The 55,861-nt window shown below is 73.4% G+C and carries 55 protein-coding genes (2 of these 55 only partly in view); 25 read left to right on the forward strand and 30 right to left on the reverse strand.

Annotated elements, in window-relative coordinates:
- Positions 1-588, reverse strand: the 5' end (the start) of a protein-coding gene (locus tag PVK37_RS03170; protein WP_275032176.1) for an ATP-binding protein. It extends 2,154 nt beyond the left edge of the window; 588 of the gene's 2,742 nt are visible here — the first part of the coding sequence; it begins with the start codon at positions 586-588; its stop codon lies off the left edge, out of view.
- Between the two features lie 124 nt (positions 589-712).
- On the reverse strand, positions 713-931 hold the full coding sequence (locus tag PVK37_RS03175; protein ID WP_275032177.1) for an FmdB family zinc ribbon protein: 219 nt from the start codon (positions 929-931) through the stop codon (positions 713-715).
- A gap of 77 nt (positions 932-1,008) precedes the next feature.
- Between PVK37_RS03175 and PVK37_RS03180 the strand changes: the two genes are divergently transcribed.
- From PVK37_RS03180 to PVK37_RS03190, 3 genes are all read left to right on the forward strand, one after another.
- Complete coding sequence (locus tag PVK37_RS03180) at positions 1,009-2,475, forward strand: lytic transglycosylase domain-containing protein (RefSeq protein ID WP_423790994.1); 1,467 nt, start codon at positions 1,009-1,011, stop codon at positions 2,473-2,475.
- Between the two features lie 70 nt (positions 2,476-2,545).
- Positions 2,546-3,565, forward strand: a complete 1,020-nt coding sequence (locus tag PVK37_RS03185) for a GNAT family N-acetyltransferase (RefSeq protein ID WP_275034930.1) — start codon at positions 2,546-2,548, stop codon at positions 3,563-3,565.
- 100 nt (positions 3,566-3,665) lie between these two features.
- On the forward strand, positions 3,666-6,944 hold the full coding sequence (locus PVK37_RS03190) for a lamin tail domain-containing protein (RefSeq protein WP_275032179.1): 3,279 nt from the start codon (positions 3,666-3,668) through the stop codon (positions 6,942-6,944).
- A 125-nt stretch (positions 6,945-7,069) separates the two neighbouring features.
- On the opposite strand, the gene hemB is transcribed toward PVK37_RS03190, so the two are convergent.
- From hemB to PVK37_RS03225, 7 genes are all read right to left on the reverse strand, one after another.
- Positions 7,070-8,053: a porphobilinogen synthase gene (hemB, locus tag PVK37_RS03195; protein ID WP_275032180.1), complete on the reverse strand. Its 984-nt coding sequence runs from the start codon at positions 8,051-8,053 to the stop codon at positions 7,070-7,072.
- A gap of 12 nt (positions 8,054-8,065) precedes the next feature.
- On the reverse strand, positions 8,066-9,646 hold the full coding sequence (locus tag PVK37_RS03200) for a bifunctional uroporphyrinogen-III C-methyltransferase/uroporphyrinogen-III synthase (protein ID WP_275032181.1): 1,581 nt from the start codon (positions 9,644-9,646) through the stop codon (positions 8,066-8,068).
- A complete protein-coding gene (gene hemC, locus PVK37_RS03205; protein ID WP_275032182.1) occupies positions 9,643-10,611 on the reverse strand; it encodes a hydroxymethylbilane synthase in 969 nt (322 codons plus the stop codon). The genes PVK37_RS03200 and hemC overlap by 4 nt, the downstream gene beginning before the upstream one ends.
- Positions 10,608-11,933: a glutamyl-tRNA reductase gene (locus PVK37_RS03210; protein ID WP_275032183.1), complete on the reverse strand. Its 1,326-nt coding sequence runs from the start codon at positions 11,931-11,933 to the stop codon at positions 10,608-10,610. The genes hemC and PVK37_RS03210 overlap by 4 nt, the downstream gene beginning before the upstream one ends.
- Positions 11,930-12,703, reverse strand: a complete 774-nt coding sequence (locus PVK37_RS03215; RefSeq protein ID WP_275032184.1) for a redox-sensing transcriptional repressor Rex — start codon at positions 12,701-12,703, stop codon at positions 11,930-11,932. Before PVK37_RS03215 ends, PVK37_RS03210 begins: the two co-directional genes overlap by 4 nt.
- Positions 12,704-13,026: 323 nt before the next feature.
- Positions 13,027-13,674 (reverse strand): HAD family hydrolase, encoded by a 648-nt coding sequence (locus PVK37_RS03220; RefSeq protein WP_275032185.1) that lies wholly within the window; start codon positions 13,672-13,674, stop codon positions 13,027-13,029.
- Positions 13,675-13,712: 38 nt separating this feature from the next.
- Complete coding sequence (locus PVK37_RS03225) at positions 13,713-13,967, reverse strand: glutaredoxin family protein (RefSeq protein ID WP_275032186.1); 255 nt, start codon at positions 13,965-13,967, stop codon at positions 13,713-13,715.
- Positions 13,968-14,668: 701 nt separating this feature from the next.
- Between PVK37_RS03225 and PVK37_RS03230 the strand changes: the two genes are divergently transcribed.
- The 3 genes from PVK37_RS03230 to PVK37_RS03240 all read left to right on the forward strand — a co-directional run bounded on the left by PVK37_RS03230 (position 14,669) and on the right by PVK37_RS03240 (position 17,936).
- Entirely contained in the window at positions 14,669-15,586 is a 918-nt protein-coding gene (locus tag PVK37_RS03230) for an ECF subfamily RNA polymerase sigma factor, BldN family (protein ID WP_275032187.1), read from the forward strand.
- A 378-nt stretch (positions 15,587-15,964) separates the two neighbouring features.
- Positions 15,965-16,858, forward strand: a complete 894-nt coding sequence (locus tag PVK37_RS03235) for a DUF5667 domain-containing protein (RefSeq protein ID WP_275032188.1) — start codon at positions 15,965-15,967, stop codon at positions 16,856-16,858.
- Between the two features lie 211 nt (positions 16,859-17,069).
- Positions 17,070-17,936 (forward strand): HAD family hydrolase, encoded by an 867-nt coding sequence (locus tag PVK37_RS03240; protein WP_275032189.1) that lies wholly within the window; start codon positions 17,070-17,072, stop codon positions 17,934-17,936.
- Between the two features lie 36 nt (positions 17,937-17,972).
- Here the strand turns inward: PVK37_RS03240 and PVK37_RS03245 are convergent, their stop codons facing one another.
- The 5 genes from PVK37_RS03245 to PVK37_RS03265 all read right to left on the reverse strand — a co-directional run bounded on the left by PVK37_RS03245 (position 17,973) and on the right by PVK37_RS03265 (position 22,652).
- A complete protein-coding gene (locus tag PVK37_RS03245; RefSeq protein WP_275034931.1) occupies positions 17,973-18,875 on the reverse strand; it encodes a lysophospholipid acyltransferase family protein in 903 nt (300 codons plus the stop codon).
- 68 nt (positions 18,876-18,943) lie between these two features.
- On the reverse strand, positions 18,944-20,017 hold the full coding sequence (locus PVK37_RS03250) for an NAD-dependent epimerase/dehydratase family protein (protein WP_275032190.1): 1,074 nt from the start codon (positions 20,015-20,017) through the stop codon (positions 18,944-18,946).
- 120 nt (positions 20,018-20,137) lie between these two features.
- The gene (locus PVK37_RS03255; RefSeq protein ID WP_007465623.1) at positions 20,138-20,239 is read right to left on the reverse strand and encodes a 30S ribosomal protein bS22; all 102 of its coding nucleotides are present in this window, start codon (positions 20,237-20,239) and stop codon (positions 20,138-20,140) included.
- A 264-nt stretch (positions 20,240-20,503) separates the two neighbouring features.
- Positions 20,504-20,713 carry a helix-turn-helix domain-containing protein gene (locus tag PVK37_RS03260; RefSeq protein ID WP_275032199.1) on the reverse strand — a complete coding sequence of 70 codons (210 nt, stop codon included), beginning with the start codon at positions 20,711-20,713 and terminating at the stop codon, positions 20,504-20,506.
- Between the two features lie 655 nt (positions 20,714-21,368).
- Entirely contained in the window at positions 21,369-22,652 is a 1,284-nt protein-coding gene (locus PVK37_RS03265) for a hypothetical protein (RefSeq protein WP_275032200.1), read from the reverse strand.
- A gap of 83 nt (positions 22,653-22,735) precedes the next feature.
- Between PVK37_RS03265 and PVK37_RS03270 the strand changes: the two genes are divergently transcribed.
- Together PVK37_RS03270 and PVK37_RS03275 are read left to right on the forward strand one after the other, a co-directional pair.
- Entirely contained in the window at positions 22,736-23,074 is a 339-nt protein-coding gene (locus tag PVK37_RS03270) for a PadR family transcriptional regulator (RefSeq protein WP_275032201.1), read from the forward strand.
- An 18-nt stretch (positions 23,075-23,092) separates the two neighbouring features.
- Positions 23,093-23,569, forward strand: coding sequence for a hypothetical protein (locus tag PVK37_RS03275; RefSeq protein WP_275032202.1), 477 nt, complete (start codon positions 23,093-23,095; stop codon positions 23,567-23,569).
- Positions 23,570-23,976: 407 nt separating this feature from the next.
- Here the strand turns inward: PVK37_RS03275 and PVK37_RS03280 are convergent, their stop codons facing one another.
- Positions 23,977-24,897 (reverse strand): proline dehydrogenase family protein, encoded by a 921-nt coding sequence (locus PVK37_RS03280; RefSeq protein WP_275032203.1) that lies wholly within the window; start codon positions 24,895-24,897, stop codon positions 23,977-23,979.
- Positions 24,898-25,132: 235 nt separating this feature from the next.
- Here PVK37_RS03280 and PVK37_RS03285 point away from each other — a divergent pair, with 235 nt between their 5' ends.
- From PVK37_RS03285 to PVK37_RS03295, 3 genes are read left to right on the forward strand one after another with little or no spacing between them, the layout of a single operon-like run.
- Positions 25,133-25,402 carry a hypothetical protein gene (locus tag PVK37_RS03285; protein WP_275032204.1) on the forward strand — a complete coding sequence of 90 codons (270 nt, stop codon included), beginning with the start codon at positions 25,133-25,135 and terminating at the stop codon, positions 25,400-25,402.
- Position 25,403: 1 nt separating this feature from the next.
- Positions 25,404-26,576, forward strand: a complete 1,173-nt coding sequence (locus tag PVK37_RS03290) for a glutathionylspermidine synthase family protein (RefSeq protein ID WP_275032206.1) — start codon at positions 25,404-25,406, stop codon at positions 26,574-26,576.
- Between the two features lie 18 nt (positions 26,577-26,594).
- Positions 26,595-27,158: a CGNR zinc finger domain-containing protein gene (locus PVK37_RS03295; RefSeq protein WP_275032207.1), complete on the forward strand. Its 564-nt coding sequence runs from the start codon at positions 26,595-26,597 to the stop codon at positions 27,156-27,158.
- A 78-nt stretch (positions 27,159-27,236) separates the two neighbouring features.
- Here the strand turns inward: PVK37_RS03295 and PVK37_RS03300 are convergent, their stop codons facing one another.
- Both PVK37_RS03300 and PVK37_RS03305 read right to left on the reverse strand, forming a co-directional pair.
- Entirely contained in the window at positions 27,237-28,043 is an 807-nt protein-coding gene (locus PVK37_RS03300; RefSeq protein ID WP_275032208.1) for a sugar phosphate isomerase/epimerase family protein, read from the reverse strand.
- Positions 28,044-28,140: 97 nt separating this feature from the next.
- Positions 28,141-29,085, reverse strand: a complete 945-nt coding sequence (locus PVK37_RS03305) for a Ppx/GppA phosphatase family protein (RefSeq protein WP_275032209.1) — start codon at positions 29,083-29,085, stop codon at positions 28,141-28,143.
- A gap of 73 nt (positions 29,086-29,158) precedes the next feature.
- Here PVK37_RS03305 and PVK37_RS03310 point away from each other — a divergent pair, with 73 nt between their 5' ends.
- From PVK37_RS03310 to PVK37_RS03320, 3 genes are read left to right on the forward strand one after another with little or no spacing between them, the layout of a single operon-like run.
- Entirely contained in the window at positions 29,159-29,968 is an 810-nt protein-coding gene (locus PVK37_RS03310; protein WP_275032210.1) for a DUF3109 family protein, read from the forward strand.
- Between the two features lie 46 nt (positions 29,969-30,014).
- On the forward strand, positions 30,015-30,215 hold the full coding sequence (locus PVK37_RS03315; RefSeq protein WP_275032211.1) for a ribbon-helix-helix domain-containing protein: 201 nt from the start codon (positions 30,015-30,017) through the stop codon (positions 30,213-30,215).
- Positions 30,215-30,601 carry a type II toxin-antitoxin system death-on-curing family toxin gene (locus PVK37_RS03320; protein WP_275032212.1) on the forward strand — a complete coding sequence of 129 codons (387 nt, stop codon included), beginning with the start codon at positions 30,215-30,217 and terminating at the stop codon, positions 30,599-30,601. Before PVK37_RS03315 ends, PVK37_RS03320 begins: the two co-directional genes overlap by 1 nt.
- Positions 30,602-30,623: 22 nt before the next feature.
- Here the strand turns inward: PVK37_RS03320 and rraA are convergent, their stop codons facing one another.
- Genes rraA through PVK37_RS03350 form a run of 6 tightly spaced genes read right to left on the reverse strand, consistent with a single transcriptional unit; the run spans position 30,624 to position 35,953 of the window.
- Positions 30,624-31,133: a ribonuclease E activity regulator RraA gene (gene rraA / locus PVK37_RS03325; RefSeq protein ID WP_275032213.1), complete on the reverse strand. Its 510-nt coding sequence runs from the start codon at positions 31,131-31,133 to the stop codon at positions 30,624-30,626.
- Between the two features lie 17 nt (positions 31,134-31,150).
- On the reverse strand, positions 31,151-32,398 hold the full coding sequence (locus tag PVK37_RS03330) for an MFS transporter (RefSeq protein ID WP_275032215.1): 1,248 nt from the start codon (positions 32,396-32,398) through the stop codon (positions 31,151-31,153).
- On the reverse strand, positions 32,399-32,791 hold the full coding sequence (locus PVK37_RS03335) for a universal stress protein (RefSeq protein ID WP_275032216.1): 393 nt from the start codon (positions 32,789-32,791) through the stop codon (positions 32,399-32,401).
- Positions 32,788-34,293: a tripartite tricarboxylate transporter permease gene (locus PVK37_RS03340; RefSeq protein WP_275032218.1), complete on the reverse strand. Its 1,506-nt coding sequence runs from the start codon at positions 34,291-34,293 to the stop codon at positions 32,788-32,790. The genes PVK37_RS03335 and PVK37_RS03340 overlap by 4 nt, the downstream gene beginning before the upstream one ends.
- Positions 34,293-34,943 (reverse strand): tripartite tricarboxylate transporter TctB family protein, encoded by a 651-nt coding sequence (locus PVK37_RS03345; protein ID WP_275032219.1) that lies wholly within the window; start codon positions 34,941-34,943, stop codon positions 34,293-34,295. The genes PVK37_RS03340 and PVK37_RS03345 overlap by 1 nt, the downstream gene beginning before the upstream one ends.
- 5 nt (positions 34,944-34,948) lie before the next feature.
- Positions 34,949-35,953 carry a Bug family tripartite tricarboxylate transporter substrate binding protein gene (locus PVK37_RS03350; RefSeq protein ID WP_275032221.1) on the reverse strand — a complete coding sequence of 335 codons (1,005 nt, stop codon included), beginning with the start codon at positions 35,951-35,953 and terminating at the stop codon, positions 34,949-34,951.
- A gap of 99 nt (positions 35,954-36,052) precedes the next feature.
- Here PVK37_RS03350 and PVK37_RS03355 point away from each other — a divergent pair, with 99 nt between their 5' ends.
- Positions 36,053-37,732, forward strand: coding sequence for a sensor histidine kinase (locus PVK37_RS03355; RefSeq protein ID WP_275032222.1), 1,680 nt, complete (start codon positions 36,053-36,055; stop codon positions 37,730-37,732).
- A complete protein-coding gene (locus tag PVK37_RS03360; RefSeq protein WP_275032223.1) occupies positions 37,729-38,397 on the forward strand; it encodes a response regulator in 669 nt (222 codons plus the stop codon). Before PVK37_RS03355 ends, PVK37_RS03360 begins: the two co-directional genes overlap by 4 nt.
- Before the next feature lie 59 nt (positions 38,398-38,456).
- Here the strand turns inward: PVK37_RS03360 and PVK37_RS03365 are convergent, their stop codons facing one another.
- Positions 38,457-39,140: a response regulator transcription factor gene (locus PVK37_RS03365; protein WP_275032224.1), complete on the reverse strand. Its 684-nt coding sequence runs from the start codon at positions 39,138-39,140 to the stop codon at positions 38,457-38,459.
- 21 nt (positions 39,141-39,161) lie between these two features.
- The gene (locus tag PVK37_RS03370; protein WP_423790995.1) at positions 39,162-40,496 is read right to left on the reverse strand and encodes a sensor histidine kinase; all 1,335 of its coding nucleotides are present in this window, start codon (positions 40,494-40,496) and stop codon (positions 39,162-39,164) included.
- A gap of 199 nt (positions 40,497-40,695) precedes the next feature.
- Here PVK37_RS03370 and phoU point away from each other — a divergent pair, with 199 nt between their 5' ends.
- Positions 40,696-41,337 carry a phosphate signaling complex protein PhoU gene (gene phoU, locus PVK37_RS03375; RefSeq protein WP_275032225.1) on the forward strand — a complete coding sequence of 214 codons (642 nt, stop codon included), beginning with the start codon at positions 40,696-40,698 and terminating at the stop codon, positions 41,335-41,337.
- 120 nt (positions 41,338-41,457) lie between these two features.
- Here phoU and PVK37_RS03380 read toward each other — a convergent pair whose 3' ends face one another.
- On the reverse strand, positions 41,458-42,225 hold the full coding sequence (locus PVK37_RS03380; protein WP_275032226.1) for a phosphoglyceromutase: 768 nt from the start codon (positions 42,223-42,225) through the stop codon (positions 41,458-41,460).
- 149 nt (positions 42,226-42,374) lie between these two features.
- Between PVK37_RS03380 and PVK37_RS03385 the strand changes: the two genes are divergently transcribed.
- Positions 42,375-43,685, forward strand: a complete 1,311-nt coding sequence (locus PVK37_RS03385) for an MDR family MFS transporter (RefSeq protein WP_275032227.1) — start codon at positions 42,375-42,377, stop codon at positions 43,683-43,685.
- A gap of 485 nt (positions 43,686-44,170) precedes the next feature.
- On the opposite strand, the gene PVK37_RS31650 is transcribed toward PVK37_RS03385, so the two are convergent.
- From PVK37_RS31650 to mshA, 3 genes are all read right to left on the reverse strand, one after another.
- A complete protein-coding gene (locus tag PVK37_RS31650) occupies positions 44,171-45,013 on the reverse strand; it encodes a hypothetical protein (RefSeq protein ID WP_480212897.1) in 843 nt (280 codons plus the stop codon).
- A 241-nt stretch (positions 45,014-45,254) separates the two neighbouring features.
- Positions 45,255-45,848: a type III secretion system chaperone family protein gene (locus PVK37_RS03395; RefSeq protein ID WP_275032229.1), complete on the reverse strand. Its 594-nt coding sequence runs from the start codon at positions 45,846-45,848 to the stop codon at positions 45,255-45,257.
- Positions 45,849-45,916: 68 nt separating this feature from the next.
- Positions 45,917-47,281: a D-inositol-3-phosphate glycosyltransferase gene (mshA, locus tag PVK37_RS03400; protein WP_275032230.1), complete on the reverse strand. Its 1,365-nt coding sequence runs from the start codon at positions 47,279-47,281 to the stop codon at positions 45,917-45,919.
- Between the two features lie 220 nt (positions 47,282-47,501).
- On the opposite strand from mshA, the gene PVK37_RS03405 reads away from it, so the two are divergent.
- On the forward strand, positions 47,502-48,266 hold the full coding sequence (locus PVK37_RS03405) for an SDR family oxidoreductase (protein ID WP_275032231.1): 765 nt from the start codon (positions 47,502-47,504) through the stop codon (positions 48,264-48,266).
- 171 nt (positions 48,267-48,437) lie between these two features.
- The gene (locus tag PVK37_RS03410) at positions 48,438-49,160 is read left to right on the forward strand and encodes a class I SAM-dependent methyltransferase (protein WP_275034934.1); all 723 of its coding nucleotides are present in this window, start codon (positions 48,438-48,440) and stop codon (positions 49,158-49,160) included.
- 287 nt (positions 49,161-49,447) lie between these two features.
- Here the strand turns inward: PVK37_RS03410 and PVK37_RS03415 are convergent, their stop codons facing one another.
- Positions 49,448-50,539, reverse strand: coding sequence for a UDP-N-acetylmuramate dehydrogenase (locus tag PVK37_RS03415; RefSeq protein ID WP_275032232.1), 1,092 nt, complete (start codon positions 50,537-50,539; stop codon positions 49,448-49,450).
- Positions 50,540-50,609: 70 nt separating this feature from the next.
- On the opposite strand from PVK37_RS03415, the gene PVK37_RS03420 reads away from it, so the two are divergent.
- From PVK37_RS03420 to PVK37_RS03440, 5 genes are all read left to right on the forward strand, one after another.
- Positions 50,610-51,377: a maleylpyruvate isomerase family mycothiol-dependent enzyme gene (locus PVK37_RS03420; protein ID WP_275032234.1), complete on the forward strand. Its 768-nt coding sequence runs from the start codon at positions 50,610-50,612 to the stop codon at positions 51,375-51,377.
- 182 nt (positions 51,378-51,559) lie between these two features.
- A complete protein-coding gene (locus PVK37_RS03425; RefSeq protein ID WP_275032235.1) occupies positions 51,560-52,870 on the forward strand; it encodes an ABC transporter substrate-binding protein in 1,311 nt (436 codons plus the stop codon).
- Positions 52,867-53,874, forward strand: coding sequence for a carbohydrate ABC transporter permease (locus PVK37_RS03430; protein WP_423790996.1), 1,008 nt, complete (start codon positions 52,867-52,869; stop codon positions 53,872-53,874). The genes PVK37_RS03425 and PVK37_RS03430 overlap by 4 nt, the downstream gene beginning before the upstream one ends.
- Entirely contained in the window at positions 53,871-54,704 is an 834-nt protein-coding gene (locus PVK37_RS03435) for a carbohydrate ABC transporter permease (protein ID WP_275032236.1), read from the forward strand. The genes PVK37_RS03430 and PVK37_RS03435 overlap by 4 nt, the downstream gene beginning before the upstream one ends.
- Before the next feature lie 58 nt (positions 54,705-54,762).
- Positions 54,763-55,861, forward strand: the 5' portion of a protein-coding gene (locus PVK37_RS03440; RefSeq protein ID WP_275032237.1) for a GH1 family beta-glucosidase. 272 nt of this gene lie beyond the right edge of the window; 1,099 of the gene's 1,371 nt are visible here — the first part of the coding sequence; it begins with the start codon at positions 54,763-54,765; its stop codon lies beyond the right edge, outside the window.

Raw genomic sequence — 55,861 nt, forward strand, 5'->3', positions numbered from 1 at the left:
GGGCAGGTTGTGCGGGGCCGCGTCGGCCGTCCGGGGACGCGGGAACTCCCGCTCCAGCCCCGGCGCGAGCACCTGGAACAGCCGTTCCCGGTCGTCGAAGCCGCGCAGCTTGTGCAGCCCCAGGTCGAGCAGGGACGTACCGGCCGGCAACGGCTCGGCGTGCCGTACCGTCGCCGCCGAGCAGAGCACCTGACCGCCGTGGGCGGCGGCGGCGATCCGGGCCGCCCGGTGCACCTCCGGGCTGGCGTACTCGCCGTCGCGTGGCTCCGCGTACCCGGTGTGCAACCCCATCCGGACCCGGGGGGCCGACTCCGGGGTGGGCCAGTCGTGTCCGGCCAGGGCCCGCTGCGCGGCCAGGCAGGCGGCCACCGCCGCCGCCGCGTCGGCGAACGCGATGAAGAAGGAGTCCCCCTCGGTGAGCAGCTCCGCGCCGTCCGCCTCGGCGAGCGTGTGCCGCAGCAGCCGGCGGTGCTCGTGCAGCACCGGACGGTAACCGGCACCGAGCATCCGGGCCAGCCGGGTGGAGCCCTCGATGTCGGTGAACAAGAAGGTCACCCACCCGCTCGGGAGGCGGATCCGTGGCGACATGCGTGGAACCTCCGCCCCTGACGTCGCCGGCCATGCTGCCCTATGTCGAAGCCGTCACGCATCGTGAGAACGGCCGGACGGGAACGACCGCAAGGTACCGCAACATACCGACAGGGGCTCGGTGTCAGCAGCCGCAACCGCCGCCGCAGCAGCCCCCGCCGGGGGCGGCACCACCGCCGACCGGGCCGGCACCACCCCGGCCGGTCACCGCGACAGTGGACAGCAGCTTGACCGTGTCGTCGTGGCCCTGGGGGCAGGCGGCCGGATCACCGGCCTGCGCCATCGGCCGGTTGACCTCGAAGGTGGCACCGCAGGCGCGGCAACGGAACTCGTACCGGGGCATGGCACCAGGGTACGACCGGACCTGACGCCCACGCCGACATGGGTAATACTCGACGGGTGGCGGACGGCGGAGACAGCATGCGGACCCGGCCCCTGCGTCCGGCCGTGCCCCCGGACGGGCCGCTCGCCTCGTCGGGTGCCGCGCCGGAACCCGCGTCCCGGGCGGGCGCCGGCCGGCTGGTGCCCCGGCCGCGTCACCCGGTGCCGACCGACGCGATCCGCCCCGGCGGGCCGCAGCCCGCCGGCTCCGACCCGCCACCCGCCACCCCGACCGACGCCGACCCGCCGTCCGCCGGGCCGACCGGTGCCGGTCCCACCCCGGCCGGGGTCGCCGCAGCCGGGGCGAAGACCGACAGCCCGACCACGGCCGACGACGCGAAGACCGGACCGGACACCGCGACGGCCGACGCCGCGAAGGCGGACGACGACAAGACGAAGGTCGACGACACCAAGGTCGACGACACGAAGACGAAGGTCGACGTTCCGGCCACCGACATCTCCGGCGATGCCACGAAGGACGCCGCACCGACGGACACCCCCGGCGACGCCGGAAAGGACGCCGGGCCGGCGGACACCTCCGGCGACGCCGGGTCGACCGGCAAGGTTGGCCGGGCCGGGCGGCGACGGTACCGGGTGCCCTTCGCGCACGCCGTCCGGCTGCCTCCGCCACGCCAGGCCGCGGCGGGCGCGGTCCGGGCGACCCGGGCCTGGTCGAAGCGGCCCAGCGGCCGGGTGGCCCTGCCCGGCCTCCTCCTGCTCGGTCTGGTGTCGGCGACGGCGGCGGCCGGTGCGCTGCTGGTCCCGGGAGCCGCCCGCGATCCCCGCCCGGTCGCCGAGGAGGCCAGCGCCAGCGCGCCCGCCGGGCCCACCGTCGCCGCGACCCTGCCGGGCGGGGTCGTGCTCCCGCCGGGCGCGACGCCGCTGCCCGGCCAGCCCACCCCGGGCGGGGTGGTCGCTCCGGTGCCGACCGGCCGGCCCGCCGACGCGCTCGCCGACTGGGCGCGTACCACCGGCGCGAAGGTCGGCATCGACCCGGTCGCCATGCAGGCGTACGGCTACGCCGAGCTGGTGCTCGCCCAGACCACCCCCGGTTGCGCGCTGAGCTGGACCACGATCGCCGCGATCGGGTACGTCGAGTCCCGGCACGGCCGGGCCAACGGGGCGACCCTCCTGCCCGACGGACGGGCCCTGCCGGAGATCATCGGTGATCCGCTGGACGGCAACGGCGGCCGGATGCGGATCATGGACACCGACCGTGGGCTGCTCGACCGGGACACCACCTACGACCGGGCCGTCGGGCCGATGCAGTTCATCCCGACCACCTGGAAGGAGATCGGCGCGGACGCCGACAACGACGGCGTGGAGAACCCGCACGACCTGGACGACGCCGCCCTCGCCGCCGGCAACTACCTGTGCAAGGGCGGACGGAACATGACCGTCCCCGGCGACTGGTGGGGCGCGATCCTCTCCTACAACGACGTCCGCCGGTACGCGCAGGACGTCTTCGACAAGGCCAACGAGTACGGTGTGGCCAGCCGGCCCTGAGCCGACCCCACGCGCCCGAAAGACGTGAATACTTCCCCCGGGCGGTGGTTGCCGGCAAGCTGTACGGGTGATGGTGCGCGAGTGGGACCCACGGACCGCGTCGTCCGCCGAGATCGCGTCGCTGTTGGACACGCTGAACGCGGTGCTGGCGGCCGACCTGCCCGACGATCCGCCGTGGCGGGAGGTGTCGCTGCGCGAGTACCTCGCCGAGGTGATGCCGGGCGAGCGGCGGATCTCCTGGGTGGCCCAGGCCGAGCCGGCCGCCGACGGGACGCCCGGCAGGATCGTCGGGCACGTGCACGTGCTGCTGCTCGGCGACATCGGCGTGCTGGAGGTGCTGGTGCACCCGGACGCCCGGCGGGACGGCCTCGGCAGCACCCTGGTCCGGGTGGCCGCCCGGCGCGCGTACCAGGAGGGTTTCCAGTCGCTCGGGGTCGAGGTGGTCGGCGGCACCCCGGCGGTCGGTTTCTTCGAGGCGCTCGGTTTCACCCGGGACTATGTGGAGACCCGCAGCGTGCTGCCGCTGTCCTCGGTGGACTGGCCGGCCCTCGGCGAGATGGCCACCGGCATCGGCGCGGGCTACCGGATCGAGTTCTGCCCGGGTGGGCCGCCGGAAGACCTGATCGAGTCGTACGCGCGGGCGAAGGCCGAGGCCCGCGACGTCGCCGACGGTGACCTGCGGCCCAGCTCGTACGACCCGCAGCGGCTCCGGGACAGCCTGGACTGCCTGCACCGGCGGGGCATGAAGCCGTACATCGTGTTCGCCATCCACGAGCGCACCGGCGAGGTGGCCGGGCTGACCGAGGTGGTGGTGCCGGCGCAGCACCCGACCCGGGCCGACCAGTACGACACCATCGTCCGCGAGGAGCACCGGGGGTACGGCATCGACCGGGCGATCAAGGCCCGGATGTTGCTGGAGTTGCGCGCGGTCGAGCCGGAGCTGACCGAGGTGCAGACCTGGAACGCCCAGTCCAACGAGGCCATGCGCCGGGTCAACACCGAGCTGGGGTACCGTCCCGATCGCCAGTGGTGCGAGTACGGTGCCGACGTGGCGGAGCTGGTGCACCGGTTGGACGCCCAGGCGCGCTGACCGACTGTTCACCGGACCGTCCCACCCGGGGGATGGACGCCGTACCGCATCGACGCCTAACGTGCGTGTGTTTTCCCTGTCCACCCCTCGTGGAGGCCCCATGCGCCCGCGCCGCACCCTTGCCGCGCTCGCGACCGCCACCGCCGTGACCACCGTCGCGGCGCTCGGTGTCGCACCCACCGCGGCCAGCGCCGCGCCCACCGATCTGTTCATCTCCGAGTACGTCGAGGGCTCGTCGAACAACAAGGCGATCGAGCTGTTCAACGGCACCGGTTCCGCCATCGACCTGACCGCCGGCGGTTACCAGCTCCAGCTGTACTTCAACGGCTCCACCACGCCCACCAACCTGGCGCTGACCGGCACGGTCGCCGCCGGTGACGTCTTCGTGTTCGCCAGTTCGTCGGCCAACGCGGCGATCCTCGCCCAGGCCGACCAGACCACCGGCGCGAGCCTCTACAACGGTGACGACGCGATCGTGCTGCGTAAGGGCACCACCGTGCTCGACTCGATCGGCCAGGTCGGGGTCGACCCGGGCACCGAGTGGGGCAGCGGGCTGACCAGCACCGCCGACAACACGCTGCGCCGGCTCCCGTCGGTCACCGCCGGCGACACCGACCCGTCGGACGCCTTCGACCCGGCCGCGCAGTGGGCCGGCTTCGCCACCGACACGGTGGACGGGCTCGGCACGCACTCGGTCGACGGGGGTGGCCCGGTCGACCAGCCGGCCACGCTGACCTGCGGCCCGGCCCTGGTCACCGCGGCCGGCACGGCGGCCACCCGGGAGGTCACCGCCGTCGACGCCGACGACACGATCGTCGACCTGGCGGTCACCGCGGTCACCCCGACGCCGTCCGCCGGCACGATCAGCCGGACCGCGTTCACCCCGGCCGACGCGGTGGGCGGCACCGCCCGCGCCACCGTCACCGCCAGCGCCGACCTGGCCGGCGGGGCGTACACGGTCACCCTGACCTCGACCGACGCGGACGGCGGCACCGCCACCTGCGCGCTGGCCGTGCAGGTCACCCGGGAGCTGACCGTCGGGGAGGTGCAGGGCCCGACCACCGACGCCGAGTCCGGTCCGGCCGACCGGTCGCCGCTCGCGCCGGCCTCCGGCAACGGCACCAGCAGCACCCTGTACGACGTGCGGGGCGTGATCACCCAGCGGACGCTGGCGCGTACCTCGGCCGGGGCCGAGCAGCACGGCTTCTTCCTGCAGAGCCGGGCCGACGCCACCGACGGCGACCCGACCAGCTCGGACGGCATCTTCGTGTTCATGGGCACCTTCACCTCGCTGATCGGCGGCTACGTGCCGACCGTCGGCGACGAGGTGGTGCTCCGGGCCCGGGTGTCCGAGTACTTCACCATGACCCAGCTCTCCGGTGCCTCGCTGGTCCGCAAGATCGCCTCCGGGCTGGACGTGAACAGCGTCGTCGAGGTCACCGACGCGGTGCCGCCGGCCGACCTGGCCGCCGCCGAGCGGTTCTGGGAGCGGCACGAGGGGGCCCGGCTGCGGGTCCGTGCCGGCAGCGCGGCGATCAGCGGACGGAACGTCTTCGCCTCCACCTTCGACGGGGAGACCTGGCTGGTGGACCGGGACGACCCGCTGCTGGACCGGGCCGACCCGTACGCCCGCCGGGTGTTCCGGGACGCGCACCCGCTGGACAACGACCCGACCCGGACCTTCGACGACGGCAACGGCCAGCGGATCATGCTGGGCAGCATGGGCGTCAAGGGTGCCACCGGGGACAGCACCGCGCTGCTCCCGCCGACCCGGACCTTCGACACCCTGACCGGGGACGCGTACGGCGCGCTCTACTACTCGTTCGAGAAGTACGGCGTGCAGGTCGAGCAGGCCGCCTTCACCGCCGGTGCCGACCCGTCGAAGAACAACCCGCCGCGGCCGGCGAAGCGGTCCGAGGAGATCGCCATCGCCGCGTACAACGTGGAGAACCTGTACGACCACCGGGACGACCCGTTCGACGGCTGTGACTTCACCGGCAACGCCGGCTGTCCCGGGGTGAGCCCGCCGTTCGACTACGTGCCGGCCAGCGAGGCCGACTACCGGGAGCACCTGGGCAACCTGGCCGACCAGATCGTCACCGACCTGCACTCGCCGGACCTGATCCTGGTGCAGGAGGCCGAGGACCAGGACATCTGCTCCGTCTCCGGTGGGCAGTTGGTCTGTGGGGACACCAACGACGCCGACGGCGCGCCGGACACCCTCCAGGACCTGGCGCTCACCATCGCCGCCGACGGTGGCCCGGCGTACGCCGCCGCGTACGACCGGACCGGCGCGGACGCCCGGGGCATCGTCGCCGGGTTCCTGTACCGCACCGACCGGCTGTCGCTGGCCGGGGCGACCGCCACCGATCCGCTGCTCGGCTCCTCGCCGACGGTGCAGTACCGGTCGGCGGGGCTGCCGTCGAACGCCGACGTGCAGAACCCGAAGGCGCTGAACGCGGTGCTGCCGGCGGACACCGACACCTCCACCGGCAAGGACGGCAACAACGTCTTCACCCGGGCCCCGCAGCTCGCCAGGTTCACCGTGAAGGCGACCCCGGGCGGCAGCGAGTCGTACACCCTGTGGGCGCTGAGCAACCACTACTCGTCCGGGCCGGACAGCCGGGTCGGGCAGCGCACCGAGCAGGCCCGGTACGGCGCGGCGATCGTCACCGCGATCGAGGCGTCCGACCCGCACGCCCGGGTGGTGTACGGCGGGGACCTGAACGTCTTCCCCCGCCCGGACGACCCGATCGCCACCGGCGCCAACCCCACCCCGTCGGACCAGCTGGCCCCGCTGTACCAGGCGGGCCTGCACAACCTCTGGGACGACCTGGTGGCCGACGTGCCCTCGTCGGCGTACTCGTACAGCTTCGAGGGGCAGGTGCAGACGCTGGACCACCTGTTCGTCAACGACGCGCTGCACGCCGACCTGGTGCAGGTACGGGCGGCGCACATCAACGCCGACTGGCCGGCCGAGCACAGCGGGGACGGGTCGCGGGGTTCCAGCGACCACGACCCGCAGGTGGCCCGGTTCTCCTCGAAGCCGTCGCTGAGCGTGGCGGACGTGACGGTGACCGAGGGGAACAAGGGCGAGACGCCGGCCACCTTCACGGTGACGGTGTCCCGGCCGCTGTCCCAGGCGGTGGTGCTCTGCGCCACCACGCTCGGCCTGACCGCGCAGTCCGGCCAGGACTACACCGGGTACGCGGGCTGCCGGACGCTGGCCGCCGGCCAGGCGTCGGTCGAGTTCACGGTGGCGGTCCGGGGTGACCGCAAGCGGGAGGCGGACGAGACGTTCGCCTTCGTGGTGGCCGGCTGGCCGGGTCTGGAGCTGACCGACCCGATCGCCTTCGGCACCATCGCCAACGACGACTGACCGCTTCCGGCCTGATCACGGCCCGCCGCCCACCCCGGGCGGCGGGCCGTCGCCGTCCCGGCCGGCCGCCGCCCGTCCCGGTCCCGCCCGGTGGAGCCTCTCGGGGCCGGGCGGGACGGGGTCGGTCAGTAGCTCTGGCGGAGCAGGCGGGCGGCCTCGACCGCCCAGTAGGTGAGGATGACCTGCGCGCCGGCCCGGCGGATCGAGGTGAGCGTCTCCAGCATCACCTGTTCCCGGTCGACCCAGCCGTTCGCGGCGGCGGCCTCGACCATGGCGTACTCGCCGGAGACCTGGTAGGCGGCGACCGGGACGTCCACGGCGGCGCGGACCGCGGCCACCACGTCCAGGTAGGGCAGCGCCGGCTTGACCATCACCAGGTCGGCGCCCTCGGCGACGTCCAGCTCGACCTCGCGCAGCGACTCACGCAGGTTCGCCGGGTCCTGCTGGTAGGTGCGCCGGTCCCCGTCCAGGCAGGATTCCACCGCGTCCCGGAACGGGCCGAAGAACGCCGAGGCGTACTTGGCGGCGTACGCGAGCACCGCCACGTCGGTGTGGCCGGCGGCGTCGAGCGCCCGGCGTACCACGCCGACCTGGCCGTCCATCATCCCGGACGGCCCGACCATGCCGACCCCGGCGTCGGCCTGGGCCACCGCCATCTCGGCGTACGCGGCCAGGGTGGCGTCGTTGTCCACTCCCCCGTCCGGGGTGAGCAGCCCGCAGTGCCCGTGCGAGGTGAACTCGTCCAGGCACAGGTCGCTCATCACCACCGTGGCGTCGCCGACCTCGGACACCACGTCCCGGATGGCGACGTTGAGGATGCCGTCCGGGTCGGTGCCGCCGGAGCCGGTGGCGTCCCGGGTCGCCGGCACCCCGAACAGCATGATCCCGCCGACGCCGGCCTGGACCGCCTCCACCGCCGCCTTGCGCAGCGAGTCCCGGGAGTGCTGGAGCACCCCGGGCATGGCGGCCACCGGCCGGGGTTCGGTCAGCCCTTCCCGGACGAACATCGGCAGGATCAGCTCGGCCGGGGCGACCCGGGTCTCACTGACCAGCCGCCGCACGGCCGCGGTGCGCCGCAGCCGGCGGGGCCGGATCTCGGGGTACGGCACGGGAGCCTCCTGTCAGCGGAACCTCAGGGCGGTCGGCCCCTGCACCTTCGAGCCACGGCGCTGCTTGGCCGGCATCGCGGCCAGCTTCTCGCGCAGCTCGACGGCGTAGGCGGCGAGCGCCTCCACCAGGTCGGGCACCGAGGCGTGCGGCGGCTGCACGTCGACCCGCAGGCCGAACTCCGTCGCGGTCTCCGCCGTCTTGGGCCCGATGACAGCGACCACGGTACGCGCGTGCGGCTTGCCCGCGATACCGACCAGATTGCGCACTGTCGAGCTGGACGTGAAGAGCACGGCGTCGAATCCGCCCGACTTGATGGCGTCCCGGATCTCGGCCGGCGGCGGCGCGGCCCGGACCGTCCGGTACGCGGTCACGTCGTCGACCTCCCAGCCGCGCTCGGTGAGCCCGGCGGCGAGCGTCTCGGTGGCGATGTCGGCGCGGGGCAGCAGCACCCGGCCCACCGGGTCGAGGACCTCGTCGTGCGGGGAGAACTCGGCGAGCAGCCCCTCGGAGGACTGTTCCCCGGCCGGGATCAGCTCCGGCTGGATGCCGAACGCGCGCACCGCGTCGGCGGTCGCCTCACCGATACAGGCGATCTTGACGCCGCCGAAGTGCCGGGCGTCCAGGCCGTGCTCGGCGAACTTCTCCCAGACCGCGCGGACCGCGTTGACCGAGGTGAAGATCACCCAGGCGTACCGGCCGTCCACCAGGCCCTTGACCGCCCGCTCCATCTGGGCGGGGGTACGCGGCGGCTCGACCGCGATGGTCGGCACCTCGCACGGGATCGCCCCGTACGCGCGCAGCCGGGCGCTCATCACGCCGGCCTGCTCCTTGGTGCGGGGGACGAGGACCTTCCAGCCGTACAGCGGGCGGTTCTCCCACCAGCTCAGCTTGTCCCGCTGGCTGACGCCCTCACCGACGGTGAGCACCACCCGGCCGGTGAAGCCGAGCGCGGCGGCCACGAACGAGTCGACGGTCGACGTGGTGGTGTACTGGGTCTCCCCGGTGCCGTCCCCGGTCACCCCGACCCCGGTGGTGCCGTCCACCCCGGCGGCGAGCAGGCCGTCCCGGATCGCGGCGAGGTCACCGGCGTCCACCGCCAGCGCCAGCGAGCCCCGGCCGATGGCGGCGGCGAGCGCCTCGAAGTCCAGCGCGGCGACGTCCTCGACGTCGGCGGCGGTACGCACACCCGGCAGCGGCACCCCGGCGTACGTGGCGACGCCCTCGGCCTGGCCGACCCCCGGCACCACCTCGAAGTGGGCGGCGGTGCGGGCCACCGCCTGCACCTCCTTGACCACGGACTCGTGCCCGAACGGGTCACCGGCGACCAGGTGCACCGCGTTCAGCCCGGACCGGGCGGCGGAGATGAGCACCTTCGCCACGTCGCCCGGTGCCCCCTCGGCCGGGCTGAACTGGGCGTCGGACCGGGCCTGGGCGCGGACGGCGGTGAGCAGCGACTCGGGTACCCCCCGGTCGTACACCACCTGGTCGGCGTCGACCAGGGCGTCGTGCGCCCGACGGGTCAGCAGGCCCGGGTCGCCGGGTCCGGCCCCGACGAACGCGATGTGGCCTACGGGCTTACGGGTGCGGGTCATTCTGTGCTCCCAAATTGCTGGGTCCCCGGGCCGGCGTGGGCTGGTTGGCCGAGGATCGAGTCGGCGCCACGGGCGAGGATCTCGGCGGCGAGTGCCTTGCCGATCTCCGCCGCGTCGGCGGGCGTACCGGTGCGGGACAGCCGGATGTCTCGGGAACCGTCCGGGCTGATCACCGCCCCGCGCAGGTAGATCTCGTCGCCGTCGTCACCTTCGGCGAGTTCTGCATAGGCGGCGACCGGGGCGGAGCACCCGGCCTCCAGGGTGGCCAGCAACGCCCGTTCCGCGGTCACCGCGGCCCGGGACGGCGCATGGTCGAGTACGGCGAGCAGCTCGACCAGGTCCGGGTCGTCGACCCGGCACTCCACGGCCAGCGCGCCCTGGGCGGGCGCGGGCAGCATCAGCATCGGGTCGAGCGTCTCGGTGATCTCGTCGGCCCGGCCCAGTCGGGCCAGGCCGGCGCGGGCGAGCACGACCGCGTCGAGATCGGCGTCGGGCCCGAGCGCCCGACGCAGGCGGGTGTCCACGTTGCCGCGGATCGGGGTGACGGTCAGCTGCATGCCGAGGGCGTGCAGTTGGGCGATGCGGCGCAGCGCGCCGGTGCCGACGGTGGCCCCGGGCGGCAGTTCGGCGAGGGTCCGGCCGTCCCGGGCGACCAGCGCGTCACGCGGGTCCTGCCGGGGCGGCACCGCCGCGACGTGCAGCCCACCGTACGCGGCGGTGGGCAGGTCCTTGTACGAGTGCACGGCGAAGTCGATCTCACCGTTGGTCAGCGCGTCGCGCAGCGCGGTGACGAAGACGCCGACCCCGAGCCGCTGCACCGGAGCCGAGGACCGGTCACCGGCGGTGACGATCTCGACCAGCTCGACGGTGCGGCCGGTGGCGGCGGTGAGCGCGTCGGCGACCTGGCCGGACTGGGCCATCGCCAGCGCGCTGCCCCGGGTACCGAGGCGCAGGGGGGCGGTCATCGTTCTCCTCCGGGCGGAGTGATGTCGGGCACCGTGTCGACCGGGGAGGTCTGCGGCACCTGGAGGTCGAAGAGTTCGCGCAGCAGGGCGGCGTACTGGTCCCCGCCGGGCTCGGCGGCGAGCTGCCGGACCTTCACGGTGGGCTGGTGCAGCAGCCGCTGCACCACCCGGTGCACGGTGCGGGCCACCTCGGCGCGCTGCTCGTCGGTGAGGTCCGGGCGGCGCTGGGCGAGCCGGCCCAGTTCGGCGGAGACCACGTCGTCGGCCCGGCCCCGCAGCGCGGCCACGGTCGGGGCGACGTCCGCGCCGCGCAGCCAGGTGAGGAAGGACTCCACCTCGGTGGTGACGATCCGGTCGACCGCCGCCGCGTCGGTGGCGGCCGGTCCACCGGCGAGCACGGCGGCCATCCGGTCGATGTCGATCACCTCGACGCCGGGCAGTTCGGCCACCCCGGGTTCGACGTCGCGGGGTACGGCCAGGTCGAGCAGGACCAGCGGGCCGCGGTCGGCGTCCCGGGCGGCCAGCGCCGCGGACACCACCGGGCGGGTGAGGACCGGTTCGGTGGCCGCGGTGGCGGCCACTACGATGTCCACTGTGGAGAGCGCCTCGGTCAGCCCGGTCATCGGGACGGCGTTGGCCCCGTACGACTCGGCCAGCCGTACCGCCCGGTCGGCGCCCCGGTTGGTCACCGTCAACGGCCCGGCGTCGAGCCGGGCGAGGGTGGCCAGCCCGAGCGCGCCCATCGCCCCGGCTCCGACGACCAGCGCCGGCCGGCCGGCCAGGGTGCCGTCGAGCCGCTCGGCGGCCAGCCCCAGGGCGGCGCTGACCACGCTCTGGCCGGCCCGGTCGATGCCGGTCTCGGCGTGAGCGCGCTTGCCCACCCGCAGCGCCTGCTGCATCAGCTCGTGCAGCAGCCGCCCGGTCGCGTCGGCCCCGGCGGCCCAGTGGTAGGCGTCGCGGAGCTGGCCGAGGATCTGCGCCTCACCGACGACCATCGAGTCCAGCCCGGCGGCGACCCGGAAGACGTGGTCGACGGCGGCGGCGTCGTAGTGCACGTAGAGGTGGTTGGCCAGGGCGGCGGGCGGCGCGCCGGCCTGCTCGGCGAGGACGGCGCAGATGTCGCCGAGACCGCCGTGGAAACCGGACACGGCCGCGTAGACCTCCACCCGGTTGCAGGTGGAGACGATCACGGCCTCGCTCACGTACGGCTGGGCGATCATGCGGTCCAGCGTGCGGGTGAGATCGGCGGGGGCCACCGCCAACTGCTCCAGGACAGCGACCGGAGCGGTGCGGTAGGACGCGCCGACGGCGAGCAGTTTCACGTGCCGATCGCCTCCTGAGGGTCGGTGGGCGGGGCGTCGCCGGGACGGGTGGTGAGGGTGTGGGCCGGGCCGCCGGCGGGCAGTCCGGTGAGCGACGCCTTACGATGCTCGTGGAAGGACAGGATCTGCAACTCGATGGCGAGGTCGACCTTCCGCACGTCGACGCCCTCCGGCACCGAGAGTACGCACGGGGCGAAGTTCAGGATGCTCCGTACGCCGGCGGCGACGAGTTGGTCGGCGACCGCCTGGGCGGCCCCGGCGGGGGTGGCGATGACCCCGATGGCGAGCCGTTCCTCGACCGCGACCCGGGCCAGCTCGTCGACGTGGTGGACGACCAGGCCGTTGATCTCCTCGCCCACCCGGGCGGGGTCGGCGTCGAAGAGGGCGGCGATCCGGAAGGCCCGGCTGGCGAAGCCGGCGTACCCGGCCAGGGCGTGACCGAGATTACCCACGCCGACCAGGGCGACGGCGCGGCTCTGGGTGAGCCCGAGCACCGACTCGATCTGCCCGATCAGCACCTCGACGTCGTAGCCGACGCCCCGGGTGCCGTACGAGCCGAGGTGGGAGAGGTCCTTGCGGAGCTTGGCGGAGTTGACCCCGGCGGCGCTGGCGAGCCCCTCGCTGGACACGGTCTCGTGGCCGTTCTCGGCGAGTTGGTGCAGGGCACGGAGGTACACGGGGAGCCGCGCGACGGTCGCCTCGGGCAGGTCCGGAAGCGCCGGTACGGTACCGGCTCGGCCGGGCGCGCCTGGGTGACGGTGCTGACTCATGAGACTCCGTGCGGTGCGATCCTGGACCAGCTCCGGTCGCCGACTGGTGGGGTACTCCCGCTGGCGACCGATCTTGCCGGCTGTGCTAGCAGGGCGCGTCGGAACTACAGAGTAGGCGCTTGTGAAGACGTGCACAAATCGCGATCTTGCGGATGCGTGACGCGACAACACCAGGCCCTCCGTTCCGCACCCACCGTCGAGCGGCACCACGCACCGCGTCGCGATTATTACTTAATTCCGACTTCTCTGACCAATTACACGTGCGGTGTGAGGACGCGTGGCGTTCCGGAGAGCAGGCGTGTCGCCCGAGGTCAGCGCGCCGGTCAGAGGGTGGCGGCCAGCCGGACGGCGGCGGTGAGGGTGTCGGCGACCGGGTACGGGGAGGCGTACAGGCGGGCCGGGTCGGTGACGCCCCCGGTGTAGAGGACGGCCCGGCCGCCGACCGACTCGGCCGCCTCGGCGTCGTCCAGGGAGTCGCCGATCAGCACCACCGAACGGCCGTCGACGCCCAGTTCGGCGAGGTGCCGCCGCAACGACTCCGCCTTACGCCCCCCGCCCACCTCGGCCCGCAGCCCGTCGATCCGGACGAAATGCCCGGTCAGGCCGTAGGTGTGCACGACCGGCACCAGGTGGTCGTGGAACCACATGGAGAGCAGGGACTGGCTGCCCGGCCAGGCCGCGATCGCCGCCCGCGCGTCGGCGGCCAGCTCACACGTGGTCAGCCCGACCTGGTACGCGTCGTGGAAGATCCGGTCGAGCCGGCCGTAGGCCTCCTCGTCGACCGCCGCGCCGAGCATCTCGGCGTAGTAGTCGGCGACCGGCCGCCGGAACCGGACCCGGTGCTCGTCCACCGTGACGGGCCGACCGCCGACGCTGGCGAAGGCCGCGTTGGTGCAGTCGACCACCAGGCCGAGGTCGTCGAGGAGAGTGCCGTTCCAGTCCCACACCAGGTGGTGGCGCGCAGGAGTCATCCGGTCACCATAACCACGCCGGGCCCGGCCGGAAGGGGTCAGAGTTGCGGGGTGGTGAGATCCCGCAGCAACCGCTCCTCCTCGACCCGCCAGTAGCCGTGCTCCTTGCCGTCGAGCAGCACCACCGGCAGCCGGTCGCCGTACTCACGTTCCAGCTCCAGGTCGTCGGTGACGTCGCGTTCGGTCCACCGGTCACCGGTGACCGCGACCACCCGCGCCAACGCCTCCCGCGCGTCGTCACAGAGGTGGCAACCGGGCCGGGTGATCAGGGCGAGCCGGGCGTCAGTGGACATCGGAACCTCCATGGGCGGCGGCACCGGCGACGGGCGACCGGAGCAGGGTCGTACGCACCTCGCCGCCCACCGTACCGCCCGCCGGGCAGCGCGTTCCGGTCCGGGCGACACCCGGCTGCGGTGTCCAGTTCCGCCCAGGGTGCCGTCCGGTCCACAAGCGCGACCGGACCCGGTCGCCGATGCCGGTCGGCCGCCCGGCGCACCCCGTCCGCGAGGTCCGCCGACGCGCCGCCGACGCGGTCGCCGAGCCGGCCGCGACGGGCCGATCGACTATGATGGTGATCGATAGCTGGCGCTCCTCCCCGACAGGTACGCCACTTTGTGAGAATGGCTCTGACCTGCTGTTCTTCTCGGCCCGGACCGTCCCGACCGAAAAGTCAACTGCCACCGACGGACAACGCGTCCGGCACCCGTGCGACGCGCCGGGAAATACTTCCGCTCTGTGTAACGGACTTGCCACACATGGGTGACGTTGGCCCTATCATCACTCGGGTCGGCTCGCCCCATTTGCCGTGAGTCGACACCCCTCAGCCCGAGGAGGCCGCCGTGCCTGTGACCGCATTGGACCAGTACCTCATCAGGGCCTGCCGATCGTCGGCACGCCCTGGAGCAGCACCGACCGTCCGGATCGGAGCCGGAGCCGGCCGCGCGGCCGGACCCCGTACCGGCCGGCCGGTGACCTCAGGCCGCCGGGAGGCCCGATGACCACGTTCGGTTACGCGGAGCAACCGTCGGGGCCGGCCCCGCTGCGTCAACTCGAGCCGTGGAGTCTCGGGGCAAGCGACGACGGCGCGTGCAGACGCACCCGCAGCCGACCGCACCAGAACGAGCCGCCACCCCGCTCGGCCGCGCCCGGCGGCAACGCCAAGCCGACCGGGGGCCGGGTCGTCACGCCGGCCCGGCCCAGCATGCCGGCGCAGGGCCGCCGGCCGGGCGACGAGTTCGCCCCGGCCGACCCGACCAGCGCGGAGACCGCTGTCCTGCCGGCCGTCCCGGCCACCGACGAGCCCGACCGCCCGACCGGCCAGCCGAGCCGCCCGGACCCGTCCGACCAGCCGGCCACCGAGGTGTGGACGCTGGTGGAACGCGCCCAGGCCGGTGAGGCCGAGGCGTTCGGCCTGCTCTACGACCGGTACATGGACACCGTCTTCCGGTTCGTCTACTTCCGGGTCGGCAACCGGCAGCTCGCCGAGGACCTCACCTCCGACACGTTCCTGCGCGCGCTCAAGCGGATCGGCAGCTTCACCTGGCAGGGCCGCGACCTCGGCGCCTGGCTGGTCACCATCGCCCGCAACCTGGTCGCCGACCACTTCAAGTCCGGTCGGTACCGGCTTGAGGTGACCACCGGCGACGTGCTGGACGCCGACCGCGAGGACCGAGGCCCCGAGGGCAGCCCGGAGGCGGCCGTGGTCGAGCACATCACCAACGTCGCCCTGCTGACCGCGGTCAAACAGCTCAACCCGGAGCAGCAGGAGTGCATCGTGCTCCGCTTCCTCCAGGGCTTCTCGGTGGCGGAGACGGCCAAGGCGATGGGCAAGAACGAGGGTGCCATCAAGGCCCTCCAGTACCGGGCGGTCCGCGCCCTGGCCCGCCTGCTGCCGGAGGGCTTCCAACCCTGAGCCGGCCCGGCCGCCCGATCCGCCGCCCGATCCGCCGCTCGTCAGCTCCGCCGACGGTCCGGCCCGGCCGTGTCCACCGCAGACAGTGGCAGCTGTCGTTGTAATTAACTTCATCTCCTCCCGGGCCGTAACCATCGTCGGGCACCGACCGTTTCTCCGGGTGCGACCGGTGTCCGTTCCGGCAGCTTCCGGGCCCGTCGGACAGGCGCTCCAACCGGCCACGACCTTCCGCCACCGGCCACCCCCGGCCCCGACCGTCGGCCACGACGGCAGGGGACGGCAACCCGCCGGGACGACAGGGCTCACCACGGGGGCCGACCGGCCGTCGGATGACGACAGCGGCCGGACGGCCGCGAGCAGCGAGAGGAGATGCCTGCGGTGGACAGCGACCTCTTCTCCCGTCGGCACGCCGAGCGTTTCGCCCAGCTGGTCGACGAGGCCAACGGCGGCCGACGGCACCACGTACGATCCCGGGCCGACGACCGGCTCGGTGCCCTGGTCGCCCTCAGCCGGCAGTTGGGTCCCGCGGCCCCCGAGGTCGAGGTGGACCCGGAGTTCCGGACCGGGCTGCGGGCGATGCTGGTGGCGGCGGTCGAACGCGAGGGTGTCGGCGGGGCGGCCAGCCCGGCGGCCGGGGCCGACCCGACCGGTCGGCGGACGGCCGTCGGCGGGTCCACCAGAAGCCCGCTGCTGCCCTCGGTCACCGCCCGCCGGGCCCGCGCCAGATGCGCCATCCTGGTCGGCATCACCGCCGGCGCGGTCGCCGTCTCGGGCATCTCGGCGGCGAGCGAGAACGCCCTCCCCGGTGACGCCCTGTACGGGATGAAGCGGTCCACCGAACGGGCCCAGCTGGCGCTGTCCAGCTCGGACCTGAGCCGGGGCCAGCTCTTCCTGGACTTCGCCCGGACCCGGCTCGTCGAGGCCAGCGCGGTGCGGGGCGACCGGACGGCCTTCGACGCCGCCCTCGACGACATGGACGAGGACACCCGGGACGGCATCCGGCTGCTCGTCACCGCGACCACGCAGCGCACCGATCCGGCCGGCCTGGACGCCCTGGACGCCTTCCTGGACAGCCAGCGCCGGGCGGTGGCCGCCCTGGCCGACGGCGCGTCCCGGGCCGAACGGGACCGGACCCGGCAGTCGCTGGACCTGCTCGACGCGGCCGGTCGGCGCTCCGCCGACCTCCGCACGGCGCTGTCCTGCGGGGCCGCGACGGACGGTTCGCCCGACTCGCTCGGCCCGGCCCCCGGCGACTGCCCCGGCGTCCGCTGAGCCGACCCGGCGACCACTGAGCCGACCCGGCGTCCGCTGAGCCGGACCCGGGCGACCACAGCCCGGCTCCGGACGCCCTTCGCGACGCACGGTCCGGCTCCGGACGCCCTCCGCGACACACGGGCAGTCGACGGTGATCGCCGGATAGTCTCGCCAGTGGCACGCGTCAGGCCGGCTACGGAAGCCGAGCGACGAGCGGAGGGAGTGCTGCGTGGCCCGAACCCGAAAGGTGACCGTCAGCACGGACGGGCACGGTCACACCGCCGGTTGGGCCGCCACCGACCTGGAGCCCGCCGCCCCCGACCCGACCGCGGCGGCCTTCTTCGACGTGGACAACACGATGATGCAGGGCGCCTCGATCTACTGGTTCGCCCGGGGGCTCGCCGCCCGGAGGTACGTCACCACCGGTGACCTCGCCCGGTTCGCCTGGCAGCAGCTCCGGTTCCGGCTGCTCGCCACCGAACACGCCGGCGACATGTCGCACGCCAAGCAGGCCGCGCTGGCCTTCGTCGAGGGCTGGCGGGTGGACGACGTCGAACGGCTCACCGAGGAGATCTTCGACGAGCTGATGGCTCCCCGGATCTGGGCCGGCACCCGCAGCCTGGCCCTGCGCCACCTCGCCGACGGGATGCGGGTCTGGCTGGTCAGCGCCGCGCCGGTGGAGATCGGTCGGGTGATCGCCGCCCGGCTCGGCCTGACCGGCGCGATCGGCACCGTCGCCGAGATCGTCGACGGCGCGTACACCGGACGGCTGGTCGGTGACCTGATGCACGGGCCGGCCAAGGCCGAGGCGGTCGGTCAGCTCGCCGCCGTCGAAGGGCTGGACCTGGCCCGCTGCGTCGCCTACAGCGACTCCGCCAACGACCTGCCGATGCTCTCCGCCGTCGGGCGGGCGGTCGCGGTCAACCCGGACAGCGTGCTGCTGCGTACCGCCCGGGAGCGGGGCTGGGAGGTACGGGACTTCCGGACCGGCCGTCGGGCGGCCCGGATCGCCGTACCGTCGACCGCCGCCGCCGGTCTGCTGGCCGGGGCGGTCGGGGCCGGGATGGCGGTGCACCGCCGCCGGCAGCCCCGTTGACCCACCCGGGCCGGCGGGTCCGGGCCGGGAGGGCGGTCAGGGGCCGAACGGGTCCGGTCGGCGTTCCAGCAGCTGGTGCAGGGTCTGCTGGATGGTCTCCCGCACCTGGTCGGCGAGGTTGAACACGACCAGCGGGTCGTCGGCCGAGTCGGTCAGGTGGGCGGTGGGGATCGGCGGGCAGAACTCGATCAACCACTTGCTCGGCAGCGGCACCATGCCCAGCGGCCCGAGCCACGGGAAGGTCGGCGTGATCGGGAAGTACGGCAGCTTGAGCAGCCGCGCGAGGGGCTTGATGTCGGCGAGCATCGGATAGGTCTCCTCCGCGCCGACGATGGCGACCGGGATGATCGGCGTGCCGGTACGCAGCGCCGCCGACACGAAACCGCCCCGACCGAACCGCTGGAGTTTGTACCGGTCCGAGTAGAGCTTGCCGATGCCCTTGAAGCCCTCCGGCCAGACGCCGACCAGTTCACCGCCGCGCATCAGCCGCTCGGCGTCCGGGTTGCAGGCCACCGTGCCGCCGGCCTTGCGGGCCACCTCGGAGACCACCGGCATCCGGAAGACCAGGTCCGCCCCGAGCAGCCGGAGGAAACGGTGGGCCGGGTGCCGGTCGTGCAGGGCGGCGGAGAGGATCAGCGCGTCCAGGGCGACCGTGCCGGAGTGGTTGGCGACCACCAGGCCGGCCCCCTCGGCGGGTACGTGCTCCAGACCGGTGATCTCGGTACGGAACCAGTCCCGGTAGAGCAGCCGCAGGATCGGGTGGAAGAGCGTCTCGGTCAGCTCCGGGTCGAAGCCGAACTCGTCGATCTCGTAGTCACCGGCCAGCCGGCGACGCAGGAAGGCCAGCCCGCCGGCGACCCGGCGGTCCCAGTGGTCGACCGGGCGGTCCGGTACGGCGGGGCCGTGGTGGTGGCCGTTGCGCCGGGCCGGCCGGTCCAGCTCGGCGGCGTCGGGCAGGTCGAACGGGCGGCCGATCGGCACGTCCCGTTCGGTGCCGTCGTGGCGGGTCACGAGCCCTCCCGTACGGCGGCCCGGACCTGCCGGATGCCGGCGAGGACGGCCTGCTCGGCGGCGGCCAGCCGGTCCCGGGTGACCAGCGCGCCGCCGTGGTGGGCGCGGATGAAGTCGTCGAAGGCGGCGGCCGTGGAGCGCGGGGTGAAACCGTACTCCTGGACCAGCCGGCTGGTGTCGACCACCCGGCCGTGCACGAAGAGGTCGACCTGGTCGAGGCCGAGCCGGCCGTAGCCGAGGGTACGGGCCAGCGCGACCGCCCCGGAGAGCCCCGGCTCCAGCACCGGCACCTCGATCCGGCCGGCGCGGCGGACCGCCTGGGACAGCGACAGCACCCCGGGCCCGGCGACGTTGTAGGTGCCCGGATGGTCCTCCACGATCGACCGGTGCAGCACCTCGAGCGCGTCGTCGAAGTGCAGGAACTGCAACCGGGGGTCCCGGCCGAGCACGGTGGGCACCACCGGCTGGCGGAAGTACCGGGTCAGGGTGGTGTCGGCGGTGGAGCCGATGAACGGCGCGAACCGCAGCACGGTGGCGGTCACGTCGGGCCGACGGCGGCGGAAGCCGCGGACGTACCCCTCGATGTCGAGGATGTCGCGGCCGAACCCGCCGCGCGGCACCTCACGCGGCTCGGTCTCCTCGGTGAAGACGGCCGGGTCACGGAACGAGACCCCGTACGCGGCGGTGGAGGACCGGACGACCACCTTGCGCAGCCGGGGGGCCCGCTGGCAGGCGGCGAGGAGCTGCATGGTGCCGATGACGTTCTGTTCCTTCATCGCCGCCCGGCCGCCGTGCTGCTTGTCGGGGGCGCTGACCAGGGCGAGGTGCACCACCGCGTCGACCGACAGGTCGGCCAGCAGGCCGCCGAGCGAGCCGGCGTCCACGCGGACCCGTTCGACCCGGTCGAGCAGGTCGGTGAACTCGGCGCCGGGGGCTGGCGGGTCGACGCCGATGACCCGTTCGATCCGCGGGTCGGCGGCGAGCCGGGCGGCGACGTGCGCGCCGAGGTACCGGCTGACCCCGGTCACGACGACGACCCCCGGAGCACCCGAGGTGCCACCGGGGGTCATGTCGCGCATCCTGCCCGGCAGGCCGGATCGAGCCGGGACGTCCGCGGCCTTCTCACCTGAGCCTCCGGGAGTCGACAGATGGCAAGTGGTACGCCGGTGCCGGGCCTGGCCCGGCACCGGTCACTTGCCGAGACGGCGACGCTGGACGCGGGTCTTGCGCAGCAGCTTGCGGTGCTTCTTCTTAGCCATGCGCTTGCGGCGCTTCTTGACCACCGAGCCCATACGACAGCCTTTCGATGCAACGTGCGGGGCGGACCGGACACACCAGATCGGCGCCGGCGACCGCTTGCGGACAACGGACCGGACCTTCGCTGGTGGGCATCGCGGCGCACCGCTGGGTGGTCACGGTCGAGATCCAGGGTAGCCGGAGAGCATCAGCAGGACCAACGCGCCCCCGTCGATGCCCGTCCCGACCCGCCCGGCGGGCCGGTCACCGCGCGGCCAGGGGGCCGGTCGCAACGCCGCGGACGGGCCAGCGCAACGCCGTCAGGCGGTCTCGGAGAAGGCTCCGCGGAGGTACTCGTGGACCGCGTGCTCGGGCACCCGGAACGACCGGCCGACCCGTACGGCGGCGAGTTCACCGCTGTGCACGAGGCGGTACACCGTCATCTTCGACACCCGCATGACCGCCGCCACCTCGGCGACGGTCAGGAACCTGACTTCCGACAGCCGACCGTCGGACTGTGACCCGGTCATGGCCCACCGCCCCATCCCAATGCCCCGGCGCGGGCCGTCGGACGGGATCGTCCCGCCCGGACGGGCAACGCGCGTGTTACCAGTACGGTAACGGGACGGCTGTGAACGGCGCGATCCCTTCCTGCACTTGATCTCGATCGAGTATCACATCCCGGCCCTGATCAGGTGTTTCGACCTCGCCACGCCGGTTCGTCCCGGAGCGGAGGGTGCCCGGCGGGAGACGGAGGGTACCCGCCGGCCGACGGAAGAGCGACGAGGGCGGCGACCCCGGGGCGGAAGAACGGCGGTCCCGGGGAGGGTGGCGGCCCCGGGGCGGAAGAGCCGCGGCCGCCAGGGAGGGCGGCGACCCCGGGGCGGAAGGCGCCCGGTGGCCCCGGTGGCGCCACCGGGGCCACCGGGCGGGTGCCCCGGGCCACTTCCGGACGCGGACCGGGGCTCCGCGCTGGGAGCGCGCTCAGTGTGTCAGACCCCGCCGGAGCCCGACACGGCGGTCGATCATGAAAGGGGCGACCCGCCCCGGACCAGCCCGCCGTGCCCCCGGGACGACCGAACCGCCGCTGGTGCCCCGGCTTGCCGGACCAGCCCGCCGTACCCCTCCGGGACCGGCCGGACCGCCGGCGCCGCCCCGGGCGTGCCGGACCAGCCGGCCGGGTGATCAGCCGGCTGCGGTCCGTACGTAGGCGACACAGTCGTCCCGCAGGGTCGGCCAGGGCTCCCCGAACACCTCCCGTGCGGCGTCCGCCACCGGCCGCCGGTCGTGCACCACCGCCCGGAAGAAGGCGAGCAGGCGCTGCTCGCCGTACCGGTCGAGCAGGTGCCGGACGGCCAGGTAGCCGATCCCGTAGCTGGCGGTGACCCGGCCGGCGGGGGCGTCGGCGGCCGGGGCGAGGCCCTCCAGCCCACCGTCCCAGCCACCGGCGACCAGCCGGCGCACCTCGTCCAGCCCCGAGTACCCGACGACCGGCCGGTCAGCCGAGCCGGCCAGCTCGGCGATCCCCTCCACGAGCCACCAGGCGCTCTCCCCGGACCAGCCGCCGGCGGGCAGGGACGCCGCATGGGTGAGTTCGTGCCGGAGCAGTTCCGCCAGGCCACCCGAGCGCAGGGCCGCCGCGTTCAGCACCACCTCGTGGTGTCCACCGCCGACGGTCACCACGTATCCGCCGGTCCACTCCGGGCGGTCGCCGCCGTACCAGCGTCGCCACTCGTCGCGGCCGGCGTAGAAGATCCGGTACCGGTCGGGACGGACACCGTCGACGACGTAGCGGTCCGCGACGACGGCGGCGGCCTCGGCGGCGGCGAGCAGGGCCGGCAGCCGGCCGCGCTGGTCGGGGGTGGTCGCGACCAGCGTGCGCGGACCGTGACTGACGGCCAGTTCGCTGACCTCCCAGGGCCGGGTGCCGGTCCGCTCGGACTTCGAGGGTTCCACGGCGACCAGCCGGGGCCCGTCGGCCCCCGCGCGCCACCGGGTGCCGGCCAGCACCGGGCTGGGCGTGCAGGCCGGTTCGACCAGGCAGTACCGGTAGGTGACCAGTTGCCGCCACTGGCCGGGGCGGTCCGGGGTCGGGGTCGGTTCGCCGCTGGGTTCGGCCCGCCACACCGCCACCCGCAGCGCCCGCAGCGAGGTGAACTGGCGGGCGAGGTCGTCCCGGGCGGCCGGCTCGGCGACGGCCAGGAACCCGGCCCGGTCGCCGCGCAGCAGCGCCTCGGCCTGCCGGTCGAGCTGGGCGCCGATCGCCCCGGCCAGCCGGGCGGCCGGACCGTCCGGCGTGCGGTCGGATCCGGGTGCCGGGTCACCGGCCGACCGGGGCGGTGGGTCCAGGAGCCTTCCCGCCACCAGCGCCGTCGGCAGCACGCAGCCCACCAGCGCGGCCACCACGGCGAGCGCGGTCCAGAGCGGCCAGCGCGCACGCCGTCGTGGTACCTGCCGCTCGTCCTCCACGGCGGGAGACTACGACATTCGGCGGTGGAGACCACCGGTCTCACCGGGTGGTCCGGGTGGCCGGCTTACCTAGACTCCAGGTCATGGCTGGTACCGGTCCCCGGCTCACCCCGCAGACGGTCGAGGTGTTGCGGCTGCTCCTCGCCGCGCCGCCCGTGCCCCGCTACGGACGGGACATCGCCCGGGAGACGAACCTCAAGACCGGGACCCTGCATCCGATCCTGGCCCGGCTGGAGCTGGCCGGCTGGCTGGAGAGTTTCTGGGAGGACCCGGCCGAGCACGAGGACCAGGGGCGGCCCCGCCGGCGGTACTACCGCCTGACCGGCGACGGGGTACGGGTGGCCCGTTCGGCGGTCGCCGCCCGGACCGGGGACGCGCCCGCCACCGCCCGGTCCGCCCTGCGGCCCCGGCCCGGTTTCTAGGCCGGCGGGACGGACCGGATGTCCGCGAGGAGGGTCGGCGGCGCGGTCGTCCGTCGCTGCGGGGCGGTCGCCGTGGTGACCGCGGACGCGGTGGGGATCATGGGTACCAGTCTCGGCCTGCTGGCCGGTCTGATCACCATGGCCGAGGCGGGCGGGTTGACGCAGAGCGCCGGCGGCGTGGGGGTGGCCGGCATGGGGGTGGCCCTGCTGCGGTTGAACGGTTTCCTCCGCGACCTGGGCGGGACGTTCGGGCCCGGGTCGGGTACCCGGCCGGTGGGGTACGGGTTCACCGAGCGGGTCGTGTCGTGGGCCGGGACGCTGCTGCCCCCGGCCAGCCGGCACCGCTACGTGGCGGAGTGGCACGGGCTGGCGCACGACGCCCTGCACGAGCCGGGCGCGCCGTGGCACCGTCCGCTGACCGAGGCGTTCCAGTACGTGCGGGCGGCCGTGGTGCTGGCGGTCGTCCTGCGTACCGCCGGACGGACCAACCGCTGAGCACCTGCGCGACCTGGTCGCCGGGGATCGACCCGCTGCGGACGTCGGGTCAATGCCGTGCCGGGTCGTGTTGGCGACACCGAAAAGACGCCCCGACACCTGGACCGGACTATCTCTAGCTAGGTAGTTTTCTGTGGTCGGCACCTCACCCGGTGTACCGACGACAGGGCCGGCTGCGGACCGCCGGTGACCACCGGAGAACGGGGGCGGTGGATCACGGCACGGACCCGCAGGGGCACCCGGTCTGGGCGGGCCGGCGGGCAAGGGGTCTCCGCCGGCCCGTTCCCACCCGCCTGCCGGCCGCACGCGTCGCCCGCACGGTGCCACCCCCGCCCGGGTCGCCCGCCGCACGCGCGCCGGCCGCACGGGCGGCTACCGCACGGGCGGCTACCGCACCGGCGGGCGGGTCACTTCCGGGAGACCAGGGCGCGGCCGAAGAAGACCAGGTTGGCCGGCCGCTCGGCGAGCCGGCGCATCAGGTAGCCGTACCACTGGTCGCCGTAGGGTACGTAGGTCCGCACGGTGTGTCCGGCGGCCACCAGCCGGGCCTGCTCCTCCGGTCGGATGCCGTAGAGCAGCTGGAACTCGAAGCTGTCCGGCCCCCGGTCGAACCAGCGCGCCCGGTCCTCCCCGATCGCGATCATGCGCGGGTCGTGGGTGGCGAGCATCGGGTACCCCTCGCCGGAGAGCAGCACGTTCAGGCAGCGGACGTAGGAGCGGTCCACGTCCCGGGCCGACTGGTACGCCACCGACTCCGGCTCCCGGTACGCGCCCTTGCACAGGCGTACCCGGGAACCGGCGGTGGCCAGGTCCCGGCAGTCCGCCTCGGTGCGCCGCAGGTACGCCTGGAGCACCGCCCCGGTACGCGGATGGTCCTTGCGCAGCTTCGCCAGGATGTCCAGCGTCGAGTCGGTGGTGGTGTGGTCCTCCATGTCCAGGGTGACCGTGGTGCCCGCCTCGTCGGCGGCGACGCAGATGGCCCGCGCGTTGTCGTAGGCGAGCTGCTCGTCGAACTTCTGGCCGAGCGCGGAGAGCTTGACGCTGACCTCGGCGGCCGGGGTGAGCCCGGCGGCGTGCAGCGCCCGCAGGAGGGTGCGGTACTCCTCCCGGGTGGCCTCGGCCTGCCCGGGGGTGACGGTGTCCTCGCCCAGGTGGTCGAGGGTGACCGTGAGGCCGCCAGCGACGAGTTCGCGGGTCGCGCGCAACGCGTCGTCGGTGCCGGTGCCGGCGACGAACCGGCGGACGACGTCCCGGGTGTAGGGAGCCGTCTCGACGAGCCGCTCCACCCGGGATGACCGGGCGGCGGCGAGGATGACCGAACGGAGCATGAGCTGAGCGTAACGCCAGCGGTCCGACCCGCGCCCGGCAGCGGCCCGCCCGACCGACGCGCCCGCCCGGCAGGAGCCCGCCCGACCGACGCGCCTCGCCCGGTAGCGGCCCGCCCGGCCGGCGGCCGGTGAACGCACCCCGCCCGGACCGGCCCCCGGCACCCGCACCGTCCGGCCCGACACCCTGCACGACCGGGGGACGACGAGGTGGCGGGCATGGGTTACAACGATGTCCGTGGAACAACGCTCACCCCGCCGGCTGCGGTCGGCCACCGTGCAGCTCGGCGCGCTGACCGCGCTCGCGCTGGCCCTGTCCGGCTGCAACATGACCGGCGACGACGACGATGACGACTGCGCCCTCGGCCCGACGGGCGGGGGCGACACCGTCGCGCTGGCGCTGCGGGTACCGGCCCCGGCGAGCGGGCGGGCCGAACCGGCCCCGGTCTCGCAGGCGGTGCCGGAGCGGGGCGGGTTCGGCACCCACCTCGCCTCCTGCGGCGGTTGACGTGCGCCGCGAGCCGCACACCCCGCGCGCCGGCTGGAACGAGACCATCCGCGAGCAGGGGCTGATCTACGTCGACACCGAGCTGCCCGACGGCGGCATCATGTCGTACTGGGACGAGACCGCCGGGTACGCCTTCGAGCTGGACGAGGTGCTCCGGCTGGAGGAGGCCACCGAGGAGCTGCACCGGATGTCGGTCGCCGCCGCCGAGCACGTGGTGGCCCGCAACCGGTACGCCGAGTTCGGCATCCCGGAGTGGGCGGCCGAGGCGGTGGCCCGGTCGCTGCGCGAACAGCCGCCCACCCTGTACGGCCGGTTCGACCTCTGCTACGACGGCTCGTGGCCGCCGAAACTGCTCGAGTACAACGCGGACACCCCGACCTCGCTGGTCGAGGCGGGCATCGTGCAGTGGTTCTGGCTGGAGGACACCCACCCCGACCTGGACCAGTGGAACAGCCTGCACGAGCGGCTGATCGCCGCCTGGCACCGGATCGGCCGGGGCCTGCACGAGCCGACCGTGCACGTGGCCTGGTCGAAGGAGGAGGAGGTCACCGCGGAGGACCAGATGACCGCCGGTTACCTCGCCGAGTGCGCCCGCCAGGCCGGGTTGAAGGTGGAGCTGATCACGATCCAGGAGGTCGGCTGGGACGGCCGGCGTTTCGTCGACGGCGCGGACCGGCCGATCACCACCTGCTTCAAGCTGTACCCGTGGGAGTGGATGCTCACCGAACCGTACGGGCGGCTCGCCCTGGAGCCGGGCACCCCGACCACCTGGATCGAGCCGGCCTGGAAGCTGCTGCTGTCGAACAAGGCGCTGCTGGCCGTGCTGTGGGAGCTGTACCCGGGACACGAGCTGCTGCTGCCGGCGTACCTCGACTCGCCCCGGGGGATGTCCGAGTACGTGGCGAAGCCGCTGCTGGGCCGGGAGGGCGGCTCGGTCCGGATCGTGACGGCCGGCGGTACGGAGATCAGCAATCCGAGCATCTACGGCGACGAGGGCTTCTGCTACCAGGAGTTCCGGGCACTGCCCGAGTTCGCCGGCAACCGGGTGGTGCTGGGGAGCTGGATCGTGGCCGGCGAGTCGGCCGGGGTGGGGCTCCGGGAGAGCCGGAGTCTGATCACCGACGGGTACGCCCGGTTCCTGCCCCACTACATCGATGCGCCACGCCCATCCTGAGTCGTCTACCGTTGAAGTGTGAACTTCGACGCGTACGCCCGGAACGGCGTTGACCTCGTCAACGCCCGTCTGGACGACCTCGACGACCTCCGTGCCCTCCTTCCCGCCGAGCACAGCAGGACGCGTGACGAGCTGGCCGAACGGGATCTGGCGATCTTCCGGCGGGCCCAGAAACGGCTGCGGGACGTCTTCGGGTACGGCACCTCCGGCCGGGACGCCGAGGCGGTGGCCGAGCTGAACGCCCTGCTCGAGGCGTACCCGGTGCACCCGCACATCTCCGGGCACGACTCCAGCGACTGGCACATGCACCCGGCGAGCCGGGGCGCCTCGATCGCGGTGGACTACCTGGCCGGCGCGGTGTGGGGGCTGTCGGTCTGGCTCTGCGAGTACGGCAGCGCCCGGTTCGGGGTGTGTGCGGACGAACGCTGCGGCAACGTCTACCTGGACACTTCGTCGAACTGTTGCCGGCGGTTCTGTTCGGAACGCTGCGCCACCCGGTCGCACGTGGCCGCGCACCGGGCCCGCAAGCGGGCCGCCAGCGAGTCGGTCACCGCCGGGCAGCCGCTCGCCCCGGTGAGCTGAGCCGGGCAGAGCCCCGGGCCGGTGAGCTGAGCCCGGCAGCCCCGGGGCCGCCGGCGGCCCCGGGGACGGTACGGGCGCTCAGGCCTCGATCGGGGACGGCGCGGTGAGGTGCTGTCGGGCGAACTCCAGGGCGGCCCGCAGGTCGGCCTCGCGCTCCGCGCGGCTCTTCGCGCCCCGGGTCGCCACCTCCACCGCCACCGAACCGGTGAAGCCCCGACCGGCCAGCGAGGAGAGCAGCGCGCCGCAGGGCTGGGTGCCCCGGCCGGGGACCAGGTGCTCGTCGCGTCCCTCGCCGGTGCCGTCGCCGAGGTGGACGTGGGCCAGCCGGTCCCCCATCCGGTCGGCCATCGCCAGCGAGTCGGTGTGCGAGGCGGCGCAGTGCGACAGGTCGAGCGTGTAGGCGTCGTACCCGGTCTCGGTCGGGTCCCAGCCCGGCACGTACGGGACGAACTGCCGGCCGGCCATCCGTACCGGGTACATGTTCTCCACCGCGAAGCTCAACCCGCCGTGCTGGCGGCCGATCTCGGCGATCCCGTCGGCGAAGCTCCGGGCGTAGTCACGCTGCCAGGTGAAGGGCGGGTGGACGACGACGGTCGGGGCCTCCAGGGTCTCGGCCAGCTCGGCCGCCTTCCGCAGCCGCTGCCACGGGTCGGGGCTCCACACCCGCTGGGTGACCAGCAGACAGGGCGCGTGCACGCTGAGCACCGGCACGCCGTAGTGCGCGGCGAGACCACGCAGCGCGCCGGCGTCCTGGCTGACGGCGTCCGTCCAGACCATCACCTCGACGCCGTCGTAGCCGAGCGCCGCGGCCAGTTGGAAGGCCGCCGCGGTCGGCTCGGGGAAGACCGAGGAACTGGAGAGGAGGACGGGAACGCGGGAAGTCACACGACCCAGGGTAACCCGCGTCGATGACGGCATCGTGACGAGCAGCCGCAAACCACCCGTAACCTCCGCGCCGGATCACAGCGGGGTCCGCGCCGGATCACACCGGCCCGAGGTGGTCCAGCCGGCGCAGGATGACCCCCTCCCGCAGCGCCCACGGGCAGATGTCCAGCGACTCGACGTCGAGCCGGCGCAGCACCGCCTCGGCCACCACCGCCCCGGCCAGAAGCTGGTGCGAGCGGCCGACGCTGACCCCCTCCAGGCCGGCGAGCTGGGCCGGCGGGATGTGCCGGACGAAGTTGAGCACCTGACGCAGCCCGGTACGGGTCAACCGGCGCGGGGCCCACAGGCCGGCGCTGGAGGGGGCCGCACCGGCCAGCCGGGCCAGCGTGCGGAACGTCTTCGAGGTGGCGACCGGCCGTTCCCAGCCGACGCCGGTCATCTGCTCGACCACCGGGTCGAGCATCCCGTCGACGTACTCCCGCAGGTCGTCGACGACCTCGGCCGGCGGCGGGGCCGCGCTGGTCGGGTCGACGGCGAGCCGGTCGCGGGTCAACCGGCCGGCCCCGAGCGGCAGCGACACCGCCACGTCCGGGTACTCGTCGATGCCGGCCGCGATCTCCAGCGAGCCGCCGCCGATGTCCAGCGCCAGCAGCCGCCCGGCCGACCAGCCGAACCACCGGCGGACGGCGAGGAAGGTCAGCCGCGCCTCGTCCGCCCCGGCCAGCACCTCCAGCCGTACGCCGGTCTCCTCGCGGACCCGGGCCAGCACCTCGGCGGCGTTGGTGGCGTCCCGGACGGCGGAGGTGGCGAAGGCGAGCAGGTCCTCGGTGTCCAGCCGGGTGGCCGCCTCCCGCGCCGTCCCGACCGCCGCCACCAGGGCGTCGGCACCCGCGTCGGTCAGCGCGCCGTCCGGGCCGAGCTGCTCGGCCAGCCGGAGCACCGCCTTCTCGGAGTGCGCCGGCCACGGGTGCGCGCCGTGATGCGCGTCCACCACCAGCAGGTGCACCGTGTTGGAACCGACGTCGAGAACTCCCAGTCGCATGGGGAAGACACTAGGTCCCGCACGATCGTCCGGCTCGCCGGCCGGGCGGCACCGCTGGGCGTACCCTGGCCGAATGAGCGTTCCGGTGGAGATCCGAGTGCTGGTGGACGACCCGGCCGACCCGCGCAGCCGGGAGGTCGCGCTGGATTTCCCCCGGGAGTGGATCGAGTTCGTCGACCCGGCCGACGAGCAGCACGTGGTACGCGCCGACCTGACCTGGCTGCTGTCCCGGTGGACGTGCGTGTTCAGGCGCGGCTGCCACGGCATCGTCGCCGGTCGGGCCGCGGACGGCTGCTGTTCGCACGGCGCGTTCTTCACCGACGCCGACGACGAGAAGCGGGTCCGGGCCGCCGCGAAGCGGCTCACCCCGCAGACCTGGCAGCACCACCGGCGCGGCTTCAAGAACTGGACCGAGGTGGACACCATCGACGGCGAGAAGCCGGCCCGGCGGACCGCCACCCAGGGGCCCGACGGGCCCTGCGTCTTCCTCAACGACGCCGACTTCGCCGGTGGGGGCGGCTGCGCGCTGCACGCCCAGGCGCTGCGCGACGGCGTGCACCCGCTGGAGTACAAGCCGGACGTCTGCTGGCAGTTGCCGATCCGGCGGGACCAGGAGTGGCGCAAGCGGCCGGACGACACCCAGGTGCTGGTGTCGACCCTGGCGGAGTTCGACCGGCGGGGCTGGGGGTCGGGCGGGCACGACCTGGACTGGTGGTGCACCTCGTCACCGGACGCGCACGTCGGCGGCGAGCCGATGTACCTGTCGTACGCCCCGGAGCTGACCGCGCTGATCGGCGCCGCCGCGTACGCCCGGCTGGCCGAGCTGTGCGCGGCCCGGTACCGGCAGGGCCAGATCGCCCCGCACCCGGCCAGCCCGGCCTGATCCACGCCCAGCCGGTTCTGGTAGCACGGTTGATATCATCGGGGGCATGGCGATGACCCTGCGACTGGATGACGAGCGTGAGGCCCAGCTCCGGCTGGCGGCCGAGGAGGAGGGCCGCGCCATGCACGCGGTCGTGGTCACCGCCATCGACGACTACCTGGCCCGACGAGACGCCAAGCAGTTCGAAAACCTCACGGACGAGATCATCGAGCGGCACGCCACCCTGCTGGCCAGGTTGGCCGAGTAGTGTCCCGGGATCTCTACTACCCGACGCTGGCGGACGTGGCCCGGTTGGCCGACAAGCTCGGCCTCCGGATCCGCGACGCGGGGCTCATCGAGTCCGCTCTGGCCCGACCCCAGACCAGCGTTTTCGGCCAGGCCGCCTACCCCGACACCTGGACCAAGTCGGCAGCCCTGCTCCATTCCCTGGTGGGCAACCACCCGTTCCTAGACGGCAACAAGCGTATGGGCTGGATCGTCGCGGTGGCTTTCCTGCGCCGCAACGGCGCGGTCACCCCGAGTCAGCTCACCGGCGCGGATCAGGACGCGGCATACGACCTGGTGATCGGGGTGGCCGAGGGGCGGATCACCGAGGTGGATCAGATCGGGGACCTGCTCCGCAAGGTGTTCTGACCGCCTGCCCCACCCCGGCCAGTCAGCTCCGGCTGGAGACGTCCCCGGCACCGGTGTCCGGCGGGCCGACGACGATCCCGTCCTCGTCGGCGCACACCCATACGCCGGGCGGGAAGACGCAGTTGCCGAAGAAGACCGGCACGTCCCGTTCACCGGCCCCGGTCTTGGTGCTCTTGCGCGGGTTCGAGCCGAGCGCCTTGATGCCGATCGGGAGTACGCGCAGGTCGGCGACGTCCCGGACGGCCCCGTTGACGATCACGCCGGCCCAGCCGTTCGCCACCGCCAGGCCGGCGATGACGTCACCGACCAGTGCCGCGTGCACCGATCCGCCGCCGTCGACCACCAGCACCCGGCCCTCCCCCGGCTCGGCGAGGATCGACTTCAGCAGGGCGTTGTCCTCGAAGCAGCGTACGGTGACCGCCGGGCCGTGGAAGGCGGGCCGGCCGCCGTACTGCCGGAACTGGGTGTCGCAGGAGCCGAGCGCGTCGCCGTACCGGTCGTAGCGGTCGGCGGTGCGGGGAGCAGCGGACATGGTGTTTCCTTTCTCTCTCACTCGGGTTCCGGGGGTTCGGGTGGTGCGGCGGGCAGGCCGGTGGCGGCGACAGCGGCCCCGGCCAGGCCCAGCGCGGTGCAGGCGAGCACCCCGGCGGCCCCGGTGCCGGCGGCGAGCACCCCGGCGGTGCTGGGGATCAGCACCTGGCCGAGGCGGTTGCCGGTCAGCCGCAGGGACATCGCCCGCCCGCGCAGGCCGGGCGGGGCCGACTCGGCGAGGAACGACATGGTGAGGGGCTGACCGGCCCCCAGGCCCAGGCCGGCGACGGTGATCACCACGGCCATCGCCCAGAACGGCAGCGGCGGCAGCAGCAGGCCGAGGCCGACGGCGGAGAGCGCGACGGTGGCGATCAGCAGCCGACGCCGCCCGACGGCGGCCACCAGCCGGCCGAGCAGCAGCCGCGAGGCCATCGACGCGCCCGCGCGCAGCGCCAGCAGGACACCGATCGAGCCGGCCGCGATGTCCCGTTCGGCACCGAGGGCGGGCAGGTAGAACAGGGTGATGTCGACGGCGGCCAGCACCACGCAGCTGACCGTGAGGGCGCGGACCAGTCCGGGTTGGCGGAGCAGGCCGCGGACCCCGCCGGCGGCCGGGCCGGCCGCCCGCCGGTGGTGACCCGAGGGACGTAGCAGCGCCGACGTGACCAGCAGCGGCAGGGCCAGCACGGTGGCCCCGACGAAGATCGCCCCGGTGTCGGGGATCGGGCGGTCACCGCCGAAGGCCACGATCAGGCCCGGACCGACCGCCTGGCCGAGCGAGGCGGCGAAGGTGTAGTAGCCGAACGCCGCGTCGTAGCGGTGCGCCGGGACCCGGTTGGCGACCAGGGCCTGCTGCCCGACCACCGCGCAGAGGTGTCCGGTGCCGAGCAGCACGGTGGCCGCCACCAGGCCGGCCACGGTGTCGCCGGCCAGTACGAACCCGGCCCCGGACGCGACCAGCAGCGCCGATCCGGTGAGCATCACCCGCCGCTCGCCGAACCGGTCGACCGCCTGCCCGGAGGGGACGGCCAGCAGCAGCGGGACCACCGCGAAGCTGGCCCCGAGCGCCCCCAGCCAGGCGGCCGGGACGTCCAGTTCCAGGGCCCGGTAGCTGGCCGCCGGCCGCAGCATGAAAGTGACCGCCTGCACCACGACGGTGTGCGCGACCAGCAGCCCCAGCTGGCCGCGCGGCAGCCGGCCGGGACCGTCGGGCACGGCGCGCGGCGGCAGCCCGGGGCCGCCCGGCCCGGCGCGGCGGTCGCCCACTCAGCCGCTCTTGACCGCGAGCACCGGGCAGTCCACCCGGAGCAGGACCTCCTGCGCGGTGGAACCCATGATCAGCTTGCCGACCGCGGTACGGTGCCGCACCCCGATCACCACCAGCGACACGTCCCCGGCCCCGGCCAGCTCGACGATCTCCTCGGCGGCGTCCCGGCCCCGCACCAACTGCCGGACGGTGTGCGGCACCCCGGTGGCGGTCAGCTCCGCCCCGACCCGGGCCAGGTCGTCCTCCTGGGCGTACCGGGGGTCGACGTACGCGTCGCCGCGCGAGGTGTTCACCACCAGCAGCGGCTCGTCCCGGAACCGGGCCTGCTCGACGGCGGCCCGCAGCACCGCCGCGCCCAGTGGCGAGGGCACGTAGCCCACCAGCACGGTCACCCGGTCACCATCCTCTCCCGGACCGGGCGGACCACGAACCGCCCGATCAACGGCCAGCACAGCACCACCACGATGGCGGCGTAGATCAGGTACGACACCCAGCCGCCGAGCAGCCCGGTGACCTCCCCGCCGGAGAGCTGCAACGCCCGCCGGCCCTGGAGTTCCGCCCGGGGACCGAGGATCACCCCGACGATCAGCGGCAGGATCGGCAGCCCGAACCGGCGCATCCCGAAACCGAGCAGGCCCAGGGTGAGCAGCAGGAACAGGTCGAAGGGCGAGGCGTTGACCGCGTACGCGCCCATCGAGGCGAAGAACAGGATCCCGGCGTACAGGTAGGGGCGGGGGATCCGCAGCAGCCGGGCCCAGGCCGGCGCGAGCGGCAGGTTGAGCACCAGCAGCAGCAGGTTGCCCACGAAGAGGCTGGCGATCAGCGTCCAGACCAGGGTGGACTCCCGCTCGAACAGCAGCGGGCCGGGCTGGATGCCGTACTGCTGGAAGGCGGCCAGCATGACCGCGGCGGTGGCGTTGGTGGGCAGCCCGATCGCCAGCATGGGCACCAGCGTGCCGGCCGCCGAGGCGTTGTTGGCCGCCTCCGGACCGGCCACCCCCTCGATCGCGCCCCTGCCGAACTCCTCCGGGTGCTTCGACAGCTTCTTCTCCGTCGCGTACGACAGGAAGGTGGGGATCTCCGCCCCGCCGGCCGGCAGCGCCCCGAACGGGAAGCCGTACGCGGTGCCGCGCAGCCAGGGCTTCCAGGAGCGTTTCCAGTCCTGCCGGCCCATCCACGGGCGGCCCACCGGGATCACCTCGGCGGCCCGTCGCCGCAGGTGCGCGGCGATCCACAGCGCCTCGCCGACGGCGAAGATGCCGACCGCCACCACGACCACGTCGATGCCGTCGGCGAGCTGCGGGAGTCCGAAGGTGAGCCGCTGCTGGCCGCTCACCGCGTCGATCCCGACGATGCCGATGACCAGGCCGAGCAGCAGTGACGCGAGGCCACGCACCCGGGACGCGCCGAGTACGGCGGTCACCGCCACGAACGACAGCAGCATCAACGCGAAGTAGTCCGGCGCGCCGAGACTGATCGCGAACGCCACCACCGGCGGGGTGACCAGCACCAGCAGCAGGGTGGCGATGGTGCCGGCGACGAACGAGCCGACCGCGGCGGTGGCCAGCGCCTGCGCCGCCCGACCCGCCCTGGCCATCTTATTGCCCTCGATCGCGGTGATCACGGAGGAGGACTCGCCGGGCGTGTTCAGCAGGATCGAGGTGGTCGAGCCGCCGTACATGCCGCCGTAGAAGATGCCGGCGAACATGATGAACGCCTGGGTGGGTTCCATCCCGTAGGTGACCGGCAGCAGCAGCGCCACGGTCATCGCCGGGCCGATGCCGGGCAGCACGCCGACCGCGGTGCCGATGGTCACGCCGAGCAGCGCGATGAGCAGGTTCGTCGGGGTCAGCACGTTGGCGAACCCGTCGAGCAGGTTACCGAGGTCGTCCATCACAGGATCCCTTGCAGCACGCCGGCCGGGAGGTTGACGCCGAGCCCGATGGCGAACGTGTAGAAGGTGACCAGGGCCAGCGCGACGGCGATCAGCAGGTTCCGGACGTGGTGCCGGTTGCCCAGGGCGAAGGCCGAGCCCCAGAACAGCAGGGTGCCGCTGATCACCCAGCCGAGCGGTTCGATCAGTACCGCGTTCACCAGGAACGCGCCGATCAGCAGCAGCACGGTCCGCCAGTCGATCGGGCTGCCCAGGTCGACGTCCTCGCCGGCCTCCGGCTCACCGGCCCCGCCGCGCGCCACGTCGACGGCGTATATTCCGGCGACCAGCAGCAGCAGGACGCCGAGCAGCAGCGGGACCGGCTTCGGGCCGACCGGGTCGGCCGGGCTGATGGCGTGCCCGATCCGGGTGGCGTCGACCACGACCAGCACCCCGATCAGGGCGAGGAAGGCGCACACCCCGTACTGGGCCCGGTCCCGGACCGGCCCGCGGTCGGCGGCCCGGGGTGGGTCGGCGGCCCCGCCCGGGTCCGCCGGAGCGGTCCCGGGGTCGGGTGGGGCGGCCCCCGGGTCGGGCGGGGCGGTCACCGGGTCCGGCCGGGAGACCGCCGGTTCCGGTGGGGCGCTCCCCGGGTCGGGTCGGGAGGTCATCGTGGTCACGCCAGTCCGAGCTGGCTGAGCAGTTCGGCCACCGACCGGTCCTGCTCGGTGAGGAAGGTGGCGAAGGCGTCCCCGGTGACGAACGCGTCGGTCCAGCCGCGCTTGGCCAGCTCGGCCTTCCACTCGGCGGACTCGTGCATCCGGGTCAGGGCGTCGATCCAGACCTGCCGGTCGGCGTCGCTGATCCCGGGCGGGGCGACCATGCCGCGCCAGTTGGTGAAGACCAGGTCGATGCCGGCGGACTTCAAGGTGGGCACCTCCTTGAGCGCCTCGATGGGCTGCTCGCTGGTGACCGCGAGGACCCGCACCTGGCCGGCCTCGACCTGGTCGAGGAACTCGCCGAAGCCGCTGGCCCCGAAGGCCACCTTGCCGCCGAGCACCGCCGGCAGCAGTTCGCCGCCGCCGTCGTAGGAGACGTAGTTGACCTGCCGGGGGTCGATGCCGACGGTCTTGGCGAGCTGCATGGGCAGCAGGTGGTCCGGGCCGCCGGGCGAGGAGCCGCCGCCGACCGCGATGCCCTTCGGGTCGGCCTTCCAGGCCGCGACCAGGTCACCGATCGTCCGGTACGGGGAGTCCTTCGGCACCACGATCGCGCCGGCCTCCTCGATCAGCTTCGCCAGCGGGGTGGTCTGGGTCAGCGTCGCCGCCGACTTGGCGGTGTACGAGGCACCGACCACGCCCAGCCCCATCTGCATGGCGAGCTTGCCGTTGCCCTTTTCGTTGACGGTCCGCTGGAGGCCGACCGTGCCGCCGGCCCCGGGCAGGTTGAACACCTGCACGCCGGTGGCGATCTTCGCGTCCTCCATCACCTTCGCGGCGGTCCGGGCGGTGGTGTCGTACCCGCCGCCGGGGCTGTTCGGCACCATGATCCGCAGACCGGTGGCCGGCTCGTCGCCGGCCGGGCCGCTGTCGTCCGGTCCGGCGGTCGCGCCGCAGGCAGCCAGGGCCAGCACCGTGGCGGCGGCGACGCCCATGACCAGCACGTTTCTCCTAGTTGCCATCTTGTTTCTCTTCCGTTTCGAGTGAGTCCGGCGGCAAGATGATGGCTTCTGCACCCACCCTGCGTCTGCGTTGTGTCACCAGCGGAAGTTGAGGTCTTTGTGGTCGCGATCACGTCTCGCCGCCGCTCCCTGGCCGGGCAGCTGCTCTTCCTCCAGCTCGCCATCATCGTGGTGGTGCTGGTGGCGGTCGCCGCGGTGTCGCTGGCCCAGTCCGCGGCCACCTTCAACCGGGTCGAGGGACGTCGGGTCGCCGCGCTCGGCGAGCAGCTCGCCGGTAGCCCGCTGCTGCGGGACCGGCTCACCCGCCCGGCGCCCCGCGAGACGATCGCCCCGCTGGTGCAGAACGCGCTGACCCAGTCCGGGGTGACCACGGTGACCGTGGCCGACGACCGGGGCCGGGTGGTCAGCTCCACCAACCCGACCCTGGTGGGCGAACCGGTGCTGCTCGGCGACCCCCGGGTGGCCGAGGGCCGGAGCTGGTCGGGCGAGCTGGAGGTCAACGGCAGCCGCGAACTGGTCGCCCAGGTGCCGGTGCTGGGGGCCGGGGAGGAGAACCTCGGCCGGCAGCTCGGCGTGGTGGTCATCGGGGAGGCGTCGCCGACCTGGTCGCAACGGCTGGTCGGGGCGTCCTCGTACCTGTTCACCTACCTGGGGATCGCCAGTCTGCTGGGGGTGCTCGGGTCCTGGTTGCTGGCCCGACGGATCAAGCGGCAGACCCTCGGCCTGGAACCCCGGGAGATCGCCGGGCTGGCCGAGCACCGGGAGGCGCTGCTGCACGGCATCGCCGAAGGGGTGGTCGCGCTGGACCCGCAGCAGCGGATCACCCTGGTCAACGCGGTCGGCCGCCGCCTGCTCGACCTGCCCGAACACTGCCTCGGCCGGAGCCTGGCCGAGCTGGGCATCGCCGGCCGGCTCCGGGACGTCCTGGCCGGGGCCGGCCCGCAGGCCCGGGACCAGGTGGTGGTCCGGCGGGGTCGGGTGCTGGTGATGAACCGGATGACGGTGGACAAGGACGGCCACCGGCTCGGGTCGGTGACCACCCTGCGGGACCGGACCGAGCTGGCCCGGCTGGAGCAGGAGATCGGCTCGTTCCGCAGTACGACCGAGCTGCTGCGGGCCCAGACCCACGAGTTCGCCAACCAGTTGCACACCATCTCCGGGCTGATCCAGATCGGCGAGCACGACGAGGTGGTGCGGTACGTCGACGCGCTGAGCCGACGCCGGGCCTCGCTGGACGTGACCGTCACCGGCCGGATCCAGGACACCGCGGTCGCCGCGCTGCTGATGGCGAAGTCGGCGGTGGCCGCGGAACGCCGGGTCGAGCTGCGGATCTCCGACCGGACCGGACTGGACCGGCTGCCCCCGGACGTCTCGGCGGACGTGGCCACGGTGCTCGGCAACCTGGTGGACAACGCGGTGGACGCGGCGGCGGGCACCGCCGGGCCGGGGGTCGGCGCGGACGACGCCGCCTGGGTGGAGGTCGAGCTGCGGCGGGACGCCTCGTCGGTGGAGATCGTGGTCCGGGACTCCGGGCCCGGCGTCGCCCCCGAACTGGCCCAGGAGGTCTTCACCCACGGCTTCACCACCAAGGCCGCCCAGGGTGGCGAACGCGGCATCGGGCTGGCCCTCACCCGGCTGGTCTGTCACCGCCGGGACGGCGAGATCGCGGTGACGAACACCGGGGACGGCGCGATGTTCACCGCCCGGATGTCGGTACCCCCGGTCACCCCGGACCAGGTACCCGGGCCGGCCGGCCCGCTGCTGGAGGAGGCACGATGATCGGCGTACTGGTGGTCGACGACGACTTCATGGTGGCCCGCATCCACTGCGGTTTCGTGGCGCGGACCGAGGGCTTCCAGGTGCTCGGCACCGCGAGCAGCGGTGCGCAGGCGGTCACCGAGGTCGACCGGCTCCGGCCCGACCTGGTGCTGCTCGACCTGTACCTGCCCGACATGTTCGGGCTGGACGTGGTGACCCGGCTACGGGCGGCCCGACAGGACTGCGACGTACTGGTGATCAGCGCCGCCCGGGAGGCCGAGACAGTACGCCGGGCGGTCCGCTACGGCGCGGTCAACTACCTGCTCAAGCCGTTCGGCTTCGACGAGCTGCGGACCCGGCTGGAGCAGTACGCGGCCCGGCGCGGCGTGCCCCGGGCCGGGCTGGTCAACGACCAGGCCGACGTCGACCGGGTGCTGCACCGCAGCGGCACCCTCGCGTCGGCCCTGCCCCGGGGGCTCAGCGCCGAGACCGCCGAACTGGTCGAACGTGCCCTCCGCGAGCATCCGGGCACGTTCTCGGCCGCCGAGTGCGCCGGCCAGGTCGGCATCTCCCGGGTCAGCGCCCGCCGCTACCTGGAGCACTTCGCCGGCACCGGACGGGCCGAGGTGACGCTGCGCTACGGCGCGGCCGGTCGCCCGGAACGGCGGTACGGCTGGGTCGGCTGACCGCTCACCCGACCTTCGGCTGACGTTCCCCAGCGGTCCGGGCCCACCGAGAGCGTCGGTTACGGCTCGAACTTGTAGCCGAGGCCGCGCACGGTGACGATGAAGCGGGGCGCGGACGGCTCCGGTTCGATCTTCGAGCGCAGCCGCTTGACGTGCACGTCCAGGGTCTTGGTGTCACCGACGTAGTCCGCGCCCCAGACCCGGTCGATCAGCTGCCCCCGGGTGAGCACCCGGCCGGCGTTGCGCAGCAGCAGCTCCAGCAGCTCGAACTCCTTGAGCGGCAGCTGCACCGGAGCGCCGTCCACGGTCACCACGTGCCGTTCGATGTCCATCCGGACCGGGCCGGCGGCCAGCGTCGGCCCGCCCGACTCGACGGCCTCGACGCTCTGCCGGCGCAGCACCGCCCGGATCCGGGCGACCAGCTCACGCGGCGAGTACGGCTTGGTGACGTAGTCGTCCGCCCCGATCTCCAGGCCGACCACCTTGTCGATCTCGCTGTCCCGGGCGGTGACCATGATGATCGGTACGTGCGACCGCTGGCGGAGCTGCCGGCACACCTCGGTACCGGACATCTCCGGCAGCATCAGGTCGAGCAGGACGATGTCCGCGCCGGTCCGGTCGAATTCGGTGAGGGCGGAGGTACCGGTCGGGGCGACGGAGACCTCGAAGCCCTCCTTCCGGAGCATGTACGACAGGGCGTCGGAGAAGGACTCCTCGTCCTCGACCACCAGAACGCGGCTCAACGGGTCTTCCTTTCGGTGCGGTCAGGCCGACCGGAACTCGGCCGGGTCGGCCTCGATCCCAGCGGACTGGAGTGTCGCTTCCAGGTCGTCCGGCGGACGGGCGGGCAGCCGGAGGGTGAACGTCGACCCACCACCAAGAGTGCTCGACACCTCGACCCGTCCGCCATGGTTGCTCGCGATGTGCTTCACGATGGCCAACCCGAGGCCGGTGCCGCCGGTGGAGCGCGACCTGGCCTGGTCAGCCCGGTAGAACCGCTCGAAGATCCGGTCCACGTCGGTCGGCGCGATGCCGATGCCCTGGTCCGCGACCGCGATCTGGACGAACTCGTCGTCGCTACGGGTGGTGACGGTGACGGTGGTGTCCTCGCCGGAGTAGATGATGGCGTTCTCCACCAGGTTCGCCACCGCCGTGGCGATCTGGTTGTCGTTGCCGTACACGGTGATGCCCCGCTCGCCGGTGACGGCGATCTCGACCCGCCGGGCGGCGGCCGTGGTGCGGGTCCGGTCGATCATCTCGGCGATCACCCAGTCCACCGCCACCGGCTCCGGGGCCGGCTGCGGTTCGGCGCCCTGGAGGCGGGTCAGTTCCAGCAGTTCCTGTACCAGCCGGCCCAGCCGGGTCGACTCGTGCTGGATCCGCTCCGCGAACCGGCGCGCCGCCAGCACGTCCTCCGAGCGGTCACCGCCCGGGGCGCCGCCGACGGTCGTACCGGTGGCGGCCGGGGTCGCCGCCGGCCCGGTGGCAGTCGGCGGCTCGGTGGCGTCGAGCAGCGCCTCGGCGAGCAGTTGCAGCGCGCCGATCGGGGTCTTCAGTTCGTGGCTGACGTTCGCCACGAAGTCCCGGCGGACCCGGGCCAGCCGGTGCGACTCGGTCACGTCGGCGGCCTCGACCGCCACGTAGCCGGCCCCGATGCCCATCGCGCGCAGGTGCACGCCGAGCGGGTCCGGGCCGACGTTGTCGCGGCCCCGCGGCAGGTCCAGTTCGATCTCGCGGCGCACGCCGGTCCGCCGCACCTGCCCGGCGAGGGTACGGATCAACGGGTGGGCGGCCATCGAGCCGGGGGTGGCACCGGTGCGGAGCAGCCCCATCGCGCGGGCCGCCGGGTTGACCAGCACCGGTACGTCGTCGGGGCCGAGCACGACCACGCCGGCCCGGAGGGAGTCGATCGTCTTACGGCCGAGCCCGGAGAGCCCGCCCTGCTGGTCGTCGGCTATCGCGGGCCTCCCCATGTTCCAGACGGACCGGACGGCCCGTCGCGGACCGCGGACCCGGCGGACGGCACGGGCCAGCAGCAGCCCGGCGGCCATGCCGGCCACCAGCCCCACCAGTACGCCGACCGGCACCGCCCAGTTCACCCGGCGATCGTATGGTCATTGTTCATCTGGGGATCGCGCAGAACGGGATGAATCACACTCACTTCCGGGAAAGTTCACCGGCCGGCCGGTCCGTGTTCACCGAGGTTCACCCTGGTCGCGTCCGACCCGCCTACGGTGGGCGCCACACCCCCCGCGACCGTCCCCGACCAGGGGCGGCCACCGACCGAAAGACGTGACGATGCGCGACGAGTTCCAGGCCGACCTGCAGACGGTCAGTCAGTTGCTGGTGGAGATGGCGGACGCCATCCGGGACGCGATGCGGCAGGCCACCCGCGCCCTGCTCACCGCCGACCGCCGGGCGGCCGAGACGGTGATCGCCCGGGACGCCGAGATCGACGGACGCTACCGGGACGTCGAGGAGCGGGTCTGCGAGCTGCTCGCCCGGCAGGCTCCGGTCGCCTCCGACCTGCGCGCGGTGATCACCGCCCTGCACGTCGCCGCCGACCTGGAGCGGATGGGCGACCTGGCCGACCACGTGGCGAAGACCGCGCTGCGCCGGCACCCCTCCCCCGCCGTACCGGCCGAACTGCGGCCGATCTTCACCGAGATGGCCGGTATCGCGGACCGGATGGCCGGGAAGATCTCCGGCGTGCTGGCCGCCCCGGACGCGCAACTCGCCGCCGAGCTGGACTCCGACGACGACGCCATGGACGACCTGCACCGCAGCCTGTTCGGGGTGCTGCTCGACGACGCCTGGCCGTACGGGGTCGAGACGGCGATCGACGCGACCCTGCTGGGCCGCTTCTACGAGCGCTTCGCCGACCACGCGGTCAACGCCGGCGAGCACGTGGTCTACCTGATCACCGGCGAGACCGTCTGAGCCGGCGGACGTACGCGCCCGCCGGGGCGGTCCGGGCCGGACAGCCCTCGCCCGGACGTACGCCGGGGCACCCGGTAGCCGGACGATCGGCCACCCGGTGCCCCGGCGGAACGCGCGTACTCAGCGGCCCTGGTTGGCGACCGCGGCGGCGGCCTCCTTCGCGGCGGCCGGGTCGAGGTAGGTGCCGCCCAGGGTGAGCGGACGCAGGTGCGGGTCGAGGTCGTAGCGCAGCGGGATCCCGGTCGGGATGTTCAGCTGGGCGATCTCCTCGTCGCTGATCTGGTCCAGGTGCTTGACCAGGGCGCGCAGCGAGTTGCCGTGCGCGGCCACCAGGACGGTCCGGCCGGCGAGGACGTCCGGCACGATCGAGTCGTACCAGTACGGCAGCATCCGCTCGACGACGTCCTTGAGGCACTCGGTCCGCGGCATCAGCTCGGTCGGCAGCAGCGCGTACCGGGGGTCGCCGACCTGCGACCACTCGTCGTCGTCGGCGATCGGCGGCGGCGGGGTGTCGTACGAGCGCCGCCAGAGCTGGAACTGCTCCTGGCCGTACTCGTCGAGGGTCTGCTTCTTGTTCTTGCCCTGGAGGGCGCCGTAGTGGCGCTCGTTGAGCCGCCACGACCGGCGCGCCGCGATCCAGTGCCGGTCGGCGGCGTGCAGCGCCAGCTCGGCGGTGCGGATCGCCCGGCGCAGCAGGCTGGTGTGCACCACGTCCGGGAGCAGGCCGTGCTCGCGGAGCAGCTCGCCGCCGCGCCGCGCCTCGCCCTCGCCCTTGGCGGTCAGGTCGACGTCGACCCAGCCGGTGAAGAGGTTCTTGGCGTTCCAGTCGCTCTCGCCGTGCCGCAGCAGGACCAGCGTCCCGACGGTGGGCCCTTCGCTCGCAGTCATGGGGATCATCCTGCCCGACCCGGGGCGCGGGCACGCGGCGGGTGGCGGTGACGACCACCACGTGGAAAAGCGGATGACCTGGGTACCGGCCGCTGACTAGGTTGTAAGGCGCTACACATCGGTCGGTCATTACGGAAGCGGGGCGCGGGGTGCGGACGATACGGGGCTGGTTCCGGGAGACCACCGGTGACCTACCGGTCACCTTCTGGTACCTCTGGACCGGAACCCTGATCAACCGCCTCGGTTCGTTCGTCCTGATCTTCCTCGCCATCTACCTGACCCGGGAACGCGGCTTCTCCGAACTCCAGGCCGGGCTGGTGCTCGGCCTCTGGGGCGTCGGCGGCGCGGTCGGCACCACCGTCGGCGGTACGCTCACCGACCGCTGGGGGCGACGGCCGACCCTGCTCACCGCCCACGTCGGCGCGGCGGCCATGATGCTCGCCCTCGGCTTCGCCCGCGACCTGTGGACGCTGGCCGCCGGCGCGCTGCTGCTCGGGCTGTTCGCCGAGGCGGCCCGGCCGGCCTTCGGCGCGATGATGATCGACGTGGTGCCGGAGAAGGACCGGCTCCGCGCCTTCTCGCTGAACTACTGGGCGATCAACCTCGGCTTCGCCTGCGCCGCCATCCTGGCCGGGCTCGCCGCCGAGGTCGGCTACCTGCTGCTCTTCGTGGTCGACGCGGTCACCACCCTGACCACCGCCGTGATCATCTTCGTGAAGGTCCGGGAGACCCGGGTGGTCGGCGCGGCGACCACCGGCGCGGTCCACACCGCCCGGCGGGGCGCGTTGCGCACCATCCTCACCGACCGGATCTACCTCGGTTTCGTGGCCCTCAACCTGCTCAGCGCGCTGGTCTTCCTCCAGCACATCTCGATGCTGCCGATCGCGATGGGCGAGGACGGCCTCTCCACCGCCACCTACGGGTCGGTGATCGCGCTCAACGGCGTGCTGATCGTGGCCGGGCAGCTCTTCGTGCCCCGCCTGATCCGGGGGCGGAGCCGTTCGCACGTGCTGGCCCTCGCCGCGGTGGTCATGGGGGTCGGTTTCGGGCTGACCGCGTTCGCCGAGGCGGCCTGGTTCTACGGGCTCACCGTGCTGATCTGGACCCTCGGCGAGATGCTGAACTCCCCGTCGAACTCCACCCTGATCGCCGAACTCTCCCCGGCCGAGCTACGCGGCCGCTACCAGGGCGTCTTCTCGCTCTCCTGGCAGGTGGCCGGGGCCAGCGCGCCGATCCTCGGTGGCCTGGTCCGGCAGGAGGCGGGCAACGTCACGCTCTGGCTGGGCTGCGCCGCGATCGGTGGCGTGACGGCGCTCTTCCACCTGCTCTCCGGGCCGGCCCGGGAACGTCGGGCGGCCAGCCTGCGTCGGCCGGCCGTCGCAGCGCCGGAGCCGGCCACCGTCCCCGTCCCACCCGTACCGCAGGTGGCGAAGGCAGCGACCCCCGCCCCCACCCGCTGAGCACCCCGACGCCGGGAAAGCCGAGGTCTGCCGGGGATGGCTGACCGGGGCAGCACTCCGCCGCCTCTCCACGCCGCCCCGAGACGGCTGGCTCCGGCCGCCGGCCCTGCCCACGGCACTGCGGGTGGCCCGGAGACGGCGAAGGCGTCCATCCCGACCCCCGTCGGCATGGACGCCCGCGTCGTGCACCCGGCGGCGGCGGGCGACACTCACCCCCGTAAGCGTCGCCCGCTCGCGCCGCCGGTTCAACAGGTGGGCGCCGTCCCCCAACGGCGTTCGCCACCCGTCCCCCACGTCACACCTGGTGCGCGGACCTGATCGATCCGCCGCTCCCCCGAACGTTTCCAAGCGTGGCGTAGGGCAATAAAGCTAGTTCGGTCAGTTTCCCAAGACAACTGTTTCGGGCTGTCTCACCGGTCACAGCCGGTTACCTGACTCCACCGTTGACAACAGCGGCATACCCGCTCCGCGTCCCGGCAAACGAGTCAGGCGTCTTCCCGATCGGGGGACTCGGTACGGAAGAAGTTGCTGGGCCGGCCGTTGCGCAGCTGCTCCTGGTAGATCAGGTTCAGGCGGCGCTCGTCGAACGTCTTGAACCACTCGTTCCAGGTGATCGGGCGCAGCCGTCGACTCTGCCGGTACCCCGGGAAGTCGAAGGTCAGTACCCCGGCCCGGCCGTCCCGCTCGGTCCCGGCGATGGTCGCCGGCTTCGCCTTGCGGGCCCGCGCCCAGCGCTGGATCACCTCGTGGTTGGTGGTGACCAGGCTGCGGCCGGGCCGCTCGGGCTGGTCGGCCAGCGACACGATCTGCTGCGACGACCGCACCGACCGGCCCGACGTCGGGCCGGACCGACCGGACACCGCCCGACCGGACGTGGCACGGGCCGACGTGGACCGGGCTGATGTGGACCCGCCTGACGTGGACCTGGCCGAGGTCGCGCGGGCCGCCGTGGACCGGCCTGACGTTGACCGGGCCGCCGTGGACCGGGCCGCCGTGGACCGGGCCGCCGTGGACCGGCCTGACGTGGCGCGGGCCGCCGTGGACCGGGTGGAGGAGGTGGCGCGGGCCCTGATCGCGCCCGCCTTCGCCCCCGGACCGGCCGACTTCGCCCCGGACGCCGCTGCCTGCCGGGCCCGGGACGGCGTCGCCGGCTTCGCGCGGGCGGAAGCCGCCGGCTTCGTCCGGGACGCCCCGGCTTGCCGGGTACGGCTGGTGGCGCTCCGCCCGCTCGGCGTGGCCCGTCCGCCCGGCCCGGTGCTACGTCTGGCGGCACCACCGCCCCGGCGCTCGGCCCGGACCAGCGCCTGTACGAGTTCCGGCTTACGCAACCCGGAGATGCCGGTCACCCCGTACGCCCGCAACCGCTTGCGGATCTCGTCCACCCGGAGCTGGGCGATGTCCGCGGTGCCTGCCGTCCGGGACCGGCTTCCCGCCTGTCGCCTCGTCGCGGTCGCGGTCCCGCCGCGACCAGAGCTGTTCCGCTGCGCCATGGGCCACTCACGCTCCTCGACAGTCCGTCCTCGGCCCGCGGTGGGTCGGATGGCCGCACCGCGCGGTGCGGCATACCCGTCAGGCCGGCTCCGAACCGTCAGCCGCCCGGGAAGCGTCAGCCGCCGGGGAAGCGTCAGCCACCCGGGCAGCGTCACCGGCGGTCGGCGTGGCCGCCGCCGCGGACGGCGCGAAGAGGTGGGCGAACGCGGCGAGGTTGGCGGTCGACTCGCCCCGCTTGACCCGCCACTCCCACTCCCGCCGGATCGCGGTGCCGAAGCCGATCTCCAGCATGGTGTCGAAGGACTCGTCGGCGTAGGTCAGCACCGCCCCGAGGAGCCGGTCCAGTTCGTCGGCGTCGAGCCCGGCCAGGTTGACCCGCCCGGTGAGGTACACGTCACCGACGGCGTCGATGGAGAACGCCACCCCGTACATCCGGGCGTTGCGTTGCAGCAGCCAGGCCCAGAGTTCCTCGCGCCGCTCGTCCGGTTGGCGCATGACGAACGCCTCGACCCGCAGCGCGTGCTCGCCGACGATCAGGTTGCAGATCGTCTTCAGCTTGTGGGTGCCGGGCAGGGTGACCGCGTACGACGTCGGCCCGGTCGGTTCGGTCTCCAGCTCCCGTTCGGCGCAGTACGCCTCGATCAGGGCGGCAACATCGCGTGTGGCGCTCATCGGCCCCACTGTACGACCGGCCCGGCCCACCCGCCGGACGCCGTTCGACCGGCACGCCGACGGCGGGATCAGCCGAAGGAGAGCATCGCGCCCTCGCCGGCCAGCTCGCTGGCGAGCCGTTTCCGGTAGTCGGCGATGGTGTCCTGGTAGACGGCGAGCAGCCCGTCGACCGTCCGGTCCCAGGAGAACTGGGCGGCGTGGCGTACCGCCCCCCGGGCCAGGGCGGCCCGGCGGGACCGGTCCGGCAGCAGCTGGCGCAGCGTCCCGGCCCAGTCGGTGGGGTGGTGGCCGTCGACCAGCACCCCGCTGACCTGGTCCCGGACCGCCGTCACCAGCCCGCCGACCGCCGCCGCCACCACCGGCGTACCGCAGGCCTGCGCCTCCAGGGCGACCAGCCCGAACGACTCGTTGTGCGAGGGGACCGCGACCAGGTCGACGGCCCGGTACAGCGCCGGCAGGTCGTCGCCCGTCTGCGGCGGCAGGAAACGCACCCGGTCGGTGACGCCGAGGGAGGCGGCCAGCTCGATCAGGGCGGTCGGCCGGTCCAGGCCGGTGCCGCTTGGACCGCCCACGATCGCCACGGTCACCTGGTCGGCGAGGACCGGGTCGCGGTCCCGCAACGCGGCGACCGCGCGGACCAGCACGTCCGGGGCCTTCAACGGCTGGATCCGGCCGACGAAGGCGACCACGTACCCGTCGGTGGGCAGCCCCAGCCGGAGACGGGCGGCCCGCCGGACGGCGGTCGGCTCACCCGGGAGCGGGCGGAACCGGTCCAGGTCGACGCCGGGCTCGACCACGGCGACCAGGTCCGGTTCGGCGTCGTACCGGCCGATCAGGTCGCCCGCCTCGGCCCGGGTGTTGGCGACCAGCCGGTCGGCCTCGGCGACCACCTGCTCCTCGCCGATCACCCGGGCCTTCGGTTCCGGCCGGTCCCCGGCGGCGAGCTGGGCGTTCTTGACCTTGGCCAGGGTGTGCGCGGTGTGCACCAGCGGCACCCCCCAACGTTCCTTGGCCAGCCAGCCGACCTGCCCGGAGAGCCAGTAGTGGGAGTGGATCAGGTCGTACCAGCCGGGCGGCCGGGCCGCCTCGGCCCGCAACACCCCGGCGGTGAAGGCGCAGAGCTGGCCGGGCAGCTCCTCCTTGGTGAGCCCCTCCAGCGGACCGGAGGTGACGTGCCGGACGTGCACGCCGGGAGCCATCTCGACCACCGGGGGCAGGTCACCGGAGGTGGCCCGGGTGAAGATGTCGACCTCGACGTCGGCTTCGGCGAGCCGCCGGGCGACCTCCAGGATGTAGACGTTCATGCCGCCCGCGTCGCCGCTGCCCGGTTGGTGCAGTGGTGAGGTGTGTACGGAGATCGTGGCGATCCGTCGGGGCCGCGGCCACGGCCGGGCACCGCGCTGACGACCGACACCGGTGTGCATCTCCGCCACGTCCGCTCCCCTACAACCACGGTGAATGCCGTCCGCACTACCGGCGCTTCTCGGTCAACCCGTACGCCGGATCCCATCTTCCCGATCGGCGGCGGGAAATGCGTGGCCGCTGACCGTGAGCGTGACGGACCTCATCCGTGACGGACGTCATCGGCGGCGCAGGCCACCGGTTCGGAGGCGGCCGTGGTCGGCCCGTCCGGGCAGGGCCGACAATGTCCTGATGACCTCTGTCGCCATCGTCACCGGAGCGTCGAGCGGGATCGGCGCGGCCACCGCCCGACGGCTCGCCGCCGAGGGTTTCCACGTGCTCGCCGCCGCCCGCCGGGCCGACCGGCTCGCCGACCTGGTCGCCACGATCACCGCCGGGGGCGGCACGGCGACCGCCGTACCCTGCGACGTCACCTCGGACGAGTCGGTGGCCGCGCTGGCCGACGCGGTCGACCGGGCCCCGGGGCCGCTCACCCTGCTGGTCAACAATGCCGGCGGGGCGCGTGGGCTCGACCCGGTCGAGTCCGGTTCGGTGGCCGACTGGCAGTGGATGTACGACGTGAACGTGCTGGGCACCCTCCGGGTCACCAAGGCGTTGCTGCCCGCCCTGGAGTCCTCCGGCGCGGGGACGATCGTGATCGTCAGCTCCACCGCCGGGCATGTCGTGTACGAGGGCGGTGGCGGGTACACCGCGGCCAAGCACGCCCAGACGGCGGTGGCCGGCACGCTGCGGCTGGAACTGTGCGGCCGGCCGGTCCGGGTGATCGAGATCGACCCGGGCATGGTGCAGACCGACGAGTTCGGCCTGGTCCGGTTCGACGGGGACGCCGAGCGGGCCGCCGCGGTGTACGCGGGGGTGCCCGATCCGCTGGTCGCCGAGGACGTCGCCGACTGCATCGCCTGGTGCGCGACCCGGCCACAGCACGTCAACGTGGACCGGCTGGTGGTCCGCCCGCTGGCCCAGGCGGCCCAGCACAAGGTGCACCGGGTCGGCTGAGTGGCGCACCGTCCACAGGGCACGACCGCCGGCCGGGGGCCGCAGGGCACCGCCGCCGCCCGGGGGGCGCAGGGCACGGCCGCCGCCCGGGGGGCGCAGGGCACGACCGCCGGCCGGGGGCCACAGGGCACGGTCACCCGGGGGACGACCAACCCGAACCGGCTCCGGCGGGTGGACAACTGGATCGTCGCCACCTGCGGCGACCGGTTGCGGTCCGCGCCGGAACCGCTGGTGGTGGACCTCGGCTACGGCGCGACCCCGGTCACCGCCGTGGAGCTGCGGGCCCGGCTGGCCGCCGGGGTCCGCACCGACGTCCGGCTGGTCGGGCTGGAGATCGATCCGGTGCGGGTGGCCGCCGCCGGTCCGGCCGCCGACCCGCCGGGCCTGACCTTCGCCCGGGGCGGTTTCGAGCTGGCCGGGCTCCGGCCCGTCCTGGTCCGCGCGTTCAACGTGCTCCGGCAGTACGACGAGAGCGAGGTCGCCGCCGCCTGGCGGACGATGACCGGCGCGCTGGCCCCGGGCGGGGTACTGGTCGAGGGGACCTGTGACGAGCTGGGCCGGCTCGGCGGCTGGGTGCTGCTGGACGCGGACGGACCGCGCTCGCTGACCCTGGCCGCGAAGCTCGACACCCTGGACACCCCGGCCACGCTGGCCGAGCGGCTACCCAAGGCGCTGATCCACCGCAACGTCCCCGGTGAGCGGGTGTACGACCTGGTCCGGGCGCTCGACGACGGCTGGCGGGCGGCGGCCGGGTACGCGCCGTTCGGTCCCCGGCAGCGCTGGCTGCGTACCGTGGCCGGGCTGGCGGAGGCCGGCTGGCCGGTGCTGGACCGGCCCCGCCGCTGGCGGCTGGGTGAGCTGACCGTCGCCTGGTCGGCGGTCGCCCCGGCCTAGCCGGCCCGGCCTACGGTCGCGCCCCGGCCTAGCCGGCCCGATCGGCGGTCACGCCGGACCAGCCGGCCCGGTCGGCGGTCGCCCGGGTTGGCCGGCCCGGTCGGTGACCCGGCTGTCCGTAGGGTTCGGTGGCAGCACGACGGTTGGTGGCAGGTGAGCTGTAATCGGTTCGGCGTGTCGGGTAGCTGAGCTGCCAGCAAGCCGGTGCGACGCCCGGCGGGCGCGGGAGAGTCAGGTCGCGCCGTGGTGGTCAGGTCGCCCGCTGCGGTCCCGTCCGTCCGCCGCGGTCAGATGGTGCAGTTGACCAGCACCGGCTCGGGGTGCAGGGTGACGCCGAACCGGGCGTGCACGCCGTCGCGGATCTCCCGGGCCAGGGTGACCAGGTCGGCGGTGCGGGCGGTGCCGGAACGGTTGGTCAGCGCCAGGGTGTGCTTGCTGGAGATGGCGACCCCGGCCGGCCCGGGGTGGCCCTTGGCGAAACCGGCCTTGTCGATCAGCCAGGCGGCGCTGATCTTGACCAGGTCGCCCGCGCCCGGCCAGGCCGGCGGCTCGCCGACGTCGGCGGCCCGCTCCCGGAGCAGCTCGTACGCCTCCCGGTCGAGCACCGGGTTGGTGAAGAAGGAACCCACCGAGCGGGTGTCCGGGTCCGTCGGGTCGAGCACCATGCCCTTGCCGGCGCGCAGCCGGCGGACGGTGTCCCGGGCGTCGGCCAGCGGCACCCGGTCGCCGACCTCGACGTCGAGCGCGCGGGCCAGTTCGGCGTACCGGACCGGGGTGGACAGTGGTGAGCGGTGCAGCCGGAAGTCGACCGAGAGCACCACCCAGCGGTCGCTGTGCCGGAAGATGCTGGACCGGTACGCGAACCCGCAGTCCGCCGCGTCGATCCGGTCGATGCCGCCGGTGTGCCGGTCGTACACCCGTACGCCGGTGATGGTCTCGGCGACCTCCTGGCCGTACGCGCCGACGTTCTGGATGGGGGTGGCCCCGGCCGAGCCGGGGATGCCGGCGAGGCACTCCACGCCGGACCAGCCGTTGGCGACGGTGGTGGCGACCAGGTCGTCCCAGGGCTCGCCGGCCTCGACCCGGACGGTGACCGTGCCGGCGTCCTCGGCGACCACCTCAAGGCCCCGGGAGCGGACCAGGACGACGGTGCCGGCGAAGCCGACGTCACCGATCACCACGTTGCTGCCGCCGGCCAGCACCAGGACGGGTTCATCCCGGCGTTGCGCCTCCTGCACCCTCTGTACGATTTCTTCGGCGCTGACGGCGGTCACGAGCCGGTTCGCCGCACCACCGAGCCCCAGGGTGGTGTGTCTCGCCAGGGAGAGTCCGTCGGCGGATCGGGTTTCGACTGTCGGCTGGGCGTAGGCGTCTGGCACGCCTTTCACCCTAGGCTGAGGAACAACCGTGACATGGCACAGGTGGCACGGTCACCCCGGAAGGATCGCGATGAGCAGACTGCACGTCAGCAAGGATTTCTGGATCGGTGCGCTCCGGACGGAGGGCCCGGCGTTCGCAGCCGCCGTGGCCGAGGCCCCGCCGGAGACACCGGTCCTCTCCTGCCCCGGCTGGACGGTCACCGACCTGGCCCTGCACCTGGCTGCGGTCTACCAGTTCGTGCACGCCCGGGCCAGCGCGGGTGACGCCTCGCCCCCGTCGTCCCGGCCCGCTGACCGGGCCGAGCTGCCGGCCGGGGTGACCGCGCTCCAGCTCTGGCAGGACTCGTACGACAAGCTGGTGGCCCTGTTCGACGGCCTGGACCCGGAGGCCCCGGCCTGGAACTGGGCGCCGCAGCCGAAGCGGGCCGGCTTCTGGCCGCGCCGGATGGCGCACGAGACGGCGATCCACCGGTGGGACGCGCAGCTCGCCATCGCGGCGGGTGAGCCGATCGAGGCGAAGCTCGCGGCGGACGGGGTGAGCGAGGTGCTGGACACCTTCCTGCCGGCGGGTCGCCGCCGGACGCGGGGGCAGCAGTGGCGCGGGGTGGTGCACCTGGTGGCGACCGACGCCGAGCAGGAGTGGTTCCTGCGGCTGCGCGGCGAGGGGGTGGCGCTGCTGGACACCGGCACGATCCTGGACCACGACGACCACCACCCGCGGGCGCACGCGGTGGGCACGGCGAGCGATCTGCTGCTGGCGCTGTGGGGCCGGGTGGACCTGGACACGCTGACCGTGACCGGGGACCGGGCTCTGCTGGAGGGTCTGCGGACCGCCTGAGTCAACCGGGACACGCCGAGAGCGGGGGCCGGTCGGCCCCCGCTTTTTCGCACCCTGCGCTGAGAGCGCTCTCTTGACAGCGTGGACGACACCCACCACCCTTGCGTGAGAGCGCTCTCTCGATCCCCACCACCACCGGCTCACGCCGCAGCACATACCGACCTGAGAGGGGTCCGATACAGATGGGTGTCATTCCGCGCCGCCGCCTCGCGGCGGCGGTCGCCCTGGTCGCGGCCACCGTACTGGCCACCACCGCGTGCGGTGGCGGCGACGACGAGTCCGCCGACGGCGGGCCGATCACGCTGACCGTCGACGTCTTCGGCCAGTTGGGCTACGAGCAGCTGTACCGCGAGTACGAGGCCGCCAACCCCGGCATCAAGATCGTCGAGCGGGGTACCGGCGGCAACCTGGACGAGTACTCCCCGAAGCTGACCCAGTGGCTGGCCGCCGGCAAGGGCGCCGGTGACGTGGTCGCCATCGAAGAGGGGTTGATGGTCGAGTACAAGGCCAACCCCGGCAACTTCGTCAACCTGCTCGACCACGGGGCCGGCGAGCTGAAGGGCAACTTCCTGGAGTGGAAGTGGAACCAGGGGCTCACCGCCGACGGCAAGCACCTGATCGGTCTCGGCACCGACGTCGGCGGCATGGCGATGTGCTACCGCACGGACCTGTTCGCCAAGGCCGGGCTGCCCACCGCGCGGGACGAGGTGTCCAAGCTCTGGCCCACCTGGCAGGACTACGTCAAGGTCGGTGAGCAGTTCAAGGCGAAGAACACCGGGGCGTCGTTCCTCGACGCGGCCACCAACATCTTCAACACCATCGTGCTCCAGACCGCCGGTAACGGACCGGGCTACCACTACTACGACACCAGCGACAAGCTGGTCGTCGACAGCAACCCGGCGGTCCGCCAGGCGTGGGACACCACCATGGACATCGTCGACTCCGGCCTCTCCGGCAAGTACGGCTCCTGGTCCGAGGAGTGGGTGTCGGCGTTCAAGCAGGCCAAGTTCGCCACCATCGCCTGCCCGGCCTGGATGACCGGGGTCATCGAGGGCAACGCCGGCCCGGCCGCCAAGGGCAAGTGGGACATCGCCCGGGTGCCCGGCGACGGCGGCAACTGGGGCGGCTCGCACCTGGCCGTGCCGAAGCAGAGCAAGCACCAGGCCGAGGCGATCGCCCTGGTCAAGTTCCTGACCAGCGCCAAGGGCCAGATCGGCGCGTTCAAGGCCAAGGGTCCGCTGCCGTCGTCCCCGCAGGCGCTGGACGACCCGGCGATCGTCGAGTCGAAGAACCCGTACTTCTCCGACGCCCCGGTCGGGCAGATCTTCGCCGCGGGCGCCAAGACCCTCAAGCCGGTCTACATGGGCCCGAAGAACCAGGCCGTCCGGACCGAGGTGGAGAACGCCGTCCGCACCGTCGAACTCGGGCAGCGCAGCCCCGAGGAGGGCTGGAAGGACGCGCTGAACAACGCCAAGAAGGCCGCCGACAAGTGACCGTCGGAGTCCAACGGCAACCGGTGGGGGCCGCTCCGGCGGCCCCACCGGCCCGCCCGCCGAGGGGGGTCCGCCTCAGCCGGCTCGACCAGCGGTACTCCCCGTACCTGTACATCGCGCCGTTCTTCCTGCTCTTCGGGGTGTTCGGGCTGTACCCGCTGGCGTACACGTTCTGGGTGTCGCTGCACGACTGGGACCTGCTCGGCACCGAGCACGCCTTCGTCGGCGCGGAGAACTACACCAAGCTGATGGCCGACCCGGACTTCTGGCACGCGGTGGTCAACACGCTGGGCATCTTCGTCATCTCCACCGTCCCGCAGCTGCTCCTCGCGCTCTGGCTGGCGAACCTGCTCAACCGGCAACTGCGCGCCCGGACCACGTTCCGGATGGCGGTGCTGGTGCCGAACGTGACCTCCACCGCCGCCGTGGCGATCGTCTTCGGGGTGCTGTTCGGCCGCGAGTTCGGCATGATCAACTGGCTGCTCGACCTGGTCGGGGTGGACCCGATCGGCTGGAAGTCCAACCGGTTCGCCTCCTGGGTGGCGATCTCGGCCATGGTCGACTGGCGGTGGACCGGCTACAACGCGCTGATCTTCCTGGCCGCCATGCAGGCCATCCCGCGCGACCTGTACGAGTCGGCGGCCATCGACGGGGCCAACCGGGCCCGGCAGTTCTGGTCGATCACCGTGCCGCTGCTCAAGCCGACCCTCATCTTCACCGTGATCATCTCCACCATCGGCGGGCTCCAGCTCTTCACCGAGCCCCGGCTGTTCCACTCCGGCACCAACCCGATCCGGGGCGGGCCGATGCGCGAATCGCAGACGATGACCATGTACATGTTCGAGAACGCCTTCGCCCCGCACTACAACTTCGGGTACGGCTCGGCGGTGGCCTGGCTGCTGTTCGCCCTGATCGCGATCGTCGCGGCGATCAACGTGCTGATGTTGCGCCGGCTCTCCGGTGACGGCGGCGGGCGGACCGGGAAGAAGGGGAAGCGCCGATGACCCGGCTCTGGGGAGCCAGTCGGCTCACCTACGCGGCGCTGATCGCCGCCGGTCTCATGTCGATCTTTCCGATCTACTGGATGTTCGTGGTCGCCAGCCGGTCCAGCGACGCGATGGGGCAGGTCCCGCCGCCGGTCACCCCGGGCGGCAACCTCGGCGCGAACATCGCCCGGCTGTTCTCCAACACCGACGCGTACTTCCTCACCGGTCTGATCAACTCGGCGATCGTGGCGACCACCGTCACCGTCTCGGTGGTGTTCTTCTCCACCCTGGCCGGGTTCGCCTTCGCCAAACTGCGGTTCAAGGGCCGCAACGCGCTGCTGCTGGTGATCGTGGCGACCATGATGGTCCCCACCCAGCTCGGCGTCATCCCGCTGTACATGCTGATGACCAGGCTGAACTGGAACGACCGGCTGCCGGCGGTGATCGTCCCGGCCCTGGTCACCGGGTTCGGGGTGTTCATGATGCGGCAGTACGCCAGCCAGGCGGTCAGCGGCGAACTGATCGAGGCGGCCCGGGTCGACGGCTGCGGCACCGCCCGGATCTACTGGAACGTGGTGCTGCCGGCGCTGCGGCCGGCCGCCGCCGTACTGGGGCTGCTCACCTTCATGACCACCTGGAACGACTTCCTGTGGCCGTACGCGGTACTCAACGACCCCGAGAACCCGACCGTGCAACTATCGTTGCGGGCACTGTCTGACGGGTACTACCAGGACATGTCGCAGGTGTTCACCGGGACGGCCATCGCCACCCTGCCCCTGCTGCTCGTCTTCGTCCTGTTCGGCCGTCAGATCATCGGCGGAATCATGGAAGGTGCGGTCAAAGCGTGAGCGCGAGGAGTGAGCCGCTCCTGCGAGCCCCGCAGTCGCGAACGAAAGAAGGTACCGCGTGAACACGCTGCGATTTCCGGAGAACTTCGTCTGGGGGGCGGCCACCGCCGCGTACCAGATCGAGGGTGCGGCCCGCGACGACGGCCGCGGCCCGTCGATCTGGGACACCTTCAGCCGTACGCCGGGCAAGGTCTTCCGGGGGCACACCGGCGACGTCGCCTGCGACCACTACCACCGGTACCGCGACGACGTGGCGCTGATGGCGGACCTGGGGCTGAAGGCGTACCGCTTCTCCATCGCCTGGCCCCGGATCCAGCCCGACGGCACCGGCCCGGTCGAACCGCGCGGCCTGGACTTCTACGACCGGCTGGTGGACGCCCTCGTCGAACGGGGTATCGACCCGATCGTCACGCTCTACCACTGGGACCTGCCGCAGACCCTCCAGGACCGGGGCGGCTGGACCAACCGGGACACCGCCGAGTACTTCGCCGAGTACGCCACCGCCGTGTACGCCCGGCTCGGTGACCGGATCCGCACCTGGACCACGCTCAACGAGCCGTGGTGCTCGGCGTACCTCGGCTACGGCAGCGGCATCCACGCTCCCGGGGTGGTCGACGCCGGGGCGGCCTTCAGCGCCGTACACCATCTGCTGCTCGGGCACGGCCTGGCGGCCCGCGCGCTGCGCGCGGCCGGCGCGGAGACCGTCGGGATCACCCTGAACCCGGCGGACGTGCAGCCGGCCGACCCGACCAGTGCCGCCGACGCCGCCGCCGTGCGGCTGGTCGACGGACTCCAGAACCGGATCTTCCTGGACCCGCTGACCGGGGCCGGCTACCCGGAGGACATGCTCACCCACATCGCCCGGCACGTCGAACCGACCTTCATCCGGGACGGCGACGAGAAGCTCATCGCCGCCCCGATCGACCTGCTCGGCATCAACTTCTACCAGCCCACCTACGTGGCCGGGCGGCCCGACGCGGCGGGGGGCGGCGGCACCTTCCCGGGCACCGAGGGCGCGGTGGAGTTCCAGCCGGCGACCGGCCCGCTCACCGAAATGGGTTGGATGATCGAGCCGGCCGGGCTGACCCGGCTGCTGGAGCGGATCGCCACCGACTACCCCGGCCTACCCATGATGATCACCGAAAACGGTGGCGCGT

The sequence above is a fragment of the Micromonospora cathayae genome (genome assembly GCF_028993575.1).
Lineage (GTDB): Bacteria > Actinomycetota > Actinomycetes > Mycobacteriales > Micromonosporaceae > Micromonospora > Micromonospora cathayae.

What these genes read in the sequence shown, in the direction of transcription:
- PVK37_RS03175 (WP_275032177.1), bottom strand. Translation starts at nt 931, where the DNA reads ATGCCCCGGTACGAGTTCCGTTGCCGCGCCTGCGGTGCCACCTTCGAG.
- PVK37_RS03180 (WP_423790994.1), top strand. Translation starts at nt 1,009, where the DNA reads ATGCGGACCCGGCCCCTGCGTCCGGCCGTGCCCCCGGACGGGCCGCTC.
- PVK37_RS03185 (WP_275034930.1), top strand. Translation starts at nt 2,546, where the DNA reads ATGGTGCGCGAGTGGGACCCACGGACCGCGTCGTCCGCCGAGATCGCG.
- PVK37_RS03190 (WP_275032179.1), top strand. Translation starts at nt 3,666, where the DNA reads ATGCGCCCGCGCCGCACCCTTGCCGCGCTCGCGACCGCCACCGCCGTG.
- PVK37_RS03200 (WP_275032181.1), bottom strand. Translation starts at nt 9,646, where the DNA reads ATGACCCGCACCCGTAAGCCCGTAGGCCACATCGCGTTCGTCGGGGCC.
- hemC (WP_275032182.1), bottom strand. Translation starts at nt 10,611, where the DNA reads ATGACCGCCCCCCTGCGCCTCGGTACCCGGGGCAGCGCGCTGGCGATG.
- PVK37_RS03215 (WP_275032184.1), bottom strand. Translation starts at nt 12,703, where the DNA reads ATGAGTCAGCACCGTCACCCAGGCGCGCCCGGCCGAGCCGGTACCGTA.
- PVK37_RS03220 (WP_275032185.1), bottom strand. Translation starts at nt 13,674, where the DNA reads ATGACTCCTGCGCGCCACCACCTGGTGTGGGACTGGAACGGCACTCTC.
- PVK37_RS03225 (WP_275032186.1), bottom strand. Translation starts at nt 13,967, where the DNA reads ATGTCCACTGACGCCCGGCTCGCCCTGATCACCCGGCCCGGTTGCCAC.
- PVK37_RS03230 (WP_275032187.1), top strand. Translation starts at nt 14,669, where the DNA reads ATGACCACGTTCGGTTACGCGGAGCAACCGTCGGGGCCGGCCCCGCTG.
- PVK37_RS03250 (WP_275032190.1), bottom strand. Translation starts at nt 20,017, where the DNA reads ATGACCCCCGGTGGCACCTCGGGTGCTCCGGGGGTCGTCGTCGTGACC.
- PVK37_RS03255 (WP_007465623.1), bottom strand. Translation starts at nt 20,239, where the DNA reads ATGGGCTCGGTGGTCAAGAAGCGCCGCAAGCGCATGGCTAAGAAGAAG.
- PVK37_RS03260 (WP_275032199.1), bottom strand. Translation starts at nt 20,713, where the DNA reads ATGACCGGGTCACAGTCCGACGGTCGGCTGTCGGAAGTCAGGTTCCTG.
- PVK37_RS03270 (WP_275032201.1), top strand. Translation starts at nt 22,736, where the DNA reads ATGGCTGGTACCGGTCCCCGGCTCACCCCGCAGACGGTCGAGGTGTTG.
- PVK37_RS03275 (WP_275032202.1), top strand. Translation starts at nt 23,093, where the DNA reads ATGTCCGCGAGGAGGGTCGGCGGCGCGGTCGTCCGTCGCTGCGGGGCG.
- PVK37_RS03280 (WP_275032203.1), bottom strand. Translation starts at nt 24,897, where the DNA reads ATGCTCCGTTCGGTCATCCTCGCCGCCGCCCGGTCATCCCGGGTGGAG.
- PVK37_RS03305 (WP_275032209.1), bottom strand. Translation starts at nt 29,085, where the DNA reads ATGCGACTGGGAGTTCTCGACGTCGGTTCCAACACGGTGCACCTGCTG.
- PVK37_RS03310 (WP_275032210.1), top strand. Translation starts at nt 29,159, where the DNA reads ATGAGCGTTCCGGTGGAGATCCGAGTGCTGGTGGACGACCCGGCCGAC.
- PVK37_RS03315 (WP_275032211.1), top strand. Translation starts at nt 30,015, where the DNA reads ATGGCGATGACCCTGCGACTGGATGACGAGCGTGAGGCCCAGCTCCGG.
- rraA (WP_275032213.1), bottom strand. Translation starts at nt 31,133, where the DNA reads ATGTCCGCTGCTCCCCGCACCGCCGACCGCTACGACCGGTACGGCGAC.
- PVK37_RS03340 (WP_275032218.1), bottom strand. Translation starts at nt 34,293, where the DNA reads ATGGACGACCTCGGTAACCTGCTCGACGGGTTCGCCAACGTGCTGACC.
- PVK37_RS03345 (WP_275032219.1), bottom strand. Translation starts at nt 34,943, where the DNA reads ATGACCTCCCGACCCGACCCGGGGAGCGCCCCACCGGAACCGGCGGTC.
- PVK37_RS03350 (WP_275032221.1), bottom strand. Translation starts at nt 35,953, where the DNA reads ATGGCAACTAGGAGAAACGTGCTGGTCATGGGCGTCGCCGCCGCCACG.
- PVK37_RS03360 (WP_275032223.1), top strand. Translation starts at nt 37,729, where the DNA reads ATGATCGGCGTACTGGTGGTCGACGACGACTTCATGGTGGCCCGCATC.
- phoU (WP_275032225.1), top strand. Translation starts at nt 40,696, where the DNA reads ATGCGCGACGAGTTCCAGGCCGACCTGCAGACGGTCAGTCAGTTGCTG.
- PVK37_RS03380 (WP_275032226.1), bottom strand. Translation starts at nt 42,225, where the DNA reads ATGACTGCGAGCGAAGGGCCCACCGTCGGGACGCTGGTCCTGCTGCGG.
- PVK37_RS03395 (WP_275032229.1), bottom strand. Translation starts at nt 45,848, where the DNA reads ATGAGCGCCACACGCGATGTTGCCGCCCTGATCGAGGCGTACTGCGCC.
- PVK37_RS03405 (WP_275032231.1), top strand. Translation starts at nt 47,502, where the DNA reads ATGACCTCTGTCGCCATCGTCACCGGAGCGTCGAGCGGGATCGGCGCG.
- PVK37_RS03420 (WP_275032234.1), top strand. Translation starts at nt 50,610, where the DNA reads ATGAGCAGACTGCACGTCAGCAAGGATTTCTGGATCGGTGCGCTCCGG.
- PVK37_RS03425 (WP_275032235.1), top strand. Translation starts at nt 51,560, where the DNA reads ATGGGTGTCATTCCGCGCCGCCGCCTCGCGGCGGCGGTCGCCCTGGTC.
- PVK37_RS03435 (WP_275032236.1), top strand. Translation starts at nt 53,871, where the DNA reads ATGACCCGGCTCTGGGGAGCCAGTCGGCTCACCTACGCGGCGCTGATC.